54 protein-coding genes and 1 pseudogene (2 of these 55 cut by a window edge) are annotated in these 57,671 nt (G+C 48.3%); 21 read left to right on the top strand and 34 right to left on the bottom strand.

From position 1 onward, the window contains the following. From AC6ESP_RS18455 to AC6ESP_RS18425, 7 genes are all read right to left on the bottom strand, one after another. Nucleotides 1-426: the 5' end (the start) of a helix-turn-helix transcriptional regulator gene (locus AC6ESP_RS18455; protein WP_497098203.1), read on the bottom strand. It extends 426 nt beyond the left edge of the window; the window shows 426 of its 852 coding nt (coding positions 1-426); it begins with the start codon at nt 424-426; the stop codon falls past the left edge of the window. 1,029 nt (nt 427-1,455) lie between these two features. After that, entirely contained in the window at nt 1,456-2,271 is an 816-nt protein-coding gene (locus AC6ESP_RS18450; protein ID WP_497098202.1) for a hypothetical protein, read from the bottom strand. A 255-nt stretch (nt 2,272-2,526) separates the two neighbouring features. Further along, nucleotides 2,527-2,979 (bottom strand): flavodoxin, encoded by a 453-nt coding sequence (locus AC6ESP_RS18445; protein WP_497098201.1) that lies wholly within the window; start codon nt 2,977-2,979, stop codon nt 2,527-2,529. 31 nt (nt 2,980-3,010) lie between these two features. After that, entirely contained in the window at nt 3,011-3,874 is an 864-nt protein-coding gene (locus AC6ESP_RS18440; protein WP_497098200.1) for a hypothetical protein, read from the bottom strand. Between the two features lie 291 nt (nt 3,875-4,165). Continuing rightward, entirely contained in the window at nt 4,166-4,729 is a 564-nt protein-coding gene (locus AC6ESP_RS18435) for a hypothetical protein (RefSeq protein WP_497098199.1), read from the bottom strand. Between the two features lie 93 nt (nt 4,730-4,822). Next, on the bottom strand, nt 4,823-7,432 hold the full coding sequence (locus AC6ESP_RS18430; RefSeq protein WP_497098198.1) for an ABC transporter permease: 2,610 nt from the start codon (nt 7,430-7,432) through the stop codon (nt 4,823-4,825). Then, nucleotides 7,429-8,112, bottom strand: a complete 684-nt coding sequence (locus AC6ESP_RS18425) for an ABC transporter ATP-binding protein (protein ID WP_497098197.1) — start codon at nt 8,110-8,112, stop codon at nt 7,429-7,431. The genes AC6ESP_RS18430 and AC6ESP_RS18425 overlap by 4 nt, the downstream gene beginning before the upstream one ends. 204 nt (nt 8,113-8,316) lie before the next feature. On the opposite strand from AC6ESP_RS18425, the gene AC6ESP_RS18420 reads away from it, so the two are divergent. Then, complete coding sequence (locus tag AC6ESP_RS18420) at nt 8,317-8,736, top strand: hypothetical protein (protein WP_497098196.1); 420 nt, start codon at nt 8,317-8,319, stop codon at nt 8,734-8,736. On the opposite strand, the gene AC6ESP_RS18415 is transcribed toward AC6ESP_RS18420, so the two are convergent. Then, nucleotides 8,692-9,741 (bottom strand): sensor histidine kinase, encoded by a 1,050-nt coding sequence (locus AC6ESP_RS18415; RefSeq protein ID WP_497098195.1) that lies wholly within the window; start codon nt 9,739-9,741, stop codon nt 8,692-8,694. The two genes, AC6ESP_RS18420 and AC6ESP_RS18415, sit on opposite strands and share 45 nt — an antisense overlap. Continuing rightward, entirely contained in the window at nt 9,742-10,425 is a 684-nt protein-coding gene (locus AC6ESP_RS18410) for a response regulator transcription factor (RefSeq protein WP_497098194.1), read from the bottom strand. 217 nt (nt 10,426-10,642) lie between these two features. Here AC6ESP_RS18410 and ilvA point away from each other — a divergent pair, with 217 nt between their 5' ends. Continuing rightward, on the top strand, nt 10,643-11,890 hold the full coding sequence (gene ilvA, locus AC6ESP_RS18405; protein WP_497098193.1) for a threonine ammonia-lyase IlvA: 1,248 nt from the start codon (nt 10,643-10,645) through the stop codon (nt 11,888-11,890). A 38-nt stretch (nt 11,891-11,928) separates the two neighbouring features. Here the strand turns inward: ilvA and AC6ESP_RS18400 are convergent, their stop codons facing one another. Further along, nucleotides 11,929-12,906 carry an aldo/keto reductase gene (locus AC6ESP_RS18400; RefSeq protein ID WP_497098192.1) on the bottom strand — a complete coding sequence of 326 codons (978 nt, stop codon included), beginning with the start codon at nt 12,904-12,906 and terminating at the stop codon, nt 11,929-11,931. A gap of 131 nt (nt 12,907-13,037) precedes the next feature. Here AC6ESP_RS18400 and AC6ESP_RS18395 point away from each other — a divergent pair, with 131 nt between their 5' ends. The 5 genes from AC6ESP_RS18395 to AC6ESP_RS18375 all read left to right on the top strand — a co-directional run bounded on the left by AC6ESP_RS18395 (nt 13,038) and on the right by AC6ESP_RS18375 (nt 15,984). Next, nucleotides 13,038-14,249: an MGDG synthase family glycosyltransferase gene (locus AC6ESP_RS18395; protein WP_497098191.1), complete on the top strand. Its 1,212-nt coding sequence runs from the start codon at nt 13,038-13,040 to the stop codon at nt 14,247-14,249. Nucleotides 14,250-14,506: 257 nt separating this feature from the next. Further along, on the top strand, nt 14,507-15,082 hold the full coding sequence (locus tag AC6ESP_RS18390) for a TVP38/TMEM64 family protein (RefSeq protein WP_497098190.1): 576 nt from the start codon (nt 14,507-14,509) through the stop codon (nt 15,080-15,082). A gap of 41 nt (nt 15,083-15,123) precedes the next feature. Beyond that, a complete protein-coding gene (locus AC6ESP_RS18385; RefSeq protein ID WP_497098189.1) occupies nt 15,124-15,420 on the top strand; it encodes a zinc ribbon domain-containing protein in 297 nt (98 codons plus the stop codon). Between the two features lie 93 nt (nt 15,421-15,513). Beyond that, nucleotides 15,514-15,657, top strand: coding sequence for a hypothetical protein (locus tag AC6ESP_RS18380; protein ID WP_497098188.1), 144 nt, complete (start codon nt 15,514-15,516; stop codon nt 15,655-15,657). A gap of 21 nt (nt 15,658-15,678) precedes the next feature. Further along, nucleotides 15,679-15,984: a transposase gene (locus tag AC6ESP_RS18375; RefSeq protein ID WP_497098187.1), complete on the top strand. Its 306-nt coding sequence runs from the start codon at nt 15,679-15,681 to the stop codon at nt 15,982-15,984. Between the two features lie 44 nt (nt 15,985-16,028). Here AC6ESP_RS18375 and AC6ESP_RS18370 read toward each other — a convergent pair whose 3' ends face one another. From AC6ESP_RS18370 to AC6ESP_RS18355, 4 genes are all read right to left on the bottom strand, one after another. Continuing rightward, nucleotides 16,029-17,072 (bottom strand): FUSC family protein, encoded by a 1,044-nt coding sequence (locus AC6ESP_RS18370; protein WP_497098186.1) that lies wholly within the window; start codon nt 17,070-17,072, stop codon nt 16,029-16,031. Between the two features lie 29 nt (nt 17,073-17,101). Beyond that, on the bottom strand, nt 17,102-18,217 hold the full coding sequence (locus AC6ESP_RS18365) for a DNA alkylation repair protein (protein WP_497098185.1): 1,116 nt from the start codon (nt 18,215-18,217) through the stop codon (nt 17,102-17,104). A gap of 126 nt (nt 18,218-18,343) precedes the next feature. Continuing rightward, a complete protein-coding gene (locus AC6ESP_RS18360; RefSeq protein ID WP_497098184.1) occupies nt 18,344-19,111 on the bottom strand; it encodes a sporulation protein in 768 nt (255 codons plus the stop codon). Between the two features lie 80 nt (nt 19,112-19,191). Continuing rightward, nucleotides 19,192-20,967, bottom strand: a complete 1,776-nt coding sequence (locus AC6ESP_RS18355) for an ATP-binding protein (protein ID WP_497098183.1) — start codon at nt 20,965-20,967, stop codon at nt 19,192-19,194. A gap of 204 nt (nt 20,968-21,171) precedes the next feature. On the opposite strand from AC6ESP_RS18355, the gene mscL reads away from it, so the two are divergent. Both mscL and AC6ESP_RS18345 read left to right on the top strand, forming a co-directional pair. After that, entirely contained in the window at nt 21,172-21,663 is a 492-nt protein-coding gene (gene mscL / locus AC6ESP_RS18350) for a large conductance mechanosensitive channel protein MscL (protein WP_497098182.1), read from the top strand. A 45-nt stretch (nt 21,664-21,708) separates the two neighbouring features. Next, nucleotides 21,709-22,344: an NUDIX hydrolase gene (locus tag AC6ESP_RS18345; RefSeq protein WP_497098181.1), complete on the top strand. Its 636-nt coding sequence runs from the start codon at nt 21,709-21,711 to the stop codon at nt 22,342-22,344. A 696-nt stretch (nt 22,345-23,040) separates the two neighbouring features. Here the strand turns inward: AC6ESP_RS18345 and AC6ESP_RS18340 are convergent. Further along, nucleotides 23,041-23,463, bottom strand: coding sequence for a hypothetical protein (locus AC6ESP_RS18340; protein WP_497098180.1), 423 nt, complete (start codon nt 23,461-23,463; stop codon nt 23,041-23,043). Nucleotides 23,464-23,668: 205 nt separating this feature from the next. On the opposite strand from AC6ESP_RS18340, the gene AC6ESP_RS18335 reads away from it, so the two are divergent. Continuing rightward, nucleotides 23,669-24,220 (top strand): superoxide dismutase family protein, encoded by a 552-nt coding sequence (locus AC6ESP_RS18335; protein ID WP_497098179.1) that lies wholly within the window; start codon nt 23,669-23,671, stop codon nt 24,218-24,220. Nucleotides 24,221-24,288: 68 nt separating this feature from the next. Here the strand turns inward: AC6ESP_RS18335 and AC6ESP_RS18330 are convergent, their stop codons facing one another. Next, nucleotides 24,289-25,068: a glycoside hydrolase family 25 protein gene (locus AC6ESP_RS18330; RefSeq protein WP_497098178.1), complete on the bottom strand. Its 780-nt coding sequence runs from the start codon at nt 25,066-25,068 to the stop codon at nt 24,289-24,291. Further along, nucleotides 25,049-25,342, bottom strand: a complete 294-nt coding sequence (locus AC6ESP_RS18325; RefSeq protein WP_497098177.1) for a phage holin family protein — start codon at nt 25,340-25,342, stop codon at nt 25,049-25,051. Before AC6ESP_RS18325 ends, AC6ESP_RS18330 begins: the two co-directional genes overlap by 20 nt. Nucleotides 25,343-25,656: 314 nt before the next feature. Here AC6ESP_RS18325 and AC6ESP_RS18320 point away from each other — a divergent pair, with 314 nt between their 5' ends. Beyond that, nucleotides 25,657-26,553, top strand: coding sequence for a manganese catalase family protein (locus AC6ESP_RS18320; protein ID WP_497098176.1), 897 nt, complete (start codon nt 25,657-25,659; stop codon nt 26,551-26,553). 111 nt (nt 26,554-26,664) lie between these two features. Then, the gene (locus AC6ESP_RS18315; RefSeq protein ID WP_497098175.1) at nt 26,665-27,297 is read left to right on the top strand and encodes a TraX family protein; all 633 of its coding nucleotides are present in this window, start codon (nt 26,665-26,667) and stop codon (nt 27,295-27,297) included. On the opposite strand, the gene AC6ESP_RS18310 is transcribed toward AC6ESP_RS18315, so the two are convergent. After that, the gene (locus tag AC6ESP_RS18310; protein WP_497098174.1) at nt 27,290-28,147 is read right to left on the bottom strand and encodes a serine/threonine protein kinase; all 858 of its coding nucleotides are present in this window, start codon (nt 28,145-28,147) and stop codon (nt 27,290-27,292) included. The two genes, AC6ESP_RS18315 and AC6ESP_RS18310, sit on opposite strands and share 8 nt — an antisense overlap. Nucleotides 28,148-28,597: 450 nt before the next feature. Between AC6ESP_RS18310 and AC6ESP_RS18305 the strand changes: the two genes are divergently transcribed. Continuing rightward, nucleotides 28,598-28,816, top strand: a complete 219-nt coding sequence (locus tag AC6ESP_RS18305; protein WP_497098173.1) for a hypothetical protein — start codon at nt 28,598-28,600, stop codon at nt 28,814-28,816. A 287-nt stretch (nt 28,817-29,103) separates the two neighbouring features. Here the strand turns inward: AC6ESP_RS18305 and AC6ESP_RS18300 are convergent, their stop codons facing one another. From AC6ESP_RS18300 to AC6ESP_RS18280, 5 genes are all read right to left on the bottom strand, one after another. Then, on the bottom strand, nt 29,104-30,390 hold the full coding sequence (locus tag AC6ESP_RS18300) for a putative bifunctional diguanylate cyclase/phosphodiesterase (RefSeq protein WP_497098172.1): 1,287 nt from the start codon (nt 30,388-30,390) through the stop codon (nt 29,104-29,106). A 188-nt stretch (nt 30,391-30,578) separates the two neighbouring features. Further along, a complete protein-coding gene (locus AC6ESP_RS18295; RefSeq protein ID WP_497098171.1) occupies nt 30,579-31,310 on the bottom strand; it encodes a response regulator transcription factor in 732 nt (243 codons plus the stop codon). A gap of 103 nt (nt 31,311-31,413) precedes the next feature. Then, nucleotides 31,414-35,253, bottom strand: a complete 3,840-nt coding sequence (locus AC6ESP_RS18290) for a response regulator (RefSeq protein ID WP_497098222.1) — start codon at nt 35,251-35,253, stop codon at nt 31,414-31,416. 272 nt (nt 35,254-35,525) lie between these two features. After that, nucleotides 35,526-36,986, bottom strand: coding sequence for an HD-GYP domain-containing protein (locus AC6ESP_RS18285; protein ID WP_497098170.1), 1,461 nt, complete (start codon nt 36,984-36,986; stop codon nt 35,526-35,528). Nucleotides 36,987-37,060: 74 nt separating this feature from the next. Next, nucleotides 37,061-39,142 carry a bifunctional diguanylate cyclase/phosphodiesterase gene (locus tag AC6ESP_RS18280; RefSeq protein WP_497098169.1) on the bottom strand — a complete coding sequence of 694 codons (2,082 nt, stop codon included), beginning with the start codon at nt 39,140-39,142 and terminating at the stop codon, nt 37,061-37,063. Nucleotides 39,143-39,297: 155 nt separating this feature from the next. Here AC6ESP_RS18280 and AC6ESP_RS18275 point away from each other — a divergent pair, with 155 nt between their 5' ends. Both AC6ESP_RS18275 and AC6ESP_RS18270 read left to right on the top strand, forming a co-directional pair. Further along, nucleotides 39,298-40,395 (top strand): peptidylprolyl isomerase, encoded by a 1,098-nt coding sequence (locus AC6ESP_RS18275; RefSeq protein WP_497098168.1) that lies wholly within the window; start codon nt 39,298-39,300, stop codon nt 40,393-40,395. 162 nt (nt 40,396-40,557) lie between these two features. Beyond that, nucleotides 40,558-41,424, top strand: a complete 867-nt coding sequence (locus AC6ESP_RS18270; RefSeq protein ID WP_497098167.1) for an aldose epimerase family protein — start codon at nt 40,558-40,560, stop codon at nt 41,422-41,424. Here the strand turns inward: AC6ESP_RS18270 and AC6ESP_RS18265 are convergent. The 4 genes from AC6ESP_RS18265 to AC6ESP_RS18250 form a co-directional block, all read right to left on the bottom strand. Beyond that, the gene (locus AC6ESP_RS18265; protein ID WP_497098166.1) at nt 41,401-42,852 is read right to left on the bottom strand and encodes a SulP family inorganic anion transporter; all 1,452 of its coding nucleotides are present in this window, start codon (nt 42,850-42,852) and stop codon (nt 41,401-41,403) included. The two genes, AC6ESP_RS18270 and AC6ESP_RS18265, sit on opposite strands and share 24 nt — an antisense overlap. A 214-nt stretch (nt 42,853-43,066) precedes the next feature. Further along, the gene (gene deoC, locus AC6ESP_RS18260; protein WP_497098165.1) at nt 43,067-43,756 is read right to left on the bottom strand and encodes a deoxyribose-phosphate aldolase; all 690 of its coding nucleotides are present in this window, start codon (nt 43,754-43,756) and stop codon (nt 43,067-43,069) included. 35 nt (nt 43,757-43,791) lie between these two features. Then, the gene (gene deoR / locus AC6ESP_RS18255) at nt 43,792-44,724 is read right to left on the bottom strand and encodes a DNA-binding transcriptional repressor DeoR (RefSeq protein WP_497098164.1); all 933 of its coding nucleotides are present in this window, start codon (nt 44,722-44,724) and stop codon (nt 43,792-43,794) included. 145 nt (nt 44,725-44,869) lie between these two features. Further along, nucleotides 44,870-46,078, bottom strand: a complete 1,209-nt coding sequence (locus tag AC6ESP_RS18250; protein WP_497098163.1) for an MFS transporter — start codon at nt 46,076-46,078, stop codon at nt 44,870-44,872. A gap of 147 nt (nt 46,079-46,225) precedes the next feature. Between AC6ESP_RS18250 and AC6ESP_RS18245 the strand changes: the two are divergent. After that, nucleotides 46,226-46,405 (top strand): annotated as a pseudogene (locus tag AC6ESP_RS18245) (HD-GYP domain-containing protein); the annotation flags it as partial. Nucleotides 46,406-46,746: 341 nt separating this feature from the next. On the opposite strand, the gene AC6ESP_RS18240 reads toward AC6ESP_RS18245, so the two are convergent. Further along, entirely contained in the window at nt 46,747-47,211 is a 465-nt protein-coding gene (locus tag AC6ESP_RS18240) for a cupin domain-containing protein (protein WP_497098162.1), read from the bottom strand. Nucleotides 47,212-47,403: 192 nt separating this feature from the next. On the opposite strand from AC6ESP_RS18240, the gene AC6ESP_RS18235 reads away from it, so the two are divergent. The 3 genes from AC6ESP_RS18235 to AC6ESP_RS18225 are packed head-to-tail and all read left to right on the top strand — an operon-like array spanning nt 47,404 to nt 49,543. After that, nucleotides 47,404-47,823: a hypothetical protein gene (locus AC6ESP_RS18235; RefSeq protein WP_497098161.1), complete on the top strand. Its 420-nt coding sequence runs from the start codon at nt 47,404-47,406 to the stop codon at nt 47,821-47,823. A gap of 11 nt (nt 47,824-47,834) precedes the next feature. After that, nucleotides 47,835-48,326 carry a cation:proton antiporter regulatory subunit gene (locus AC6ESP_RS18230; protein ID WP_497098160.1) on the top strand — a complete coding sequence of 164 codons (492 nt, stop codon included), beginning with the start codon at nt 47,835-47,837 and terminating at the stop codon, nt 48,324-48,326. 2 nt (nt 48,327-48,328) lie between these two features. Beyond that, nucleotides 48,329-49,543 carry a cation:proton antiporter gene (locus AC6ESP_RS18225; protein WP_497098159.1) on the top strand — a complete coding sequence of 405 codons (1,215 nt, stop codon included), beginning with the start codon at nt 48,329-48,331 and terminating at the stop codon, nt 49,541-49,543. A 136-nt stretch (nt 49,544-49,679) separates the two neighbouring features. Here the strand turns inward: AC6ESP_RS18225 and AC6ESP_RS18220 are convergent, their stop codons facing one another. From AC6ESP_RS18220 to AC6ESP_RS18210, 3 genes are all read right to left on the bottom strand, one after another. Further along, entirely contained in the window at nt 49,680-51,401 is a 1,722-nt protein-coding gene (locus AC6ESP_RS18220; protein ID WP_497098158.1) for an ABC transporter ATP-binding protein, read from the bottom strand. A 144-nt stretch (nt 51,402-51,545) separates the two neighbouring features. Next, entirely contained in the window at nt 51,546-52,034 is a 489-nt protein-coding gene (infC, locus tag AC6ESP_RS18215; RefSeq protein WP_497098157.1) for a translation initiation factor IF-3, read from the bottom strand. Between the two features lie 28 nt (nt 52,035-52,062). Continuing rightward, nucleotides 52,063-53,469: an MATE family efflux transporter gene (locus AC6ESP_RS18210; RefSeq protein WP_497098156.1), complete on the bottom strand. Its 1,407-nt coding sequence runs from the start codon at nt 53,467-53,469 to the stop codon at nt 52,063-52,065. Nucleotides 53,470-53,830: 361 nt separating this feature from the next. Here AC6ESP_RS18210 and AC6ESP_RS18205 point away from each other — a divergent pair, with 361 nt between their 5' ends. Then, nucleotides 53,831-54,715 carry a helix-turn-helix domain-containing protein gene (locus tag AC6ESP_RS18205; RefSeq protein WP_497098155.1) on the top strand — a complete coding sequence of 295 codons (885 nt, stop codon included), beginning with the start codon at nt 53,831-53,833 and terminating at the stop codon, nt 54,713-54,715. A 23-nt stretch (nt 54,716-54,738) separates the two neighbouring features. On the opposite strand, the gene AC6ESP_RS18200 is transcribed toward AC6ESP_RS18205, so the two are convergent. Both AC6ESP_RS18200 and AC6ESP_RS18195 read right to left on the bottom strand, forming a co-directional pair. Next, complete coding sequence (locus AC6ESP_RS18200; RefSeq protein WP_497098154.1) at nt 54,739-56,184, bottom strand: nicotinate phosphoribosyltransferase; 1,446 nt, start codon at nt 56,182-56,184, stop codon at nt 54,739-54,741. Nucleotides 56,185-56,313: 129 nt separating this feature from the next. Beyond that, nucleotides 56,314-56,868, bottom strand: coding sequence for a VanZ family protein (locus AC6ESP_RS18195; RefSeq protein ID WP_497098153.1), 555 nt, complete (start codon nt 56,866-56,868; stop codon nt 56,314-56,316). A 250-nt stretch (nt 56,869-57,118) separates the two neighbouring features. Between AC6ESP_RS18195 and AC6ESP_RS18190 the strand changes: the two genes are divergently transcribed. After that, on the top strand, nt 57,119-57,250 hold the full coding sequence (locus tag AC6ESP_RS18190) for a hypothetical protein (protein WP_497098152.1): 132 nt from the start codon (nt 57,119-57,121) through the stop codon (nt 57,248-57,250). 113 nt (nt 57,251-57,363) lie between these two features. Here the strand turns inward: AC6ESP_RS18190 and AC6ESP_RS18185 are convergent, their stop codons facing one another. Further along, nucleotides 57,364-57,671: the 3' end of a stalk domain-containing protein gene (locus tag AC6ESP_RS18185; protein WP_497098151.1), read on the bottom strand. It continues 643 nt past the right edge of the window; 308 of the gene's 951 nt are visible here — the last part of the coding sequence; the start codon falls outside the window, past its right edge — the gene reads right to left on this strand; the stop codon is at nt 57,364-57,366.

Here is a 57,671-nt window from a genome sequence, read left to right as displayed (position 1 = left end):
CGCTTCATGCAATTGAGCAAAGATCTGCTTCGCCTCATCAGGGAAAGACAGATTGATTTTTTTCGGGAGTCGAATAGCATAAGTATAATAATCGCCTCGCAAGGAGCCGGCTAGGCTGCCCTCGGTTTCTTCCCATGCACCCACTGTCTGAAAATGCACCCAGTCAAACACAGTCTCTTCTTGGCAGGGCTGAACCGAATAGTGATAGCTGTCTGGGCGTAGAATGAGCACATCACCTGGATTCAACGTATACTTATGATCCCCCTCTCCGATATACAGCGCACCCTCCTGTACGAATAATAGGTCGAATACCCCCAGGTTCGTACGGCTTGGATGCTCTTCTCCGACTTTATATGTCCTTCTATTAGACTCTATGAAAAACGGCAGCGGCGGCGACCGAAAGGTTAGCAGCAATTCCTCTGGCACAATAATCTCTCCTTATGTCCTGTGTGTATGTATGCAAAAATGGCTTCAAATAAGTTGCAGCATCTCGCAAATCTATTTGCAATGTTACAAAACTCACTACCATTTGTCTACAAACTTCGACGCTATATTCATATATTGACGAGAAAGCTCCTTATTCTGGATGTTAATGGATGGATTATCCTGCAATACCGCTCCCTGCGGGTCATTCACGGCCTCTCCGGCATGAACAATAGAGCTCGCTGCTTCAATAGTAGAATGGAATGCCTAATTTTCTCCGAACTATTAAATACCCATTCAAATTTATTAATCTATGAATACATTAGATTACTCAAAGGAAAGGAGATGGTTGGAATGGGATTCGGAAATGCGAAGAAGAAAGTTACTGTTATTTTTGTTAAACCTGGTCAAAAAGTTCTTATTATCGGTAAGAAGCACAAAAGAAACGATCATCGTTAAGTTTTGTGGAGGAGCGCTTGGTCATTCAAGCGCTCTACACACCTCTGATATTCACTGACATCTTTCCAGTGATCATTTTCGTATCGCTGCACTTTACCTTGTATTTCATACAACCAAATATGCCTGCACACCAGTAAACGAAGCTACACTGCATTTCATACAATCAAATCAGCCTTTTTCTACTATATGAGCATAAAATGGTTCATTCTACTGTACGGAATACAACCTATCACCTCAGCTAGCACTCAATCGACACTTTAGGCTGTATAGAATGCAATCTGCATACTGGAATATAACAGAAGACGACGGAGGAGCATAGCTGATATACCTACGGAATATGAGGAACGCAGCATAAGGCCAAAAAACCTCCAAACCCACTTCACAGTGGACTTGAAGGCTCTTCTCTATCTTTCATCTCTATCGTTCTTCTCTTTAGCTTCTCTCGTACTTTTCTCGTACTTCTCTCATACTTCTATCGTACTTCTCTCGATCTCGTCGTTCTTCTCTCGTGTTTCTCTCTTCCTATCCTTCGCGCTTCTCTATTACAATCGTATCCTGCTTCTATCCGCTTCCTTACATAACTCCATTCGCTACAGCGGTCTTCGCACTGAGCTCCAGCTCAGCAGAAGCAGCGAAGCATTCCCTGCGCAGCGGGCAAGCTCGGCATTCCGCAGCGTTGCGGTTCTTGCGCAGACGATCCGCTTCCGGGAGGAAGCTTTGCACAAGACGCATGAAGTCGACCGATTGCGGCATCGTTTCTTTGCTTGGCCGGAACGTATGGCACTTGCCAGTCAGCACAGACAGCACATCGATGCTTGTTGGCAATCTGCCGAAGGCATTCTCACAGAATACGGCGGTCATATGCTGGAACGTCTGAATGACATCATCATCCTCGTCGATGACGAATTTGAGTACCTTATAATCACCGTAGGAGCCCTTAGCATCCTCTACAACGATCTGAAAAATCTGAGTAAGCTCCGTATGAAGCTCTTTGACATACGTGCGGTGCTGCTCGAATTGAATGATCGGCTGCCCGGAGCTATCCAGCTGCTCCTCCGTACCTCCACCCGTCAAGAACGTGACCAGCTGCTTCGACACCTGATGCTTCACTTCCCAGTAATACGCAGCATTCTCGAACTTATGCGTCTGGGTCGTCCACCAGCGCTCTGCCAGCTTAGCCACTGTCTCCGCCGTACGACCCTCAAGCGGCATACGGTAGAAATCATTAATTACATGGCTGACGGTATACTGGACCAGCTGTCTCCAGTTCACTTCACCAAGCTGTCTTCTCCCAGACTGCCGCTTAATGAATCGGTAAGGACATCTCAGCAGCTCTTCGAGCTTATAGTCTTCGATGATTTTGACATGTGCTGCTGAACTGTGCTCCATAGAACCGGTCACCTCATTTACTCCAATATGCTAGCTTGCGACCGCTACTAGACCCGCTACCTGCCGCCCCAGCTCTCTACACTGCTCTTTCTTCGCATCCGACAGCTAGCCTGCGACTGCTACTAGATCCGCTACCTGCCGTCTTAGCTATCTACACTGCTCTTTCTTCGCATCCGACGGCTAGCCTGCGACCGCTACTAAATCCACTACCTGCCGTCCCAGCTCTCTACACTGCTCTTTCTTCGCATCCGACGTCTAGCCTGCGACCGCTACTAGACCCGCTACCTGCCGCCCCAGCTCTCTGCACTGCTCTTTCTCCGCATCCGACGGATTGTATTCCACCTTCAGGCTCTCAGCGACAAGCTCAGCTCCAAGCTCCTTCAGCTTCGCTTCGACTGTATCGACCGCCCCGCAGAAGATCGGATACGAGCTGTCTCCAGAACCGAATACAGCCGCTTTTTTGCCACTCAAGTCAATCTCATCTAACTCTTCATAGAAATCAAGGATTTCATCTGGGAGCTCTCCGTCACCCCAGGTGTATGCACCTACGATAATCGCGTCATACAGCAGCAGCTCGGATGCCTTAGCATCAAAAGCCTCCTTATAGACGACCTCGACGCCTGCTTGCTTCACACCGTCCGCAATCGCTTCAGCCATTTCCTCCGTATTCCCTGTCATGCTTGCATACACCACGATCACTTTAGTCAACATGATTCCTCCTGTAGCTCTATTTATTAATTTAAATTTCTATTGATTGAATGCCTTGGAATATCGTTGCCACATGCAGATTGCCGCCGTCCACATCCATATCCATATCGGTTACTGGAATGCCGGGCTTCACCGATAGGAGTACGATCTGCTCCCTTATGTACGTCATGCGGAACAAACCGTGATCCGTACAGACGAATACAGAAGAGCCCTTCGTCACGAGGGAAAAAATAAAATGATTGCCGAAGCGAATGCGGTCGAATCGCCCTTGCTTATCTCCAACCATCAGCTCCCCTTTGTCACTGGCTCCGAGCAAATGGCCTTTGTATATCGCGAGGCTGGTTACAGCACGATTCAACTCGAATTCAGCCCAATCATCCGTAAACCGGTCATACATGGAGATGCCGCTCTCATGCCCAACAATCAGGTATTGCGGCAGGTTCATGAAGTCATATACCCGTTTATCCGAGCATGCAGATTTCTCCCATCTGCCCCCGGTCTGCGACCACAAGCCATAATCTGTAGCTGCATAGCCGACATCGCCTAACATCCGGTACTGATAACAGGGATAAGCCAGCCCTGTATTCTTCCACTCATCACCTTCGAATTGGAACAGTCCTTCGTTTGTACAAGCAAGCAGCATATCCTCTTGCAGCTGCAGACGATTCACGCTCACATGATCGGGCAGCCCATCAGCGAGCTTCTCCCATTGTCCATCCTGACTAATCTCATATACACCGTAGCCTACTGATGCAGCGAACAAGGAATCCGGTCCTGCCTTCACTGAGGAGAACGGGAACAGCATCCAGTTCCACGGCATCTGACCCAAATCCTGAGCATCCGCTCCGCTTTGCTCCGGCTGGCTCTCTTTTTTGTTAAATGAACTCTCTTTCATCGTTTGAACCAGCTCCATCACATGTACTTGGCCTATCTAGTTGTTATCATCTATAGCGTAGTTCCTATTTGATCTGTACAATTTGATAATGATTATCACTTTCGTAATTATGATAAACATTCTCAACACGAATGTCAATGGTTCTATTGCCCTTACCAGCTTACCAGTACGATGACCTCTACCCCTCAGTTGACGCTGAACATGAAAAAGCTGTCCCCCGTCATCAACGATGACTTCAGGGACAGCTTGATTCACACACCTGCCCTAACTGGCAGGCATGCTATCTTCGTGCTACAGCTGCAATTGCAATTGCAGCTTCACGACAATCTGATCCTCCTCGAACCGCACATCACCGACCGAGACAAGGTTCTGTACGGTTACATCCAGCGGGATAACGATTCGATCCAGACTATCTACAGGAAGGTTAATGCCTCTCAGATCCACAGCTACCGGCTCCACCGCTATATTGGGCGCCTGCCAGGACAGCTGATAGGTCACCAGCAGCTCTGCCGGAATCCTGTTATAGTAAGTGATGTTCAAATATGCTAGCAGCTGATCGCCGTTCAGCTCGATCCTCGCGCCGTCCAGCTCCACATTCGGAGGCAGAACAGGATCGGCAGCTCCTTCTTGCAGCTGCATCTTAACCAGATTATCGACATCCTCCTCTGTAATAACCAGCTCTGGCTTCAGCCGCTTCACCATGTCGAGAGCTTTCGCTTGAATATCTATAGACTCATAGGTTAAATCGAGCGTCTGCTGGGGTGCAATATACGATAGGAACCACCAGCCTCCCCCTAAGAGAAGCACAATTAGCAAAGCGACTGCTATACTCAGTCTTCTTATCCATCTGCGCATTCAATCTCCCCTTTCATATAGCTATTTCAGCATGCCTCACATCATCATCCACAGCTTCATCTCCGGCATGGCCATCACACAGAGCTCCGCCGCCTATATGCTCTCTTGCTTCAAGGCATCAATAATATTCTCTTTCTTCACCTTCGAGCTCGAATAGAGCATGGCCGAGCCTACAATTAGGAATACGGCTACAATCACATAAAAGATGCTAGTCCATGGCAGACTGAAGCCATAGGTGAAGCTGTTCATCACTGATCTGTGGATCAAATACATCACCACAACGCTGATTGGAAGCCCGTAGAGCAAGGACTTGACCCCATAGAAGATGCTCTCATAATTGATCATTTTATTAAAGCCCTTCGGCGTCATTCCCACGGACCTTAGCATAGCGAATTCTCGCTTGCGAAGCATGATGCTGGTAGAGATCGTATTGAAAATATTCGCTATAGAGATCGCTGTAATTAAAGCGATGAAGCCATACGTGAATACCGACATCAGCAATATCATTTGTTCTTCCTGCTGTCTGCCCAGGTACACATTATAGACATACAGACCGCTTTCTTTCATTTCCTCAATCTGCTGCTGCGTGGCCATAGGATCAGCGCTTTTGAGATAGAGAAAATCCCTTTCCGAATAGGGATCAATCTTCGTATCGCCGATGATCTCTGTCATGATTTGCTCGGAGACGATCACATCAAGGCCCCCGACCCCTGCTGTTAGAATGCCCATCGGAACTTGATCCGTCAATGCCGCGATTTCCACTTTGTTGACAGCCTGTTCTGCGTTAGTATCCGGATCGACATAGGTTAAGTCCACGCTTTGACCGACCTTCGCGTGAATCGACTTCGTCTCCACATATTTCTTAGCCTCTATATTCTCATAAGAGATGGTGTCTACCACAATAGCCGACAAGTGGTCTGCATCTATTAGTTTATTGTAATCCGCACCGACCTTCGCTGCAAATGCCCGCAGATAATCATCTTCTAGTCCGATCAGATTAATATAATAAGGATATTTGCCATCCTTAAGGATGCTGCTGTCCATGGTCTCTTTCAATTCATCCGCAATCTCTGCTTCTTCAATCCAAGCACTCAGACTTAATTGATGAACTCTAACCGATTCCGTGACATCATTAAGGCCTGCAACCGACTGCATCAATCTTTCCTGCTTCTCCGTCATTGCTTTTCCATTGCTCGTTGAGATTTGAATATCAAAATTCACGCCATCCTGCGACAGCTTCAGTGAACGCGTCAGATTCGAAGTAAATGATGACACCGCTAGAAACAGAATAATGCTAATGATGAGCGAGAATACCGTTGCTTGGTATCTGCGTTTGTTCCGCTTCAAATTCTTCAAGCCAATCTCTGCTTCCATGCCGAATATTCGGCGAATGAGCTTCGATGTTCGGACTGATTTCCCTGTAAGCTTCACATCCGTTGTCTGCCTTATCGCATCAATAGCCGAGACTTTGGATGCCCTCTTCGCAGGAATGTAGGTAGAGATAAAGATCGTTAAGATGGATATCCCACAGGCGACCAACAGCGAGTATGGCGTCACGATTAACGTCAGCCTCTCCGTAATTCCGAGCGCCCCCGTCAGGATCGAATTAATGCTCCAGAAGGTGATGCCAATACCTGCAAGACCGCATAGGATGCCGATTGGGATACTAATCAAACCGATGAGGAAGCCTTCGAAGAATACGGAATTCCTCTTCTGTCTTCTCGTAGCCCCTACACTAGAGAGCATACCCAGATGCCTGGAGCGCTCCGAGACCGAAATTGCAAATGCATTATAGATTAGAGAAACGGAGCCGACGATAATGACCCCCATGACAATCGCCGACATGGAGTACAATAGTTTCTGCAGTCCATCGTCATTGGTCACGCCATAATAACGCAGCAGCCCGTTATTGAAATAGAAGCTCTGTATTTGATTTGTCTCGGCTAATTGCTCTGCATGCTCATACAAAGATCTCGAAATTTGGTTCAATACAACCGCAGCATCAACGGTATCAGTGGCAGCAAGCCCCGACTCATCGATATACGTGAGAATGGTATAGCCTGGCGCCCATGCAGGCTCCCAGCTCGGGCGTTTAATGACACCTACAATCGTATACTGTTCATTCGTCGCAGCCTCGAGGTACTCAGTAACCTTATCATCCACCCATCGTAAGCTGGATGTCTGGTCCAGCTCCTCTACTAGACCATCTTCGTAACTCACAAGCCGCTTGCCTACTTCAAGGGAAAGGACCTCTCCCACCTTGTACGCTACTTTCGCATTGTCAGCAATGGCCTCCGAGATGACGACTTCCTGAGCGGATTGCGGGAGACGGCCCTCACTTAATGTGATCGGGAATTGCTCAAGACCCTGAGCATTGTAGGCCTTAATAAATAAATAAGGCTTGCTTGCGTTTTGTCCACCTGCCAAGGGGGCGTAGCCGACATCTTTGGTGATGACCACTGTCTTCGCGGCATCATCACGCTGAATCGCTTCCAGCTGCTTCTTATCCACACCCTTGTAGAGAACATGCCACTCCCCCTCCGTTGCAATGCTCTGCTTAATCATCAAATTCAAGAAGGATACGCCCAGAGTTGCAACCGCGGTTATCATAGCGACTGAGATAATAACACCAATAATCGTGACCAGTGTTCTTCTTTTATTTTGCTTCAGATGCCTGATGGTGAGCTTATTGACGATGTTCATGGACGAATGACCTCGTTTCGAGCTATTCTTCCATCTTCGATAGCAATGACGCGATCCGCTTGCAGCGCAATTCGTTCATCATGGGTGATGACGATCAGCGTCTGATTGAAGGAGCGATTGAACATTTTGAGCAGACCGATGATTTCATTGCTGTTCTTGCTGTCCAGATTGCCGGTCGGCTCATCCGCGAGCATAATAGCTGGATTGCTGATGAGCGCCCTGCCGATGGACACCCTCTGCTGCTGTCCGCCCGAGAGCTGGTTAGGCAGGTGGCCCAGTCGGTTCTCCAGATTCAAGATGCGCACGATATCACCCAGCTGCTTCTTATCGACCTTATGCTCGTCCAGCAGCATCGGCAGTGTGATGTTCTCCTCGACCGTCAGCACCGGAATCAGGTTATAGAACTGATAGATAAGACCGATTTGTCTGCGCCGGAATATCGCGAGCTGTGTTTCATTCAGCTTATAAATGTCCGTGTTATCGATCAGCACCTTGCCCTCTGATGGCCGATCCACGCCGCCAAGCATATGCAGGAGTGTAGATTTGCCAGAGCCGGATGGGCCGATAATCGCGACGAATTCTCCTTTTTTCACCGAAAAAGAAACATCATCAAGCGCCTTTACTGCCGTCTCGCCTTTTCCATACGTTTTAGACAGATGTTCTATTGTCAAAATATCCATAGTAAAAACCTCCATTAAGATGATGGTTTCAAGTATATCTGTCCAACGTGACTCTCAAGTGACTCTAGAATGACAATTTAGTCACTTAAGCATATAACTGCGAAGCGATTACCGAGAGGGTTCTATGAAAGTTAGAACTATGGCGCCTGAAGGGAATGAGGTACAGTAGGGTTAAGCTATCAATAACTTGAAGAGGGTGGGCTTATGAAGCTGACTTTTACGACAATATGGCTGCTCGTAATCAATATCTATGTATCCTCATCCGTTAGCTCAATCCTCATAACCGCGATTTTTCTGGAAGGATCACTACTAGCCTTCTGCTATGCAGCCATATTCAGCTCTATCGGGACTGCTGTTGTCGGCATCCCCGTCTCCATCGTCATTCAGAGGCTTATGACCAACAATACCGGAGCCGCAATAGTCATAAAGCTTCTGCTGCACATGATCGCTGGGGCTGCGCTTGTTATCGTATATATGAGGTTCACAGGAGTAAGCCTCTCTGACATCATGGAGGATGACGAGAAGCTGCTGGTCCTCTATTCTGTATGGATCAATGCGGGTACATTTTACTTGACGTTTCTATTGCTCAGCCGATTGTTTATTCGCGCTGGGAAGAAGACTTAAGTCTCCTATAATCTGCTTATAGAACTTGATGCGGAACTGGGTTCCCTCGCCCTGCCTGCTATTCACAACAATATCGCCATTCTGGCTCGTTATAATGCTATGAGCCATCGCAAGTCCAATGCCGATGCTTCCCTCTCCCGCTTGCTTCCCTTTATAGAATCGGTTGAAAATATACGGAAGGTCTTCCTTCGCAATCCCTTTCCCATTATCCGCAATGATTATTTCAGCAAACAGCGGATTGTCCGAGACGGTAATGTCGATGCTCCCGCCTTCCTCCGTGTGCTCCACGCTATTTTTCAGAATGTTAATGAGCGCTTCGGCAGTCCAATTCAGATCACCAACCAAGGAGACACTGCCTTCCTTATTGATTGTGACCGTCTGCGCTTTGATATCGATCGGAATAAGAACGGGCTCTAATGCTTTGCGGATCAGCTTGTCCACATCGATCAGCTCCTTCCGGAAGGCAACCGTGCCTGCGTCAATCTTCGACAGCTTTAAGAGTGATGATACCAGCCATTCGATTCTCTCCAGCTGGATTCGAATATTGCGGGTGAATTCCATTCTCCTCACGATAGGCAGCTCGGCATCGCTTAGTAAATCTGCCATCATCATCATGGAGGTTAGCGGGGTTTTGAGCTGGTGGGATATATCGGAGATCGCATCGGTGAGCTGGATTTTATCCTGCTGCAGCATCAGGCTGTTCTCGGACAGCATCAGCGTCATTTTATATATATCATTCTTGAGGATGCTAAGCTCGCCCTCTTCATTATCCCGCACATCAAGCGAATAATCCCCGCTGCTAATCTGCCGCAAATAACGAGACAGCTTCTCTAATTCCTGATAGCGCCATCTTGTGAATATGAGGCTGCATCCCATGAGCAGTGCTGAGGCAATGCCTACTATTAGAGCAGAGGCAGGTGATACGAGAGCGGCAGCAGCTATCGCCACGAGACTAATGGCGCACATGATAAGGAGGATGATTCGGATCTCGCGATTGCGCAGCATCTAATCACCCACCTTGTAGCCTAAGCCTCGCACCGTTCTAATAAGAGTCGGGTTCTGCGGGTTGTCCTCCAGCTTGTCCCTCAGCCTCTTGATATAGACGGTTAGCGTATTGTCATTCACAAAGTCGCCTGCCAAATCCCATATTTGCTCAAGCAGCTGATTACGGGATAGAATCTGACCAATATGGCTCGCAAAAATAAGCAATAAGCGATACTCCAGCGCCGTAACCGGAATCTCCTCATTCCCTTTATAGACCTTGCCTTCAAGCGTATGGATACGAATATTATCCAGCTCAATCATCGCTTTGTTAGGCACCTGCTTCGAATATCTCCGCAGCACAGACTTGATCCGCGAGAGCAATTCACGTATGCGGAAAGGCTTCGTTATATAATCATCAGCCCCCATATCCAGTCCCATCACGACGTTGACCTCATCATCAATCGCGGTTAGGAATAGTACAGGAATATCGCTGTTCTCCTTCACGATTCGGCATAGCTCATAGCCGCTGCCATCCGGAAGATTCAGATCAAACAGGCACAGAGCGAATTGATTCAACTCCTTCTCAAGCACCTTCTTCGCAGACTCCACATCATGGCACAGTATGGTGTCATACTGCTCCTGCTGCAGCGAATATTCAAGTCCAGAGGCAATCGTCTTATCGTCTTCTACTAGCAGAATTCTCATTAATAATCATCCTAAATGAATTGACATCATCTTGCTCCAACTTGTTACTGAATTGCGAGAAGCCTACCCTGTTCGCTTAAGGGCATCGACCATACCAGCTTTATCATCTACCAATTCACTCTTATAATGCTATAATAGGACATTGATGTTGTGGGTTGATTCTTAATTGAAACCATATAAAAAGAGGTGATTGCTTATGGAGTACCACTCGCTGCACATGCCCAAAATCGGGCTTGAAGACATTGTTCATGCCCAAATGCATTTGAAGGATGTTATTACACGAACACCGCTGCAATATAACCGAGTGCTGTCGGAGCGTTATGGCTGCAACGTGCTCCTCAAGCGCGAGGATCTACAGATTGTCCGTTCATTCAAAATACGCGGTGCTTATCATTCGCTCCGCTCTCTTCCGCCAGAACGATTAGCTGCAGGCGTCGTATGCGCGAGCGCAGGCAATCACGCACAAGGCGTGGCTTACTCCTGCCAAGCCCTCGGCATTATGGGCAAAATCTATATGCCAAGCACAACGCCGCGTCAGAAGGTTACACAGGTGTCCTTCTTCGGCGGCAATTATGTCGAGGTCGTATTAACTGGCGATACATTCGATGATGCGTATGCGGAAGCCATTGCTGAGAGCAGCCGCAGCGGCATGGCCTTTATCCATCCGTTCGATGATGCCAAGATCATTGCAGGCAATGGCACTGTCGGCCAGGAGCTGATGGAGGCTGCTGATACGGTGCCAGACTTCGTCCTAGTGACAGTCGGGGGCGGCGGACTAGCCGCAGGTGTTGCCTCCTATGTCAAAGCCGTATCTCCTGCGACGAAGGTTATCGGAATCGAGCCGGAGGGCGCACCTTCACTTCGCACCTCCCTCGATGCTGGAGAGGTCATTCCTCTGGAGCATATCGATAAGTTCGTTGACGGCGCAGCTGTGAAGCGGGTCGGCGACATGACCTTCGCGATATGCCGCGAGCTGCTCGACGATGTTCTAACCGTGCCAGAGGGCAAAGTATGTACGACGCTGCTTGACCTGTACAACGAGAACGCCATCGTAGCTGAACCAGCAGGCGCGCTGCCCATTGCTGCGCTTGATGCCCTTCGTGATCAAATCGCCGGCAAGACGGTCGTCTGCGTAATCAGCGGCGGCAATAATGATATTGACCGTATGCAGGAAATGAAGGAACGTTCCTTAATCTATGAAGGCCTTATGCATTATTTCATGCTCAGCTTCCCGCAGCGTGCAGGAGCATTAAGAGAATTTCTAGATGATGTTCTAGGTCCTACCGACGACATTACCCGCTTCGAGTACACGAAGAAGCATAACAAAGAGAATGGCCCATCCTTGGTTGGCATCGAGCTGAAGCATCGCGATGATTATGAGCCGCTTATCAACCGTATGCACAAGAAAGGCATTCACTTCGTTGAGCTGAATAAAGACCCCGTCCTGTTCAACCTGCTGATTTGATTAATAAGGATAATTATTCATTTCTTTAACGAACCTGCTTACCAAGCGTAAGCCTTCGGAGCATCTCCGCCCGGTCCTGGGAATATCTCATCGATTCGGGCGAGCGCTGCTTCATCCAGCTCCAGCTCTACCGCGCGCAGTGACCTTTCGAACTGGTCCAAGGTTCGCACCCCAATAATCGGCGCTGTTACCGCAGGGTTCGCAAGCAGCCATGCTAGTGATACAAGATCCTCCGGCTCGCCAAGCTCATCACATAGAGCCGCATAAGCCTCTAATTGCTCGCTATGCTTCTCCAGCCTTTTGTTATCCCCGCTTCGACGACCTGAACCACCCCGGCGATGATTACCCGCAAGCAGACCGCCATCAAGCGGACTCCAAGGAATAATGCCAAGTCCCAGCGCCTTAGCCGCAGGAAGCACCTCCAGCTCAGGCAGGCGGCAGAGCAGGTTATATTTGTGCTGCTCAGAGACGAGTCCAAGATGTCCTCTAGCCTTTGCTTCCCCTTGTGCAACCGCGATGTCCCAGCCTGCGAAATTACTGGAGCCCACATAACCAATTTTACCTTGAGCAGCAGCTGTCTCGAATGCTCCCCATAGCTCATTCCAGTTCACATTGCGGTCCACATGATGCATCTGGTACAGCTCAATGTGATCCGTCTGCAATCTGCGTAGAGATCCCTCTAAGTGACGGCGGATTTTGTATGCGGATAAGCCAGGTTCTTTGTTAGGACCGTCATAAGTATCATGCATGTCGCCGTATACTTTGGTAGCGAGCACCGTTTGCTCTCGTCTGCCGTCGCCCTGCTTGAACCACTTGCCGATTATTTCTTCTGTGCGGCCAGAGTTCTCGCCCCAGCCGTATATGTTAGCCGTATCAAAAAAATTGATGCCTGCATCACGTGCAGCATCCATAATGCGGAATGATTCCTTCTCATCTGTATCCACACCGAAATTCATTGTTCCCAAACAAAGTCGGCTAACGCGTAATCCTGACTGGCCCATGTAGGTATACTTCATGAATACAATCACACTCCCATTGTTTATGATGGATACAACTCCCATTATACAAAAATAATACATACGAACCAACTTGCGATCATTGAGGCTTAACAATTCGCCGCTATACTTGCGGCAGGAGGTGATCTTGCATGCTTCTTCCTACTATTAGCAGAGATCCCAAGGTACTCATTCTGTACGCATCCTATGGTGAAGGCCATTTGCAGGCTGCCCGTGCTATTCGGGATGCACTGGAGGCACGCGGCAATTATCGTACGGTTATGGTTGATCTGATGGCGGAATCGCATCCTTGGCTGAACGAGATGACTCGCAGGGTCTATTTGAAGAGCTATACACATATCCCTTCTCTATATGGGTGGGTGTATGAATTAACGCGTCCTATGAAGCATAATTCCCTCTTCGGGGGGATACTACATTCCTTCGGCCGCGAGAAGATTCGTCGTATCCTTGCAGAGGAGAAGCCAGATGCGGTCGTACATACCTTCCCCGCCTTCGCGCTGCCTGCGCTGAATCGAACAGCTCGTACGCGAACAACTCGTATAGTGAACAATGCTCGGCATATCCCTCCTTCCTATGCTGTCATTACCGATTTCGACCTGCATCAGCGATGGGTACATCCGAGTATCGACCGTTATTACGTTGCTACAGATGATCTGAAGCATGAGCTTGGCAGACTTGGCATACGACTTGGAAAGGTTCACGTGAGCGGAATCCCGCTTAAGCGAGGCTTCTCACAGATAGAGCTAGAGCTATCCAAGGAAACCTGTCATCTGCATACACAGTATGGGCTCGCTGGGGATAAACAGACCGTTCTCATTATGGCGGGAGCACAGGGCGTCATGCCGGATACGGCGAAGCTGTGCAGCTCCTTGCTGGAACAGAATGCCGACATTCAGATTGCCGTAGTCTGTGGATATAACAGACTGCTGTACGATTCGTTGGAGCAATATTTCGCCGGTCATACCTCACGCGCTCGATTGCGGTTATTCGGCTATGTGGAGCAGATGCACGAGCTAATGGCCATCGCCACCTGCCTCGTTACGAAGCCTGGAGGCATTACGTTAGCTGAAGCGATAGCCGCAGGTCTGCCCATCTTCATCTATCGCCCTGTTCCCGGTCAGGAGAAGCAGAATGCTCACTATTTGGAATCCAAAGGCGCAGCTGTTATCAGCTATGATTCGGAGGATCTTACTGCCCGCATTACCGAGTTCCTTGCTAGCCCAGAACGCTTAAGCAGCAGCAGAGCCTCGATCTCCAGGCTCCAGCAGGAAGGCTCAGCTGCGGACACGATTGCCTTGGACATTTTATCGAATATGCAAGTGGCTCTATGGTCCACCTTATAGATGGCCTGAGCAGCCTTATTATCCGCCGACAGGCTTAGCATCTGAAGCACGAGCGTTCTTATGCTAAGCCTCGGCTCACTAGCTACTCTGGCACGAATTGGCATGCGGGCTCTCGTTCTGGTATTGTTTACTTATATAGACGATACATCATGGCTGTCGTCACAGTGGACAAGACTTGCTCTATGTAGATGACACCTTAGCTATATTAATTTCCTATGATGGAGAGGTTCGAGGGAATGCAAAGTTGGTTGTTACAATTGAAAAATATAGACCTGGAGCAACTGCAGCGAACATTAGAGAGCTATGCAGAGTTCGGCCCCTTGCTTGGCATCGTACTGCCTCTCCTCGAGGCGTTCCTGCCCTTTCTTCCGCTGCTCGTTATTGTAGCGGCCAATGCGAATATATTCGGCTTGTGGCTTGGCTTCCTGTTCTCCTGGATTGGCGTATCCATTGGCGCCGCATGCGTCTTCTGGGTAAGCCGGAAGCTGGGCCGGAATGTGAAATCTCGCATTGAACGGAGGTTCCCCCGCTCTGAGCGGTTCTTTCACTGGGTTGATCAGAAAGGATTCACGCCGCTGTTCCTGCTCGCATGCTTTCCTTTCTCCCCGTCATCCATCATTAACATTGTGTCCGGAATTAGTAATGTTCCCTTCCGTACCTTCTTTATCGCTACGCTGCTTGGCAAAGCTGTCATGATTCTGAGCATCTCGCTGCTTAGCTTCGATATTGGCAGCTTCAGAGAGGAGCCATGGCGGATCTTCCTGACCATCGCGGTCATTATTATTATGTGGTTCGGGGGTAAGAGGCTGGAAGCCCGTTACCACGTTAGCTAGTATCAGGGGATGGATGGTGCCGCTTGTTACCTATTATTGCGATGATAATTACGCTCATGCTCGCGGGCTTGCTGCTTGGAGCTATGTTCCTGTTCATCCACATCACAGCGGATGAATCGGACAAGTACAGTCAGTTGAAGGAAATGGTTGAAGCTTTGTTCGGCACCCCTGCCCATCTTATGAGAGAAGCGGATGCTGGACAGGTCGAGCAGGCAGCGGCCTCAGGCTCGGTGCTCAGCAAGCCTGCATCAGCCTTCAAGGAGCCTTGTCCCGCTTGTGACCAGACGGTAACCGAGCGGGATTCAGAATGTCCTTCTTGTGGTCTGCGCTTGCTCTAAGCTCTCCACGCTTTACCTATTTGCTCACCTCATACAATACTTCCTTTTGTGGCAAACTGTTGGAGAAGCATCAATCACAAGGAGGATGACGGTATGTCAGGCGAACAGCCATCCCACAAGCAAACCGCCGCAAGCAAAGCGCAATCCAAGGCGGATCGTTCCGGAACAGGCAAGCAGAGGGCTAGCGAGCTGCAATCCGAAGCCGATCGTGCAGCAGTACCTAAGCACGGATTATAAGTTAAGGGAAGGACGAGCAGCATGAGCGAAATCAAGCAAGAGCAAGAGCATCAGCATAATGAAATGCAGCCTGTCTCAGGAGAGCATGTAGAAGTTGCTGGCGTATACAAGAACGAATGGGGCAGAGAAGTGAAGCTGGAGCGTGGTGAGTTATTCCCTGCTGACATACAGCTTGGTACATCCGAATGGGAGCTTATAGAGCTGGACTTCGATAATCACCATGAGGGCCGCACGGATCCGCGTCTGATTCCCAAGGACGATGATAACGATCCCGAAGCGCATATGCAGCATCCAAGACGTCACGAGGGCAGCAATAAGACTGAATAATATAGAAAAACGGTTGTGCAGCGATGCACAACCGTTTTTGTTAACTAGTCCTCGGATTTGTCTGCCTCTGCTCCATCACGCTGCTGAACATGATCGACCACCTTCTCCAGCCTCCGTAATAGGTACGCATATTCGAACAAGGCCGACGCGACGAAAATAAGTCGTTTATGCTCATCGGGATCTTCCTTCACATAATCCGTTAGATCATGGACAAGCCGAGACTCCAGATCATCCGCTGGCTCTAAGGACATGTTCGGCTTCATCTTGTTCTCAATCTTGAGCAGAATCGATTCATGGTACTTCGTTAAATTCTCAATCTGTGTATCGAAGCGATGAGCCCATTCCCCAGCACGAGGGGAAGAGAAATAATGATCCTCCACTACCTCGAGCAGATCTGCCCCTTTCTGAAGGGTCTTGATCATCTGCTTGGATATGAGCAGCTGGCGGGCATGCTTGGTTTTGGTACGAGCGAGCACCTTACGCTCCTCCTCGAACAGCTTGTAGCGGTCCTCGAGCTTCCGCAGGGTCGTGTGCAGCCTCTCTTTTTCCTCCCGATAGACCTGCTCCTTCATCTCATTAGAGATAGCGGTTCTGAGAAGGAGAGACATCTGGCTGAACGCTTGATGCACTTGCTCGGTGAACTGTTTTCTCGGACGCGGTGGGAATACGAGCACATTGACAACGAAGGCAGCCCCCATCCCGCTGAGCACCATGAGGAAACGCTCCAAAGCGAGCGTATATCCTTGCCCATGCGCTTCCATAATAGCAACAACCGTTACGAGAGTAACGCCAATCGTCGTCTCCATCTTGAGCCGAATACTAACCATAATAACCAGAATACATACAAGTCCAACAGCAATCGGCGTCTGCCCGAACAGCTTCATCGCTACCAGAGCCATAACAGCCCCCAGCAGATTCGTCTGCAGCTGATCCAGCACCTGCTGCCAGGAGCGATAAATAGAAGGCTGTATCGTTAGAATAGCGGCAACTGCAGTAAGCAGCGGCGATGGGAAACCGAATAAATCACTTAAATAAATGGCTAGCGCGACAGCCATTCCAGTCTTGAGCACGCGCGCTCCAATCGTCATTCTTAATTCTCCTCTGTTAGCGTAATTGCCTATAGCGTTAGGGTTAACTCTGTTGCTGCACATTCCAGTCCATTGACGGACAGCGATATCCGGTGAACGCCGGCATAGTGCTTACGCGTCGTTAGATCCGCGAAGCGATGCGTACGTACCCCGTCGATCAGCGTACCGCCTGCATACTCCTTATCCGACAGCAGGAACCGCTTCGGCGAGGCTTTCCCCGATGATTTAATGAAATCAATCACATATTCAATCCGCAGCTTCATCGCGGGGCCATTACGAAGCTCTATCCGATAATGCAAATCGGTTGATTGCCCCATCATAACGGTGTCTGGGCGAACCTGCAACTGCGCCTGCTGTACAATAGCCTCTGCCTGCACTTCATCAGATGAATGACTCGCATAGCCGAATAATGACATTAGCTCAGGTACTGCCCGCTTCACTAGCGTCCGGCAGCCTCTTCTCACAATCCAATCCGTCAGCGGATGCTCGCCATACCACTTCTGTGCAAGCCGGATCACGATATCAGGGTGATCCTTGGCAATGTCATTCAAGTGATTGGCGACACTCTTCCGCACGTACAGCGAAGGGTCCCTCTTCAGCTTCTCCAATAACGGAATAACAGGGCTAGGATCTTGTATGAACATCGGCAGTGCCTGCGCCCACGGCAGCCTCGGCCTTGTCCCTTCGCTTGCGAGACGGCGTACATGCTCGCTCGGATCATCAGCCCATCTTAGCATTTGCTCTGTCATACGCTCTGGACTTGCAAGCAGGAACGGCCTGACTGCGAACTCCGAGGACGAATAAGCCGTGAATGCCGCTAGCGCCTTCATAGACAGCTCCCAGTGCTGTTCATTCATGCCATAGCGTTCGACGAAATCCGGAAATATAATATAAGCTAGTCCTGTGCAGCGATCAGCTATGGGATGAAGAATAGCTAATGCATCCTCGTAGGCTTCAGGCAGCTCCGCACCTAATGCTTCTGTAATACGCCTTGAGCGCGCCTTCAGCGCAAGCTCCTCCCAATCCTCTCCGCGAACTCGAGATGCGAAGGAGGCTGCATCGAACGGTGCCCACACCGACTTCACCAATTGCCCGAATTGCTCTATAAAATCGCCATCATATATGGCCTTTAACGGCTCTGCCAATCACATGACCTCCCCTAATTGCTGTCATCCTATTATGCCATAAATCACTACGGAACATGGCCCCTATGCATACAACAGCCCATGATTGCTCCTCTACAAGGACAATCACGGGCTGTCGATTAACCGTTATACATACCGGCTAATGATATTTACAAGCTGCTGTGCAATCACATTCGGCTCTGCGCTTAATTGCTCTCGCGTGAATGTGCAGCGAACAAAGGTCTCATCCATATCAAGTGCTTCAGCGAACAGGCTTGCAAGCCCCCGCGCTTTGCGGTCGACCTGGAGAATGATTTCCAGCCCATTGGCTGATGGATAGAACATCACCTCAAGCTCGTCGAGCTGCCCCCGGAACTGGCTTGTTGGCACGAACTCGAATTCCTGAACGAACGGCATTCCGCCTCCAAGCTTAGAGGCATATTCACATTCTGCCTTGCGGAACGAGAAGCCTAATAGCTTCAACGCTTCCAGAATGGTGTGTATCTCTTGCGTTGGGACAACGTCAATTCTATCCTTGTCATTCGGATCGATGGCACTTCGTATATCAAGCTCTGTCTTCACCCATACTGGCGTGTATCCAATCGTAAGCGGTGTTCGATACGGGAGCTGGAAGGCGAACGGTACAGCCCGCTTCTCACCAGCTTCCAGAGTGAAAGGATCACTAACATGGAATCTGCTGATTTCGGCCTGCTGCTTATGCTTCTGGTCATTGCTCTCGCGAATATATTCAGTCATGACAGACAGCTTAATCGCTTCGATACGCTGCTCCGTACTGCCGCCTTGGATATTGATTGTACCACGGATTTCCTCTCCAGGCTCATAACGGTCTTTCTCCAGAATAGTGTCAAGCTTCGCAGATCCGATTCCAATACTGGCGAGTATGCGATTGAACATCCTAACAACCCCCAATTAAATGATAAAGAGCTCATAAATCTATTGCATATTACGGATACTTAATAGAAGAGGTTTCAATCCTATGAGCTATGCTGCTGTACCGCGATTCCGGTATCCCCTTTTTTATAAGGAAATTGAATAATAAAAGTCGTTCCCTTGCCGATCTCGCTGCAGGCATTAATGCTCCCATGATGATTATCGACGATTTTATAAGTAACCATTAGTCCAATACCGGTCCCATTGTCCTTCGTGGTGTAGAAGGGCTGTCCGATCTTAGCGAGCTGTTCATTCGTAATGCCTGGTCCTTCATCCCTAATACGGATATCCACCAGCTTGTCATTATCCAAAGACATGGATACTCGGATCATGCCGCCGAAGGGCATGACTTCAATCGCATTATTAATAATATTAATGAACACCTGCTTCACTTGATCCTCTACCCCATAAATCCATAGAGGCTGAGAGCCCATTTGCAGATCGATCTGTATGTTGTTCATAATCGCCTGCGGCTCCAGCAGGGTTATCGTCTCGGACATGATGACGCGGCAATCCTCATGAGACAGCTCATACATCTGAGGCTTAGACAGCATCAGCAGCTCGCTGACGATGGCTTCTATTCGAACAAGCTCTGATTTCATAATGTCATAGTAGTTTGCATTCGTTGCACGTCCAGAAGAGATGAGCTGCAGAAACCCTTTGAGTGAGGTGAGCGGATTGCGGATTTCATGAGCAATGCCAGCCGCTAGCTGGCCTGCCACGTATAGCTTTTCAGAATGGATGAACAGCTCTTCGTTCTTCTTGCGCTCGGTGATATCACGGATAATGACCTGATCAATCAGCTGGCCTGAGAACCTTGTAGTCGTCCTGACGATCTCCGTATACAGTGAAGCCCCTGACAGCGTGATCCATTCGAGCTCTATCGGCTGCTGATTCGGCTGATTGTATTCGGTCTCTTCGCTGAGCCAAGTCCTCACTTGTTCATGATGCTTCTCATGCAAGACATGATAGATCGACTTATGGAGCAGCTCATTCCTATCCTTCGCTTCGAACATACGGAGGCCCGAATGATTCACATAATCCCATTTATCATCCCGAATAAGTGCAATCGTGTCCAATGAGTTCTCGACGAGCAGCTTATAGCGGGCATCGATCATACTGTACTTGCGAGCCACAAGCCACGTTGTGAACGTGAAGCTGAATATAAGCAGAGTTGCAATGCCCAGCAGGAAAGCAAGCAGCAATAAATAATGATTAAGACGGTCTGTCGTCATAACTACGTTATATTCCACAACAATGGATTTCATCCCCATCAGATGCATCGTCATGCTGGACATGCCGAGTGTCAGGCTGGACAAAAGCTTATGCATAGGCTGCTTGGTGACAAACCAATATAGCGAAGCATATACACCTACATAGCCGACCAGTATCGTAAAGCATAGCATCCATATATTGAATTGTTTGCCAACAATAGATCCTGATAATAGGATTAAGTAGTGCAGCAGCGCGAACCCGATTGTGAAGAACATGCTGCTTACAGCCAGATTGACGAACAATGATCTTCTGCCGGAGAGCTGAATGATACCCAAATAAGTAAAAGCAGAGCAGCCTAAGAAGGCATATAGGATAGACCAATCTAGCATAACCAAATAATCGGAGCCGAGCAGCGACACGATATGCATCGCCCACAATCCAAGACCATATACTAATGAGCCGCCGGCCATCCAATTGAAGGGGGTGGTCCACTCCTTGGAGCGCAGCTGACCTACCATATTAAGCATCGTATATGATGCAAAACAAATGATTAATAGTGCTAACAGCCCATAATAGACATTTCCATAAATAGTGTGCTGGCTCATAAAACTCCTCGAATATCCATTAATTTACTCACTTAATGTGAGATTCGACAATTGGCTATAAAATCCTCTCTAGCATCGCTTCATTTTAACAATATTACATAGGTTTTATAATTAAACTATTCTACTAAACGAAAATAGACTAAAATGTAGGAGTAGATTCCGAATATTATGGAGAGTATAGACTATAAAGGAGAGGGCTTTTCTATGAAAATTGTACAAGAATTCAAAGAGTTTGCCGTCAAAGGCAACGTCATCGACCTCGCTGTCGGCGTTATTATCGGCGGTGCGTTCGGCAAAATCGTCACCTCGCTCGTTAATGACATTATTATGCCGCCCGTCGGCAAAGTACTAGGTGGGGCCGATTTCAAAAATTTATTCATTCAGCTTCAATATCCGCCTGATCCTGCAATCAAGACTCTGCAGCAAGCCGCAGAAGCTACCGATCCTCCTGTGCCTGTTATTGCATACGGACAGTTCATTAATGTGCTGCTAGACTTTCTCATAGTAGCTGCGTGTATTTTCTTCATGATTAAAGGCATTAATATTTTACGTCGTATGAAGCCGGAAGAAGTTGCTGCTCCATCTGAGCCCACGGATAAGGAATGTCCATACTGCTTGTCCCAGGTTCCTATCAAAGCGACGCGCTGCAAGCATTGCACTTCGCAGCTAGAGACAACAGAGACGGTCAGTGGTTAGATCAGGTCAGGTCAAGTCAGCAATTCGCATCTAGGGGGCTATATATTGGCAGAGGAATTGTTCGATATCTTCGATGAACAGCTGAACCCGATCGGTACAGCGACTCGCTCACAGACCCATGCTGCAGGCTACTGGCATCGGAGCTTTCACTGCTGGCTGACCAGAAGAGAAGGTGAACGCCGCTTCGTGAGATTCCAGCTTCGCCAGTCCAGCAAGGATACGCATCCCGATCACTACGATATAACTGTTGCCGGCCATCTGTCTGCTGGTGAAACCGTCCGTGATGCGGCTCGTGAGCTGGAAGAGGAGATTGGCTTGTCCGTCCCCTTCGAGGAATTGATTCCTCTCGGTCAAGTACGAGAGGAATCCATTGGTGAAGTACGCGGCATGCCGTTCATCGACCGCGAGGTGAGTGATGTATTCGCCTGTGTCTGTTCCTTGCCGCTCTCTTCACTCGTGCTGCAAGCGGAAGAAGTGACCGGCGTGTATGAAGCGGAGCTGGATGAGCTGATCCGGCTGTTCGAGGGTGAGCTGGCTTCACTATCCGCCGAAGGCGTAGAGGTCTCTTCGCCACAGGGCGGCCAGCAGCCAGGGACGCGAATCGTCCGAGCGGAGCAATTCGTCCCGCGCGAGCCCGGCTATTACGCAGGCGTGATGCGCGCCCTGCGGAACTGTACTTAACGGTGGGCGTACGCGTACCGCCTCTTGTATGACTGCTTCCTCGCAATCCCCAAGCGGACTCCCAGTTCCGATACCACCCATCGATCATGCCATGGATATTATAAAATTCAGTATGCCGCGTAGTCAGATCGAAGTCATCAATCTCCGGTTGATTATAGATCCGTGCAGCTGTCGCGTGCATACAGCCATGCAGACCGCTTGATTCCAGAAATCGACCTAACTCATCCAACGTAGCGAATGAGCGCGGATTATAGCGAATACGATCTGCCGCAGCCTGATTGTAGCAGGGTGCGTATTTGATCCCATCCGGTACGTCATTCCAAGGTGCAATGAGACGGGTATCATAGCCTTGACGAACGTACCAGTTATACACCCGATTGATGTAGCTGCGATGAAATCTCATGAACTGTTCACCAAAGCCCAGAGGAGGTATCGTCCCCGGCACTACATGATGCTGATGATGCCAATTACTATGCTCCTCTAACAGCGCTGATGGGAAATTCGGGATAAACGGCATCGTCAATCGCCTCCATGCTTGTTCGTCTCCTATTGCCTGCTGACTCATTGTATGCGGGCTGGAGGAGTTGAGTGAAGCCCCCTATCTGCTCCACACAAAAAGACAGCCCTGCTGGTCATTTGTAATGACCGATCAGAGCTGTCTTTTCTAAAATTAATTCTTACTTCGACGCCTTAACCTTAGCACCAGCCACGGTTGCGGTTATTGCTTTCGCGTTTAATGCAAATATCGAAGGATACTGTTACATCATGGTCTCTACCGAATGAACAACAGATACGAACACAATCAGAGCGATGTGTACAGAAGAAGTTAACCACTCTACAGTCACAGCCGATAATTCTTTGAATCGTTCTTGCATCATGACAGCGAATCGCTTTTACAAGCTTCTCTGCCACATCCTCATCTTTCAATCGACTGAATATTTTACTTAGTTCTTTACCTGCATCTTGCACGCCTTCTACAGCCGGATCTCTACGTCCGCAGCTTTTGTGCTCCCAATTATCATGTTTACCACAGCTACAGTTGTTAGAGATACGAGCCGATCGTTTAGCTCCGCCTACCTTTTTCAAGTTCGCAAAACTTACTTTTGATTTAGCAGACACTTTATTCCCCCCTCTCACTCGTTCTGCTCTATTCTATTCCAGATGCGCATGAACGTATGGACAAGTAACCGGGGCGATACATACAATCGCTATCCTTGCAATAACGTATAGACTTCAGACTTCACTGATAAGTGGCCCCCATGCATAACTGCACAGATTATGGTAAATACTAGGATGGACAAAATATGCTGCTTAGGAGGATCTTATGAAAAAACGCATTGCGATCTTGTGCTTAATGTGCAGCCTTGCTGCTCCAAGCTTCGGCTTGTCCAGCGAAGTCTACGCAAGCTCACATCACACGACCACCACCCAGGTGAAGGTCAATATGATTAACAGCAAAGGCGAGTCCGTCGGTTCTGCCTCCATAACCGAGCAGCATGACGGCGTCCATGTCCATGTGAAAGCTGCTAACCTGCCCGCGGGCACGCATGGCATCCACTTCCACGCTGTTGGCAAATGTGAAGCTCCTGGGTTCGACTCGGCTGGTGCCCATCTGAACTCGGGCAATAAGGAGCATGGCTTCAACAATCCGAAGGGCTTTCATGACGGTGACTTGCCTAATATTACTGTAGGCGCAGACGGAACGGTCGACGTGAACATTGTTTCGAAGAACGTAACCTTGTCCAAGGATGCTGCCAATTCCCTGCTCCGGACGGGTGGTACCTCTATAATCATCCACGAGAAAGAGGATGATTATAAGACAGATCCGTCCGGTAATTCCGGCAGCAGAATCGCTTGCGGCGTGATCCAGCAGTAGCTGGCTATACTCTCTTCAATGAACAGTGGCGCAGCCTACCGTTAGACGGAAGGCTGCGCCACTGTTCATTATTCCACCGGTTGCCCGCTTGCCTTACGAAGCTCATTCGCCAAGCGATTGAATTCCTTGCGTGCTTCTGGACTCGTTGTTGCGTTATACCCTGCTTTCAAAAACGCAATGATCTTATTCGCATCCTCTGCTTGCAGCACCAGCACTTCCTCCTCCACTGTATACTTCTTATAGAAAGCTTCAACCATCGCATTCATATCAACATTGCCGCTAATCCCCGCCACAGAGCCGCTGCTGCTGTATTGGAAGACAGACCACCTGCTCCATGTCGGATTCGCCATCGGCGTTGTTACATTGTAGTGCGCAACCCATAACGGATAGGCCCCCAATTCGGAGCCGAGATAGGACTTGGCGAAGCTCGCTCCTGTGTAGATCATGCCGTCTTGTCCAGTCAGACGCTTAAGCTCCTGCAGGAATGTCAGGCACCACTGCGTCAGTTTGTTCCTTCCCAGCTTCGAGGCTTCTCCTTCGACATCGAGCACGAGCGGGAATTGATGCTTATAGCTGCTCGTCACCTTTGCGAAATTCGCTGCTTCTGTCTTCGCCCCATTGTTCTCAGGTCTTGCATAATGGTAGAAGCCGATGGGGAGTCCTGCCCCGACAGCTCCAGCGGTATAGGCTCGACAGTTCGGATCGGTGTAGCTGGCGCCCTCCGTTGCTTTAATAAACACATACTTCACACCTGCTGCAGCTACCTTTTTCCAATCAATAGTCCCTTGATGGCGGCTAACGTCAATTCCGAACACATCTGTTGCGCTTCTAGCTTGCATCTTCATCATTCCCTTTCGACTTCGATGCAGCCTCTATCGTCTGTCTGAGCAGCTGGTTCCCATACACCGCAACAGCTCCGCATAGAATACCCTGCAGGACGCTCTGCACCTCGAAGCCCAACGTGAATATAGAGAAAATGATAGCTGCTATCGTTACCGCATATATAATAGTCCAATCTGGCACTTTCGGCGTCTGCTTAAGGATATACCCGATCACCCAACAGGCTACCACGACAACCATCAGCTTCGGATCAATCAGCTTCAATAGCTCTCCCCATTCCATCGCATCACTACCTTTTCATGAAGTTAATAGAAGCTCCGGGGGGGATATAAGAGCTTCCTCTATTAATATATGATCCGGCCTTCCCTATCGAAACGGCGGCTGCCTGATTCATAGCGATGGATTCCCTAGGAACACACAGAAGGCTGTCTCTAAGGTTCTACACCTTAAAGAACAGCCTTCTGCCTTCCTTTAACAAGTCATGCTATCCACTTTTCGACAAAAGGCTGTCCTACTTGACATATTCGGTCTAGAACCGCCTGCTTCATCATACAGATACAAATATACATTAGTGAAGGAATGAGGTGGATTCACTCGTGTTCCAACGGATCAATAAGCTTCAGATTGAACTTCCCCCTTCCAAGTATGCAGACGCCAATGCAGCGGCGGCTGTGCAGGAGCTGCTGGGCGGTAAGTATGGTGAAATGTCAACCTTGAACAATTATATGTATCAGTCCTTCAATTTCCGTGAGAAAAAAAAGCTCAAGCCGTTCTATGACCTGGTATCCAGCATTACGGCAGAGGAATTCGGCCATGTTGAGCTTGTGTCAACAGCCATTAATATGGTGCTGACGGGCTCGACCAGCCCTGGCAATCCCAATTCTGAACCGCTTCAAGACGCCGTTAACAAAAGAAACACCTATCATTTCATAGCTTCGGCACAGACATCTCTGCCTATGGATTCCATGGGGAAATTTTGGTCTGGTGACAATGTATTCAGCAGCGGCAATCTAATCCTTGATCTGCTGCATAACTTCTTCCTCGAATGCGGTGCCAGAACGCATAAGATGCGAGTCTACGAGATGACAACTCATCCTACAGCACGTGAAATGATCGGTTACTTGCTCGTACGCGGTGGGGTCCATGTGCTCGCTTATGCCAAAGCGCTAGAGATGGCAACCGGCGTCGACATGAAGAAGATGATCCCTATCCCTAACCTTAGCAATAATGCGTTCGATACAGCTCGTAAGTTCGAGGCGCAGGGGCTTGGCAATAAGCTATATACGTTCAGCCCTGATGATTATAAGGATATCGTGCTCATCTGGAACGGAACCAATCCACAGACTGGGGCTCCGCTTGAGGTCATTCAAGGAACACCGCAGGGTGCGCCTGTACCCGATTTGGAGGAGGTGCCTGAGGAATTCGCTCCGGGCATTTCCGCTGAGGATTTCATGCAGATTGCGCGGCGATTACAAAAGAATGCAGGCTTGTAGCTTCTTTCCTTCCGAACGCTCAAGCTAATAAGAACGCCCGGATAGTCTAGCTATTCATTGCTCTATCCTGCTTATGCTATAATATCCCCATCCTGAGGATGAGGTGAATGCATGCAGATCATAGCAATGATTACGATGCTGCTAGATCATATTGGTGTTGTATGGTTTCCTAATGACTCCACCTGGCGTGTGATTGGCAGACTGGCTCTACCTTTATATGCTTACGCATTAATGCTTGGCTATATGCGGACCCAGAATGTGAACCGATATATATGGCGCATGCTCGGGATAGCCGCTCTTTCTCAGATCCCTTACTCTCTAGCATTCGGGACCTATGAAGTGAATACCGTCGGAACCTTATTCGTATGCCTGCTCTTACTGCGTTTACTAGATAAATATGCGAGCAGTCTCGCCATACAGATCGGTATTGCCTTGTTAGTCATCGTTGCTGTTGAGCTGATTCCTTGCAGCTATGGGGCTTATCTGCCCATTCTAGTCCTTATCTATCGCTATGCTTCACCAAGGTGGATGGTATCCCTCCATCTTGTACTAAATATTGTCTTCTTATTCTATCAAGGCTGGGCCATACAGCTCTTCAGCTTGTTCGCAACTCTTATCATCATCTACCTGCCTAAATTTCTAAGAGCTGCTGATCGAATTACGGTGCCCCGGATCATCTGGCGCAGCTTCTATCCGCTCCATCTTGCAATCATAGCCCTTATTCATTACCTGCTGTTCACATAAGGAGCTGATTCAGCTCCTTCAAGCATTCTGACGCCGACAAATATGTCTCATTCTCACTCATCAGCAGCTTGCGCACGAATTGCCGCACCTCCGGCCTGATCTGGAGTTCTTCCTCCCAACTTAATTCCACCTGATCCTCTGCATACTCATAGCCTGCATACATGAGGAATAGAAACAAATGTCCCAGACCGTACAAATCGCTTGATGGAGCAGGATCGCGCATCCGCTGTTTGACTGCTGCCCAGCTTCCTGCTTCTTCATCGTCTTGTGCGGCCTCTCTCAGTCCATTAAGCAGATGATCGGACAGCTGCTCCCCTATCTCACACGACAGACCATAATCTATGAGAACAATGCTGCCAGCCCGATCCATGACATTCGGAATTCGCACATCCCTATGCACGAAGCCTGCCTCATGCAAATAGCTCAGCGGAGCGAGCAGCTCTTTCATAACCACTAGCGCTTCAACCTCCGTATAGGTTCGTCCCTGCTCGTGGATCATATGCTCTAGATTATGGCCATCGACTAGCTCCATCACAAGAGCTTCCCTGTTACCATCTACTATATAATCGAGCCAGCTAGGTATTTGAGGATGCTCAAGAGCTTGCAGAATACGACTCTCCCTCCGCAGAAGCAATCTTCCCAGCTCTCCCTTACTTGGCTTATTGCCTTTGACCAATACAACCTTGCCCGTCATTATATCCCTGCATCGATAAGCTTGGCCGTAGCTGCCCATCCCGATCCATTGCTCGACTTCATAGCGCTTAGCCCAGATAGAGCCTTCTCTGAGCGGATAATCACGCCAATTATTGAGCACCATATGCATCCATTCTCTGGTCCTCGCTACCCACACAATAGATCCCCCCATTCCTCCATGACAGCTTTTACGAACGCTATATGCTGTACGTTTCAGAGTAATAATAGACGTGTATATAGAAACCATCCTAGCTGAACAGACGTAGTATGAACATTACCACGTATATTATTAAGGAGGTTACATTATGATTAGGCAATTGCTTCAACGTTTGTTATATTCACTCTCTGGACGAAAAAGCCGTGGATACAACCGATATAGCAGCAGTGATTATAGAAGGTCCAATTACCCGCCTCAGCATCGTCCGCGTCATTATGGACATGGTCACTACAAAAAAAGAAAATACAGCAGTTTTTCTAGTTAAACCCGTTGGATTTCCCTGTTATTAGATAAATGTTAGCAATCTAAACATTAATCTCATGGCTGTTTCATAAGAGGCTAAAACGTTTAAGGTAGAATAGGAAAAAACGAGCGGAGGTGTGTGAGGCCATGATGAAAATCATAACCTTCAAAAGTCGTTCTGTACCTGTTTATTACACTACCGAACAAGCGACGTCTGTTGAACAGCTTCATCATAAATTACTCGAGATGGAATTTAACTTTGACTTCCGAAAAAAATGGAAACGAATAACGAAGGTAGAAGTTGTTCGAGATGTCGCCATTTTCCAATATAATGACGGAACGAAGCTGTATCTTGAGGTTAGCTAAGTAACCCGCAATCTCGCTTGTCTTGCAATTGTCAGGCCACACCTTAGAACCTCCACACCAAAAGTATGACTACAATTGCAAGACATGCGTTAAAGAGCCTTCCATCCATGTTCATCATGGGCGGGAGGCTCTTTTCGTATGGGGCTATGTTCATGCTGACTTTTATGCAGCATTATTGCTCCTACTGGCCCCAGGTGGGCGGATATGCTGACCTTTACGCAGCCTACACCAAACATCCCCTACCTAACCGGTAAGGGATGTTTATTATTGTGATCCGCTAAGCGGAATTAGAGGGAGGGGGATTTGCGAACCATAGATAAATCGAGTACATCAAGCTGCATCGATTGTCCGAGCAGCAGTCCTTGTACATAATCGCATTGCCAGCTTCGCAGCAGCTCGTATTGCTCCTCATACTCCACACCATCTGCGATAACTTCGAGCTCAAACTTATGCAACAAATCAATGAGGGCTTCAACAATAAGCTTCTCTGAGCGATTTCGGTCAATTTTCTGAATAAATGTCTTGCTTATTTTAACACTGTTAATCGGCAGCTTCTGCAAATTCTCAAAAGATGAATAACCTTTGCCGAAATCATCCAGAATGATTCGAATGCCCTCGGCACGCAGCTTCGTCAGGGCCATAAGGGTTTTATCGGAGGAGTGCATGAGCACACTCTCCTTTATCTCCATCTCTAGACAAGAAGGCTCTAGACCTGTCTCATTCAATACATGCTTAATACTTGGCAGCAAGGTATCTTCCAACAGCTGCAAGTAGGATAGGTTGATGGACAGCCTCAGATCCTTCAATCCATACTGCTGCATGTTAGCCAGCATTCGACAGGACTCCCGAATGACCCAATCGCCAATTGGTATAATCATGCCATTCTGCTCGGCAATCGGAATAAATTCAGATGGATTAATATACCCAAGCTCAGGATGCTCCCAGCGCAGCAAAGCCTCGAAGCCCTTCAGTCTTCCGTTATTCACTCGGTAGATCGGCTGGAAGCTAATATGGAATTGCTGCGAATATAACGCAGTCCTTAAGGAGGAGCTAATCTGGAGCGCCCGACAAATCTGTTCTGACTTCTCCGAGCAATAGAAGGAAACTCTATTCTCCCCCTGCCTTAATGAATGTGTTAACGCCGTCTCTGCCCGGCAGATTAGCTCTTCACTGGACTGCCCATCCAGCGGATAACTGCTTGCTCCTATACTTGCCGTGAAATGAGTCTCTTCTCCAGCTTCCTCGAAGGGATATTCTGCAGCATATTTCAATTCCTCTACGGCGAGCGGGAAGTCTCCTTGCTCGTTCCCCATTTCCTTAATGGCCAGGAAGGTACAGCTTCCCATTTGACATACCGCCGTAGTGCCCTCATTGAATTTAACAAGGCGTTCGCCAATATCCATTAGTACTTTATTGCCGTACGTCCTTCCCTTAGCCTCATTCAAATCATTAAATCTATCCATATGAATAAAGACAACAGCAATTCGTCTATTCAGAACCAACGCCCTGCTAATGGCTTCCTCCAAATATCCGTAAACCTCTTGCCTCTTATTAAAACCGATTAGCCCATGCACGCTAACACCATCCTTCGCTCAAGCCTGCTACTATAGTCCCATATAAGTATTAGAAAAATTCAGGGATCCCCTTTAGGAGATTGTTAGGTGACTGTATGATTCACTCTTTAGCCATAGAAAAAAAAGACCATCTCCGCAGAAGATGGTCTTTAGTCATATCTATTCAGGGCTATACGTTCAGTTGTAATTCAGTTGTGATTCAGGCTAAGGTCCTTATTCTCACTCGTGTACTTATACCCGAAGCCCCATACGGTGCGAATAAGCCTGGGCTCTCTCGGATTTTGCTCAATTTTTTTACGCAGATTCACAATATGCACATCAATGGCTCTGTCCGTGACAAAAGAATCAAACCCACGAATCGCATTAATCAACTCTTCCCTGCTGAATACTTTCCCCGGATACGCCAGGAACAGCTTCATCATCTCATATTCAGAGAAGGTCGTCTCTACCAGCTCTCCTCTGACTAGAAGCAATCTGCGTTCTAAATCCAGCTGAATGGGATTCTGATCCTCATCGACTGGTTCTGTGTCTTCATTACCCCCCGTTTCATTTATAGTAAGGTGTGACCGCCTAATTAATGCTTCGACTCTAGCAGCCATCTCATGTAAGCTGAAAGGCTTGCACATATAGTCATCCGCACCGGCTTTTAGAGCTTGAACTCGTTCTGAAACCTCACTTTTCATTGATAATATCATAATGGGAACATTCGATCTTTCTCGAATATGAGTACAGACCGTCATACCATCCATATCAGGAAGCATAAGATCGAGCAAAACAATGTCCGGATCGAAATCTATCGCTGTTCGCAGTCCATCTGTACCATTCCCCGCTTGTCTCACCGAATAACCTTCTTCTGACAAATACATAGACAGCATATCACTCATCATGACGTCATCTTCTACAACTAAAACTTTATACACTGGCGCCACCCCTTATTGGGAATGAAGAATTCTGTCGAAATAAGTTGATATCTTTACTATACAATACTGCTGTTAACATCTTCAATAATTTGTTAGAAAAATGTTAGGAAATATTGTCGAAATATTGCCCCTCGCTTTTTTTCAATGATACTAGAATCGACTTCAGCTCCTCTTCAAGCCTACTCGCCAGCAGCTGCCAATCCAAATCCTGCCAATGCTCATCTCTTAAAAGCTGATTAAGGCCAGAAGCAGCGGCAGTCAGACCTGCGGCAGACAAATTGCCTGATACCCCTAAGAGCGTATGCACCATCCGCTTGGCAGCTACAATCTCACCGCTCTCCAAGCGGCTCAGCAGTTTACTGGAGAACGATTCGTAATCCCGTTGGAACTGCTCCAGCATATGAATGAGAATAGGCAGCTTTCCATTAACCCTGGCAAGGGCCGAGCTCAAATCTACCCCTTCTACTGCCGGGAGCGGCATCGAGCGGGCCCCCACTTGCTGCTTCCCTGTCCAGCCCTTCACTTGGGGCTCATGTCCCATTCTCTGAAGCCAATACATAATGGAAGAATACAACTGACCCTCCTCTATCGGCTTCGTAACAACATCATTCATCCCCATGCTGATGTACTGCTCATGGTCAGAACGAAGCGTATTAGCCGTTACCGCTATGATAGGCACATGATCATACCTGGATTTGCCTCTAATCACCCGCGTCGCTTCCATCCCATCCATCTCTGGCATATGAATGTCCATCAGAATAAGATGCCATAGCTCCTTCTCGAGAAGCTCCATTGCCTCAAGGCCATTATGGGCTACCCCTACCTCGAAGCCTCTTTCCTTCAAAATCTCAACTGCAACCAGCTGATTAATCGGATTATCCTCGGCCAGCAATATTCGTATATTCCCATTCAGCTCATGAGCTGCGGCTGCCTCTCCTATCCCGTCAAGCGGCAGCGAATGGCCGGACTGCTCATCCAGAACACCGCTAATGGTCTGGAACATGGACAGCCGAGAAATAGGCTTCGTCAGCAGAGCCTCAGGCCGATCGCTATCAGGCATCTGCTGCATCTCATCTCTGCCGAAGGTTGTCGTAAGCACAATCGTCTTCACGCCCGCGGCGGCTGCATTCTCGTGAAAATCAAGCCAAGTCTCTAAGCCATACATATCTGGCATTTCCATATCAAGCATAATGATCTTCGGCATAGCGCCTGCTCCGATCCGCTGCAGTCTCTCCTTGGCTGCCTTCCAAGAGGAGAACGGAACGGGCGTCAACCTGAAGGATTCCACCATTGAGCACCAATGCTGGCGCATATCTTGGTTATCCTCCACAATCCAGATAGGCTGCTCAACCAGCTCTTCACTAAGCGTATGGATATCTAGAGAGGCAGGCGCTATTATCGGGAAGCTTAGAATAAAGCTGAACTTGCTGCCATGTCCAAGTCTACTCTCTACATCAAGCTTGCCGCCCATGATCTCTACAAGATTGTTGGATATAACTAGACCGAGCCCCGTTCCCCCGTATTTCCTCGTTGTAGAGGTGTCCGCTTGCGTGAATGGAACGAACAGCTTGGCTTGCTGCATAATTGTCATTCCGATTCCTGTATCCTCTACGATAAAGCGAAGCTTCATCTGCTCCTTGAACTCCGCTACAATCTCCAGCTTCAGCAGCACCCGGCCCTGATTCGTGAACTTAATCGCATTCATACATAAATTCAATAAAATCTGCTCGAGCCGCAGTGCGTCACCTAGCAGTTTACTTGGCAGTTGAAGTGGAACATCGACAATGAACTCGAACTGTTCCTTGCCTCCCATGAAGATGCTAAGCTGATCGGTTAACCGGCTAATGAGCTCCTCAGGCTTGAAGGCAAGCTGCTCGACCTCGACATTGCCGGATTCGATTTTGGAAAAGTCCAGAATATCGTTAATGATACGAAGCAGCGTATCTGATGACGTATGGATTTTGCTCATATAATCCTGCTGTGATGCAGTGAGCTGTGTCCTGCGCATCAAGTGCGATAATCCAATAATGCCGTTCAGCGGTGTACGAATCTCATGGCTCATCAGAGCAAGAAATTTCCCCTTCGTCGTATTCGCTTCCTCCGCTTCGCGCGTAGCTCCGATCAGCTCTTCCTGAATCATTCGCTGCTCAGAAATATCACGCGCTATGCAAGAGAAGAACAGCTCTCCAGTGCGAATATTCGGATGAGCTACGATGACTGTGGACACATAGATCGTCTCTCCTGAAGAGGTCAGCAGCTCTGCTTCCCCTTCCCAGTAGCCTACTTCTTCTGCTGCCCTGGCACCATTAATAACCTCTTTATAGATAACAGGGTTCATGTGCTTCTTAAAAGTCATTAGTCTTTGTCCAGATGACAAGCCGAGCATAGCTTTGCCAGCCTTATTCATATAAATAATTCTGCCCCTGCTATCTACAGAAGCAATAAGATCCTTGGCCGAGCCAACAATATCAAGCAGCCGATTACGTGACTTTTCCACCTGAAGGCGCTCTGATATATCATAGGCCATCCCGACAACCCCAGTAAATTTGCCTTCATGATCCCTTAGACCGTTAGAGCTGTGAAGCACAGGAATTCTGCGCCCATTCTTATTAATGAAGGTCCATTCCCGCTCATAAGAGAATTGCTCGTTGCGAAGCTCCTTGAACACCTCGAGCCCTGGAGCTATTTCTCTTCCGAAGAGCAGTGACAGCCGTTCCGCCTCACTCCGAATTTCATCTGGATCCATGAATAATAGCGGAGTAGCATGCCCCACTACTTCTGCATTGGTATAGCCGATCAGCTCTTCTGCTGCTTTGTTCAAGTAGGCTAAACGATACTGCTCGTCCAGTACGATGAATGCATATTGATTCTGATTGATAATCGCCTCGAGCCTCTCGAACATTTCTTTCAATCGCTCCATCATCCCATTAACCGAGGCAGCAAGCTTACCAACCTCATCACTCGGCACTTCGGATAGATGCTTCACCTCGAACCGACCAGCAGCTGCCAGCTCAGTAACGGCAAGTATACCTTCAAGTCTCTTCACAATGGATGCGAACAACAGGAAGAATAGAATAACGATAATAATCTCAGACAGCCCGATCGTCATAAATATACGCCAGAATAACGGCTTGATCCCTTCTAGCAGATCAGACTTATGCTCTTCCAGAGCAAGCCGCCACCCCGAGCCATCATCCACTTTCTCATAGAAAATGACATGCTCCGTATCGCCATAGCTAACCTCTTCATACCCCGTACGGTTCAGCAGCTTGTCCCCAAGCTCATGCAAGCTGGTATCCTCATCGAAGATCGTCGTTCCTGCCCCCCATTCCTTTGTCTCAGAGGAATACAGAATAGTGCCATTCGAATCGAACAAACGCAATATCTTGGACGTATTGCTATCTACCTCAAGATAAGGCTCAAGCTTCGACATTAGTATAGACGTGTAGACGATACCGGTAACCTGTCTTTGCTCCCCATATATAGGAACTAGAATATACGTACGCTTCGTTTGGGATTGAGAAAACCTCAAGGGATCGGTAATGATAACATTTCCTTTGAGCGCGTCCTTGAAAAATGGTTCATCATATACATTAATAGGCACTCCATCGGTTCGTATGGCAGTACCGTCCATCTGAATATAACCAATTGAATGGTAGGTATACCCTGAGCGAATCATCTCTCTATTGAAATATTGCAGTCGTTCTTCATCAGTTCCGAACCGGACGCTATCCGTGCGGCTCATCACCAGCACCTCCGCTCTACGAATAGCCAGCCATGAGGCTAGCTGGGTGGCTGCACCCTTCAACTGACTGGTCTCACTCTCAATAGCCGATTCCACCCACTCCTGCTTAATGCTCCAATAATTGCTTATTCCCGCCAAGAGTAGAGGGATGAATGAGATTACAACGATTAGCAGCAGACTTTTAGTTCTGAGTGACATCTGATTCACGCCGATTACTCCTTCCTGCAATCCATAGAGATATGATCCTTCCGCACACCGCCAACCTATACAAAAACCCTAACGATATAACGTATGGAGCCTCACGTTACAGTTAGGGTTCATTTCTTACAAATGCTGCCATAAACCATATTTTTGAAGTTATATGTGTCTGATTTTACTTTAGAACATTAATGATGTAAAGAATAGAGTTACGGCCATGAGACCTATCCTATTGGGCAAAAAAAGACTTTAAACACTATGGTGATGAAGTCTTACATCCCCGTCTGCCGAACTACGCCCGCCGTGAGCGTCTCCAGCTTATTCGTGCTTAGCATTTCTTCGAAGAACCCCCTCTGTTCATCCGCAAGCTTCAGAAAAGCAGTCACGCACTCGGGATCGAAGTGCTTGCCCCGCTCTCTAGCAAGATGCTCCAAAGCCTCTTCATGTGACATAGCAGCACGATAGGATCTAGTTGAGGTGAGCGCATCGTATACATCAGCAATCGCCGTTATTCTAGCAAGATAAGGGATGTCCTTACCTGCCAGTTGATCGGGATAGCCTGTGCCATCCCAGCGTTCATGATGCGAACGAATAACCGACAGCTCCTCTTGGAGAAATCCAAGCCTGCTGCATAGATTATAGCCAGTAATCGGATGCTTCTGAATGACAGCCCTTTCCTCATCGGTCAGCTTGCCGGGCTTATTCAGAATATGATTCGGAATCGTGAGCTTGCCTACATCATGAACGAGTCCACCTTGCGCGATTGCTCTAAGCTTAACTGCTGATACATTCATCTCCTCAGCCAGCTTAAGCGCGTAGAGAGCTACGCGATAATTATGACCCGCAGTATAAGCATCTCTTGATTCTGTCGTTAGAATCAGCTCTTTGACAGCAGGCGACATATACGTCCGTATCCATTCGAAAGGGTTGCCTTGGAACAGCTGCTTCAAAGAGACTACGAGGCTGCCTGAGGTTCTATATTGCATAAAGATACCGAGTAATACAGCTGCAAGAGATATTCCGAGATACAGATGATAGCTCCACCAGCTTAAGTTCCAAGCTTGACTGGTAACGAGAATGAACTGTGCCAGACACATCCAACCAGCGCTGTATACGATTGCAAGCTGCAATGGGAACCTTGATGCAAGGTAGGTCTGCAAATAATGGTACATCGTCCAGCCACTCAATCCAAATATGACGAGCGTAACTCCTACCTTGAAGGGAGCCCCCTGTAGAGGTAGTGTCTGCAGGTGCTTCGCGAAGACCCACAAGGATGTGCAGATTACGAGCAGCGTTACAAACCACACAGGGACAAGCCAACGCTGCCAGCGGGAGAACCACTGAATAAGGGCGCGTTCAGAGGAAACCGCTGACAGCCCTAACCAGAAGGCAGCCAGTAGAACGCTTAGTTGAGCCGAGCTTCCCGTTATGGAATACTCGTGCATGAGCAAGCCTGGAGTGGCTAGCCCATGTACGACGAATAGCGCAGCCAAAGACACATAGGAGAGCGATAGAAAACTCATCTTCAGGTTTCTAAGACGCGTGGCGATGATTCCTATTCCTACCGCAAGTGTTAGAGCAATGAGCGATACGATACTCACAATATTGAAGTGCCCATGTAAGGAATGAATGTTAATGTCCCATGCATCCATAGAACGGAGTCCGAGGTACATAGCCAGTGACATACCCATTATGAGAGCTAGATTAAGTACTACTCTATAAGAATCACGCAACACCCATCGCCTCCTAATCCGTTACAGCCCACTTGAAGGTTACTGTCCTAACCTTAGTTATGCATACTTAACCGTTATCCGTTAGAAACAGAAACAAGCTCGGATTGATTCAACTGTGCGAGCCATTGATCTAACTCCTTGCGTGGCATCGGCTTGCTGAAATAATACCCTTGCATTAGATTACAGCCTGCCGATTTCAAGAATTCAATCTGCTGCTCGGTCTCTACCCCTTCTGCTACAATTCCGAGATTGAGCTCATTGGCAAGGCTAATAATCGTATTTACGATAGCTCTCTTGGCAGGAGAGGCGCTCTGCTCCATATATTGCTTGTCAATTTTCAACGTATGGAATGGAATTCGATCAATGGAGCCTAGCGAAGAATAGCCTGATCCGAAATCATCCATGGATATGATGACCCCCATCTCCTTCAAGGGGATAAGCTGTTTAATGACGTTCTCAACATTATTCATAATAATCGTTTCCGTAATTTCCAGCTCCAGCAAGCTTGCCTCCATATTCGCTGTCTCCAGCGATTTCACGACCATATCAAGCAGGTTCTGGCTGTCGAATACCTTCACTGACAAATTGACCGATACACTAAGGGCGATCTGCTCTCGTTCATTCCAGGCCATACAGTCCAGGCAAGCTTGTCCAAGCACCCAACGTGTTAACGGAATGATTAATCCCGTTTCCTCGGCAATCGGAATGAACTCATCCGGCGCGATAAGTCCCAGCTCAGGATGAAGCCAGCGAGACAAGGCTTCCACCCCATAAGGGCAATTCATGCTAGCGTTCCATTTTGGCTGATAATGAATGACGAACTGCTCGTGAGCAAGCGCAACACGCATATCCTTCTCCAATCTCATCCTTCTAACGATCTTCTTATCGAGCTCCTCGTTGTACAAGCAGTATTGATTCTTGCCCAGCCGCTTGGCTTGGTACATCGCTGTGTCTGCCTTCGTCAGCAGAGTCGCCCGCTTGGTTCCATGCTGTGGAGACAAGCTGATGCCTATGCTTCCCGTAATATATAGCTCATTACCTTCTATTAAATAGGGCATACGGATATCTTCTAGCAGCTTCTGTGCCAATTGCTCCGCTTCTGCTTGATTGATCCCGGAAGCGATGAATAGGAATTCGTCTCCGCCCAGCCGGAAGGCCTCAGTCCCCGTCCTCAAATGGGCTTGCAGACGACTTGCTACAGCTTGTACCAGCAAATCGCCAATATCATGCCCAAGCGTATCATTAATGATCTTGAACTGATCCAGATCCAGAAAGAAGAAAACGTCCTGATGCTCTTCATTGGTGCTCTCATTAAAGTACCGATTCATCGCATGTCGATTCAATAAACCGGTCAACGGATCACTGTAGGCCATTCTCTCAAGCACGTTGCGGTCAAAATAAACGGCAGTCCAGGTAACCAGCATAATCAATAGAATGACGAGGGTAACCCCAATCAGCAGAGCTATATTTATCGGAGTCTCTCCTGCCCCCACTATGGAAGCCGGGTCCCCGCACCAGAAGGAAGCGGCCGACATTCCCGTATAATGCATACCGCAGACCGCAAACCCTAGCAAGCCGGAGGCTGCCCATTTGGCGAGACTCGCATACTTGTTGTTACTGAATCTATGGAATAAATAGAGCGCAACACATGAAGCTACCACCGCTATGAGTGCTGATAAGGTCCAGATGTAAGAATTATAGGTGATTGACAGGCCAGGCGATTGCATGGAAGCCATTCCTGTGTAGTGCATCACAACTATGCCTGCACCCATAACGAGTCCGCCGCTAATCAGTCTGACCCTGCTGGTCTGACTTGATAAAGTGAGATAAAAAGCCAAGAATGAAGTCAAAATACTTGCCGCGATCGATCCGACCGTAATCGGTATGCTGTAGCTGACAACCATGTCGATATGAAAAGCCATCATTCCTACGAAATGCATCGTCCAAATGCCGCTGCCCATAACGAACGCTGCCGCAAAAATCCATCCAACCTGTGTCTTCCCATGAGAACGTGCTATTTTGTATACAAAATTCAACGCTGAATATGCCGCGCAAACTGCAATAATAAAAGAAAGAAGAACAACACCGTTGTTGTAGTTCCCATCTAATAAAACCAAGTCATCCCCCCGTCCTGTGTCCTTCCAGATTCTGTTCATTGCTTATTCACTTTCTATATACTTATACCATTATACGAAATAAAAATTCTTGCAACATTTTTTTATTTTAGATTAAGGTTTTTTGTAAAATCTTTTGATATAGTAGGTGGAGATTGTAAATAAAGTGTGTTTTTGTCGAAGGGAGTTCATTTAAAATGGAAAACAAAGACTCGCAGCAAAAAAGAGATGACGAGCTAGTAGAGGCTGCGAACGAGGAACAAACGACATCTGAGAATGATACGATCATTGAAGGGGAAGCGGCGTCAACCGCATCCGCTCATACATCCGCTCAAAGCGAGCAACCTGCACAACCAGTTAAGAGCTCCGGCGGCAAAGTATGGATTGCCATCGCTGCTGTACTCGCTGTAGTACTTGTTATTGTACTGATCAAACCGCCATTCGGCGGCAGCAATGAAGCAGTTGCAACAGTTAACGGCGAAGAGATTACGAAGGATGCACTCTACGATGAGCTGGTCAAAGCAGGCGGCGCCTCAACCGTTGAGAACATGATTACCCAAAAGCTGATTGATCAAGCTGCTGAAGAGGCTAACGTTACGGTTACAGAAGAGGACATCAATAAAGAAATCACGGATCTTCAGACTCAATTCGGTTCTGAGGAGGCGCTCAACAACGCACTGACTCAATACGGCATGACAATGGACAACCTCAAAGAGGACGCTGCTGTACAGGTGAAAATCCGCAAAATACTGGAGCCTCAGGTTACAGTAACAGATGAGCAAATTCAGCAATTCTATGACGAGAACCAAGCATCGCTTGCGACTCCGGAGCAAATCCGCGCATCCCATATTCTCGTTGGAACGAAGGAAGAGGCTGAGGATATTCTGAAGCAGCTGAACGAGGGCGCTGACTTCGCTACTCTTGCCAAAGAAAAGTCAACAGACACAGCAACGAAAGACAATGGCGGCGATCTCGACTTCTTCGCCAAAGGCGCAATGGACGCTGCATTCGAAGAAGCAGCATTCGCACTTGACGTTGATCAGCTTAGCGGTGTAGTAGAGTCCAGCTTTGGCTTCCACATCATCAAGAAAACCGATCATAAAGATGCGACTACCCCTACCTTTGAAGATAAAAAGGAAGAAATTCGCACGCAGCTTGTGACTCAACAAGTAAGCGAGCTGTCGACAACTTGGATGGAGGAGCTCCGCACGAAAGCGGAGATTACCAACACCCTTGCAGATGATACAGCAGCAACTGACACTGACGCTACTGCAACTGACGCAGCAGCCGAATAAATAAGCATGATGGGAAGAGGTCATCCTAGGATGGCCTCTTCTTTATGTTTAGGTGATAACTAGCTTTTAAATTATTGGAAGAAATATGATATGATTTAGTCGGATAGGCTGCTTCATAGCATAATTACGATAAAGAATATAGACATTAGTGGAGGATAAGACATGGGAAACTTTCAAGTAACGAATACGAAGGAAACGTATACGATTTATGAATTAATCGAAGCAAGCACCGACTCGCGCATTCGCGTCTGTCCGGAGCGCGGCGGCATCGTCATTGGCTGCCAGCTTCATGGTCTAGAGCTCTTTTATTTGGATCAGGCAACATTCGAGAACCCTACAGCCAACATTCGGGGCGGCAACCCCATCCTCTTCCCGATCTGCGGTCAGCTGGAGGAGCTCTCCTATGAATGGAACGGCAAGCCCTACAAAATGGCGAATCATGGCGTGGCTCGTACAGCCGTCTGGGATGTAGTCGATACGAGCACAGAAGGCGAGGCTTCCATTACAATCTCGCTCCGCAGCAACGCCCAGACGAGAGAGTCCTATCCCTTCGACTTCGAGCTCGTGTTCACCTATGCCCTGAAGGATGGAGAGCTTCATACGCGTCAGCAGTACCGCAACCTGTCGTCAGAGGCTATGCCTTTCTACGCAGGCTTCCACCCTTACTTCAACACAGATAGCAAAAAGCTTCACTATACCACCGATGCAACCCGCTACTTGGATTACAACGACAATATAGAGAAGCCATTCCTAGGTGAATTCGATTTGGAAGGTCTTGTAGAATCTGTTACGCTGCTTGATCCCGTCAAGCGGGCAATTGCGTTCCCCGTCGCCGGCGATGCACAGGTTACAATGACCTATGAAGATATTTTCAAATATGTTGTATTATGGTCCGTTGAAGGTCGCCCATTCGTATGCGTAGAGCCATGGATGGCAATGACCGGTGAGCTGAACCGTCAAGAAGAGCTTGTTGTCCTTGATGCTGGTCAATCGCTGTCCGCGAATCTAACGATTAGCTGTCAGCGGTAAGGCATCCGAAGCTCCGGGCTGCTCTGAGGCATAGTGGGAAACGGTAACCCGTTTCCCATTCTTCTTCAGCAGCTCAATAGCTTTGTCTACAGCAAGACTAGCCGTATGATCCCTTATTTTCGACTGAGTCAGATCAAGATGAACCTCCTTCGCCGCGCAATGAAGCTCAATCTTATCCTCTAGCTCCGAAGCTGAAGCGAAGAATAACAGTCCACTAACTCGGTACGTCCGCTTAGAGCCGTTCCATTCACTATGAACGTGCAATCGGGAAGCTTCTACCACGAACCATATGAAGCTGACCAGCACGCCTGCAATGACACCAATAGCAAGGTCATGCGTGATTAATACAGCTGCTACCGTTACCAGCATAACGACTGTCTCAGAGACTGGCACACGGTTCATCCGGAATATGGAATTCCAATCGAACACGGCAATACACACCATCAGCATGATGCCCACCAAGGCAGCCATAGGCACTAACGCCAGCACGTCTCCGAGCAGCACGGTAAGCAGGAGCAGGAACACGGCTGCGACTAGTGTCGATAACCGATTGCGACCGCCCATCTTCACATTGAGAACCGACTCCGCTACTAGCGCGCAGCCAGCCATCCCGCCGAAGAAGCCCGCAACGATATTTGCTACGCCTTGCCCACGCATCTCCCGGTTCTTGTCTGTCCTCTCCCCCGTCATCTCATCGAGCATATTATGCGTCAGCAACGTCTCCGTGTAACCAACAACAGCTAACGATAAAGAATAAGGAAGAATGATCATAAGCGTCTCCCAGCTAAGTGGGATATCCGGCAGGAGAAAAGAAGGCAATGAAGCATCAATCGCCGCAATATCTCCAATGCGAGTGACCCCTCCTATTCCGAATGCCCATACCGCGATCGTCAGCATGACGACAGCGACTAGCGGCGATGGAATCGCCTTGAAGTAACGAGGCAGGAAATAAATGATCGCCAGAGCAGCCGCTACGAGCGTATACATCATCCATGACTCACCTTGGAAATACCTGAGCTGAGACATAAAGATCAGAATCGCCAGCGCATTAATGAAGCCCTTCAGCACGCCTTGCGGGACGAACCGCATCAGCTTCCCGAGCTTGAACACGCCCATGAAAAATTGCAAAACCCCCGTTAACACAGTAGCTGCAAACAAATATTGAATGCCGTGCTGCTGCACCAGTGTCAGCATGAGTACAGCCATCGAGCCTGCGGCAGCCGATATCATGCCAGGTCTGCCTCCCAAGAAGGTAATAACGAGCAGAATACAGATAGAAGCATAAATCCCAACGATAGGCGGAACACCCGCCATGAACGAGAAGGCCAGTGAATCTGGAACGAGCGCCAGTGTAGCTGTTATCCCTGCTAACACATTCGCTTTCACATCCGTCGTCCACTGCTCCCTCCATGAAGCCTTAATAACCATCTTTCACCCCACATTAGTTAAGTCATACACTTGCTATAATCAACGTCCGATCGACCAGCAGTACTGATCCGGTACATCATGTGCCATAGAATATCTGCAAGAAATCATAAAAAAGCCGGCTCAAGACAGAGCCGACTGTGCTTTACCCCATTCTATCTTACGATGAACATAGGGTCAATCCTAATAGGAAGGGCAATATAAGCCATTGCTCCCTCTAGTAGCCCTCTCCGGTGCCTCCAGTTACGATAGCGATTCCCGCACTTGCGCCAATCCTCGTCGCTCCTGCGGCAATCATCTGAAGCGCAGCTGCGCGGTCACGAACCCCGCCAGAAGCCTTAACTCCCATCTCAGCGCCTACCGTCTCTCGCATGAGAGTGATATCCTCGACAGTGGCACCGCCTTTGCCGAAGCCCGTGGACGTCTTCACGAAATCCGCTCCAGCTTCTTTACAGATGAGGCATGCCTGCACCTTCTCTTCCTTCGTCAGCAGGCCCGTCTCTAGAATGACCTTAACGACAGCTTTCCCGCTGCAAGCCGCAACGACAGCAGCCACATCGCTCTTCACGCCTGCGAAGTCGCCCGATTTCATTAAGCCGATATTAAGAACCATATCGACCTCAGTCGCACCATTCGCCACCGCATCCTTCGCTTCGGCAGCCTTCACGAACGTCGTGCTAGCACCAAGCGGGAAGCCTGCCACAGTCGTTACGCCTACACCTGAGCCTTGCAGCTCCTGCGCGGCAAGCGACACCCACACTGGATTTACACACACGGTCGCGAACTTATACTGCTTAGCCTCTTGGCACAGCTGCTTGATCTCTTCCTTGGTCGCTTCCGCTTTAAGTACAGTATGATCGATCGTAGCTGCGATTTCCTCCGGTGTTAAGTTCGTATGGCTGTCCATATCCATTCCTCCGCTACATTTATTTATCTATTTATCTATGCCTCAGGGACATATTCAAGCAGATGCTGTGCAGTGATCTGGTCCGTAATTAACGTATTTGTATAATGTCCACTTAATGCTCCATATATCGCTTCTACTTTGCTTGGGCCGCCAGCAACCAGCACGGACCATTCCTTCTTCCTCAGCTCGCCGAGGTCGATGCCGATGGTACGCAGATCCAGCTCCTCACTGCACACCTTGCCTGTAATATCGATAAACCGAGAGCAGATATCTCCTACCCCGCGCGATAAAATAATGCCAAGATCCTCGTCTGAGAAGTAATTGGCTCTCATCAGCACGGAATCCTCAGTAGGAGCTCCTACTGTGAAGACGGCAACATTCGCCTTCTTGCCCATATCTAATATTTTACGAATATGGCGGTCAGCTTCGATGGCATGCTTAACGACAGCATGATCGACAATAGCCGGAAGAGGAATGAGATATGGGGAGGTCTGGTAAGCTTTCGCGAATAGCTGTGCGATCTCATAGGCATATGTATTCGTCTCCGAATGACTCACTCCGCCATTGAGCTGGACGACCTTGATTTTCTTCGCATGCTTGTTCGGTAATCGAACGGCCACCTCATATAGAGTTGTGCCCCATGTTACAGCAATCGTATCGCCATCACGCACCGTCTCGTGCAGGAACGCTGCTGCGGCTTCACCGATTACCTTCTTCACCATAATATCTTCATATTTGGGAACCGAAGCAACAACGGCCTCCTTCAAGCCGAACTTTTCCTTCAGCTGACGAGCGCGCTCATCATTCTCTGCTGCCGGGTCCATAATTCGAATCTGAACGATGCCATCCTGCTTCGCTTGCTGTAGAAATCGTGAGACTGTCGGCCGGGATACGCCCAGCTTCTTGGCAATTTCCTGCTGATTGTAATCGAGCTCGTAATACATACGAGCCGCTTCAATCATTTTCATCCGTTTGTCGCTATGCTCCTCCACCCATTCATCCCCTTCAAATCATCCGCTGTCTGCCATGAGAATATGTTCATGAATAATTAAGCATTATTTCAGTCCATTATACGAGTTATTGGTAAAAACAACAATATGCTACGCCTTCAAGTCACTCTTCTGCCCTGCCATATTTCCATTCGTAGATGACATACATCACGATGTAGAGTACAAAGAATAAGCCTGAGTATAAGAACATTGTCGCATAATTCGTCCAAGTCGCCACGAAGCCGAGCAGAATAGCTCCAGAGCCAATTCCGATATCGAACGCGTTATAAAAGGTTGCCGTAGCAACGCCCCGTCTATCCGGCTCTACCCGATTGATCACCCAAGCCTGCAGGGCCGGGAATAAGGCCCCGAAGCCTGCTCCATAGAATACGCCTGCGAGCAGCAGCATCGCCATCGAATCCGTCCAATAGAGGATGATGCATGCGATGAGACACAAGATGGCGGAAGGGAACAATACCCAGAAGCGCCCTTTTCGATCGAATAACGGTCCGCTAATAAAACGAATCAATACTTCACTGATCGCTACAACGAGAAAGAAGAAGCCGATATTCGAAATTCCTGTTTCGATGCCGAACAGTGTAATGAAGCTGAGCAGACCGCCGAAGGCTAAGCCGACCATCATGCCCATTATTGAAGGAACAAGCGCTTTTCTCTCCACAATAGTAGACATGACTGAGGATGTGGATGAAGATGAAGCGGTATGAGCTTTGACAGCAGCAGCTGCTGCTGACTCAGAGCCTGTACTCCGCACGAAGAATGTAAAGATGAGCGCCAGCAGCAGAATGATGACTCCGACCCCGAACAAGCCTAGAAACCCATATTGCTCCATCAGCCAAATGCCTAGAAACGGTCCTAATGAGAAGGAGATCGCGTTCCCAGTTGCGAAGAAGCCCATTCCCTCGCCTCTGCGCGAGGCTGGGATCGTATCGGATACAACCGTTCCGAATAAGGTTGTAGATAGCCCGAACCCTACCCCGTGAACGATACGAAGCAGCAGCAGTACAGCCAGAGTAGCTGCAGCATAATAACTCGCCATCCCTATTACGCAGATTGCCACTCCGATGAGCAGGAGTCCCTTCTTGCCGAACTTCTTCGTTCCAACGCCAACCAGCGGCCTGGCAATAACGGCTGCGAATGTGAAAAAGCCTAATATCAGTCCAATCTGAGATTCACTGCTTCCCTGCTTCGCAGCGAACACCGGCAGTGTAGGCAGCAGCATCTCGATCGCCATGAACAATAATAAGTTGGCGCAAGCGAGCAGTATAAAATTTTTCGTCCATAAGGACTCACGCATAGCTTCTGATCCCTTCAACTTTCCATGCTTATTTGGAAGGCATCCTTCCAGCTAAAATCCATCATATAGCAGCTCTCTTATAGTGTCCATGATTTTACATCTACAATTACAGCTGGAATAAACATCTGTCAGGCGGATATTCGGACGCGTTCACTATACAGCCGCCATTCTGAGCGTGCAGCCGAATACGCGGTTCAGATCGGCAGCCTTGCAGGCTGGGAAGCCGCTGATATCGATACGCTTCGCAAGTCCGCACTGCTGCATGATATCGGTAAAATCGGTGTACGTGATGCGGTTCTACTGAAGGAAGGCAAATTGACGGAAGAGGAATTCGAGCAGATTAAGTCAAGTCGAGCAATTCCTCGAACGCAGAAGTCTCTGCACGAACGTTAGATGAATGCGAATCTACAGTTGTTCACGATGCTATGTGGAGCAACAATGAATATACCTGCGATTATGCATTTAATTATGCCTATAGGCTCGTTATTCGAAACAAAATGAGATCAAGAATGCACTTTGGCAGTTATATTTATCTTCTACTACAGGCAGACAAATAAAAGAATGTATGATCGCAGGTTCCCCTCACATACACAGTTTATGCACAGCTATCGAGGAGCGACCCTGCCTAAACAACAAATGTCCTGCAAGAACTGTTGTTCCTGCAGGACATTTGAGTTATCTATAGATTAAAGCTTCTTAACCAGTTTGAAATCATCATAATGGAAGCCCGGTGCAACAACGCAAGAGACGAGAACTGGCTCATCGCCCAGCGGACGTGCCCGCTGCCATTCTGTTGCCGGAACCAGTGCTTGCGGCTGTTGTCCCTTCAGGACATCTCCGCCAATAATAATATCTTGCCTGAGCTCAGGCTCATCCGCTGTACCGCCAAGGGACAATAACAGTGGACTTCCAGAGTGCCACATCCACAGCTCATCGGAATAAACCGTGTGCCATTCTGAGAATTCGTCTGGATGCAGCAGGTAATAAATTGACGATGCAGCGAAGCGAGGTCCTGAATAAGGCGCCCCCAGCACTTCTTGAGGAATTTCAAACGAAGCTTTCCACAGCTCCTTGTACCAGCCACCCTCAACATGCGGCTGTAAGCCAAGAGCTTGTACGATTGGGGATAATTGCTTTTCTTGTGAGCTCATTCGAATTACTCCTCTCTCTGGTCCAAACATTTTATTCATCTTATACTGCCATCCGCGCAAACGTCAATCCTGACTAGACTTTACGATACTCGCTGTCACGAATGGGACACATTTCCTCACGCCGATTCCCCTGCTTCTGTGACATCTGTGACTCAATCCCTTATAATAAAATAGAAGACAGGAGGTGACACTATGAATCGGATGCTTCAAAGACTATCCACCATACAGGTGAAATGGTTCAAAATCGTCATGATAAGCGCACTGCTTGTTTCTGCTGCCTTATTCTCATTCAAAGCAGAAGGACCTCATGAGCTGCATGGGGAGAAGACCGCACTAACCCATATTACTGAAAACCATTATAATGTAGCAACCAGACATCAATTATCCTTCAAGCCTCCTTCCGTCGTAACGATATTTATGGAAATGGCCGCTTTGTATATTATTGCTCTAACCTACGTTAGAACGGTCCACATTTCTTTCCTTCGAACCTTTATTCCGCAAAAACTAAAGGATTTATTTCTTATGCCCGTTAAATTCACATCGATTTACGTGATTCTTTTCTCTAATAGCCATCATACAACCCTACCTACATTCAAATACACATTCGAATAGGAGTTGGCACTATGAATATTAGAGAATCGGATTTGCCGGGCATTGGACGTAAATATCAGCTGCAGACGAGAGGCGGCGATAAGCTCGTCATCGTCATTCATGACGACGGAAGACGCGAGATGTACCACTTCGACTACGAGGATCCGGATGATAGCGTATCGATGGTATCCATGGACGACGAAGAATCCCGTCAGATTGCAGCCATCATCGGAGGCATGACATACAGGCCCAAAGCGCTGGAGACGATTGAAGTAGCTCTAGATGATCTCACCATTGAATGGTACAAAGTCGAGCATGGCGCTAGCTGCATTGGCAAAACAATCGGTCAGGTGGAGATTCGCCAGCGTACCGGAACGACGATTATTGCAGCTGTCGAAAAAGATTCCAAGCACATCAATCCTGGACCGGATTATATTTTCAAAGCGGATACTACCCTAATTGTTGCGGGCGAACGCAAGCATCTCAAGACGCTTAAGCAGCTGCTCATGAATGGGAGCAACTAATTATGGATCACTTGGTGCTGGAGATTGGTCTCGCTGTCACCCTGATCGCTTTAGTTGGTCTATTATCCGCTAAGCTGAGGTTCTCCGTCATCCCGTTCTATATTCTGATCGGGATGGCCGTAGGGCCCCACGCTCTGAAGATTGGTGTATTTGATTTCCGCTTTATCGAAAGTGCACCCTTCATCGAATTCTTGGGACGACTTGGCGTATTATTCCTTCTGTTCTACCTAGGTCTAGAGTTCTCTGTCGGACGATTAATCAAATCCGGTAAATCTATTGCCGTAGGCGGTACGATCTATATCCTCATTAACTTTTCGCTCGGGCTTGGCTATGGCTGGGTAACTGGCTTCCCCTTGGAAGAGATGCTTGTTATGGCTGGAATTACGACGATATCCTCTAGTGCAATTGTTGCAAAAGTGCTCGTTGATCTGAAGCGTACAGCTAATCCTGAGACAGAGATGATACTTGGCATTATCATGTTCGAGGATATCTTCCTTGCTGTCTATATCTCCATCCTGTCTGGACTTGTTCTCAGTGGAGCTACCTCACTTGGAGGCGTCCTGCTCTCTGCCCTATATGCACTAGGCTTCATGCTGCTGTTCCTTATTATTGGACGCAAAGCCGTGCCTTTATTGAATAAAGTATTCAATATCCGTTCTAATGAATTGTTCCTGCTGCTCGTATTCGGCTTCCTCTTCGTTGTTGCAGGCTTCGCAGAGACGATTCATGTCGCTGAAGCTATCGGCGCCTTGCTCGTAGGACTTGTCCTTGCAGAAACCGAGCATATGAAGCGAATTGAGCATTTGATCCTGCCGTTCCGAGATTTCTTCGGGGCTGTGTTCTTCTTCAGCTTCGGCTTGACGATCGATCCGTTCGCTCTCGGCGGTGCAGTATGGCTGTCACTAGGTGCTGTTGCCATTACCTTGTTCGGTAACTTCTTAGCGGGGATGCTGGCCGGCCGCAGCGCAGGTCTGTCACCCAAAGCTTCATCTAATATCGGACTTACGATCGTCTCGCGCGGCGAGTTCTCCATCATTATGGCGAATCTCGGCAAAACCGGCGGCTTACTGGAGATGATTCAGCCCTTCGCAGCGCTGTACGTCCTCATATTAGCCATCCTCGGACCGCTTCTAACGAAAGAATCGAAGTTCGTGTACAAGATACTGAACAAAGTATTCAAATTTGACCGCAAGAAACCGGAAAAGGCACTGGAATGACCAGAGCCTAATTCCCAAAGAGTATTCCCTCATCCATTGTGAGGGGATTTTTCTTTTTCACATATGTAAAAGAAGCCTGCTTCTACACCACCCTATGGGGCCATGTAGTCGCAGGCTTCTTATTGGTTCGACTATGCTAGGACATAGCTCCGAACTGTGCTTCATGCAGTCGGCTGTATACTCCGCCAGTTGCCATAAGCTCCTCATGGCGTCCTTGCTCGGTAATCCCGCTCTCGGTCACGACGACGATACGGTCGGCGTTCTTAATTGTAGCAAGGCGATGCGCGATCACAAGTGTCGTTCTGCCCGCTGACAGCTCGGCAAGCGATTGCTGAATTGCAGCTTCCGTCTCTGTATCCAGTGCTGAGGTTGCTTCGTCCAGAATAAGAATCGGCGGATTCTTCAGGAACATGCGGGCTATAGCCATCCGCTGCTTCTGTCCTCCAGACAGCTTAACCCCGCGCTCACCGACCACCGTATCAAGTCCATCAGGCTGCGCTGCAATGAACGCTTCCAGTCTAGCCATTCGTGCTGCCTCGAGAATCTCGCCATCCGTTGCTTCCAGCTTGCCGTAAGCGATATTGTCGCGGATTGTGCCAGCGAATAAGAAGACATCCTGCTGAACGATACCAATCTGCTTGCGAAGCGAATCCAGCCTCAGCTCACGCAGATCATGGCCATCAACCGTAATACTGCCTGAATCGACCTCATAGAATCGCGGCAGCAGACTGCAAAGCGTTGTCTTACCCGCACCAGAAGGACCGACAAAGGCAACCGTCTCCCCTGCACGAATGCTCAGGCTGATGTTCTGCAGCACCTTCGCTTCTCCCTCATAGCCGAATGTAACATGATTGTAGCGAATGTCTCCATTCAAGCGATCCACATGCAGCGCATTCGGTGCATCGTCAATATCAGGAGCTGTCTCCATCAGTTCAACATAACGCTTGAAGCCGGCAATCCCTTTCGGATAGCTCTCAATGACTGCATTAATCTTCTCAATCGGCTTGAAGAAAATATTCGTCATGAGTACGAAAGCAACGAACTCGCCATATTGCAATTGTCCGCGAATAACGAACCATGTGCCGCATATGAGTACGAATAGAGTAACTAGACGCATGAGCATATAAGTAATGGAAGAGTTCATACCGATGATTTTGTAAGAAACCAGCTTGGCCAAGCGGAAACGACTGTTATTGTCATCGAACTGCTTGCCTTCATGCTTCTCGTTCGAGAAAGCCTGTACGACACGAATGCCGCCTACTGTATCCTCCACCCGAGCGTTGAAGTCAGCCATCTCGGAGAACAGACGCGTCGTCGCTCTCGTCATCTTTTTGTTGAAGAAGAGAACGAGCCATACAATAATGGGGACAATAATGAACGTGAGCAGGGTCAGCTCTACGTTAATGTAAGCCATAATCCCGAATGCCCCGATCAGCGTCATCGCCGCGATGAACATATCCTCTGGACCATGATGCGCCACTTCACCGATCTCGAACAGATCATTCGTTAGTCGAGAGATGAGATGGCCTGTCTTCGTGTTATCGAAATAACGGAACGACAGCTTCTGCACATGATTGAATAGCGCCTTCCTCATATCCGTCTCAATATTAATGCCAAGCATGTGCCCCCAGTAGGTAACAACATAGCTCAATAGCGTATTAATGACATAAATAACGAGAAGGATCGAGCAAGCGACGATAATATAACCCCAATTCTCTTCCGGCAGCAGCGTGTCAATGAGATAGCTGACGGCGAGCGGGAAGCCTAGCTCTAATATCGCGAGCACAACGGCACAGCAGAAATCGAGCATAAAGAGCTTGCGGTAAGGCTTGTAATATGAGAAAAATCTACGAAGCATCTGGTTCTCCTTGTCTGATTAGATCATTTAATTGATAAATATCATTCAAATGATACTTATTATACCAAGAAGTGTCAATTGCCAATGATCTATAATCCTCACAAAGCCTGTGAAGCCGTGAACGTCCGGTACTATAACCGATCATCAGGAACAATTCACCTGTACTGCCGCTTGCTTCCCGCTGAGCTGAATACCCGACTGCTTCTTCCCATAGTCCGCAAGGTCAACCAGCAGTCTCTCCAGCAGCTCCTTCGCCTTAGGCCCTTCCTTGCCCTTGATTCGGACGACAAGCAGAACAGCATTCCCCGCTTGCAGAAGCTTAGCTGCCTGTCGCTGCTTCGTATCATAATCATGCTGCTCGATGTCTACACTTAAGCGAAGCTCCTTCACTTTGGCTGGCTGCTCCTTCAGCTTCGTATCCCGCTTCTTCTCACTGGCCTCCTGCTTGGCCGTTCCTCGGCGCATCAGCTTGCATGGCGGCGGGCTGCTCATTAACGATTCGCATACAAGATCTACCTTCAGCTCCTTCGCCATAGCAAGCGCCTCAGTCCGTGATACGACTCCAAGCGCTTCTCCATTCAGACCGATGAGCTGAACCTCGGCCGCTTTTATTTTCTCATTCATCATGATCATTGCATGTTCCTCCAGTTGTTGTGAAGATCTATAGCTCTACTGCCGTCTTGTTGTTAGTAGGCTCGTTAGATCCGGATGATGCTGGGAGGGCAGACTGCTGATTCGCCAGCTTCAAATATTTCTGTCCTCTCCACCGTATAAGTACCCATATTCCGCGAATATATTCGTCGGCAATCATGCAGGCGTAGATGCCAATCAGACCCCAGCCCAGCTGAATGCCAATCACATAAGAAAGGACAGAAGCGATAAGCGACATCGATATGATCGATGTCCACATTGTAAACTTCGTATCCCCAATGGCGTTAAGTGAATTGCTTATAGCCATATTTAACATTTTACCAGGCTGCAGCAACAGATTCATCCCAAGTAGAGAAACGCCTATCGCGATGATCTCCGGGTCAGAGGTAAAGATACCAAGCAGCTTGCCGCCGAAGAGAAAGATAATGAATGCATTCACAGTCACGATGACGAGCCCAATCCACAGTGCGCGGAATGAATTATGATAAGCGACACTGGCACGGCCAGCACCATATAGATGGGCGATCTGAATCTGCAGCGCCAGCGCGATCGAATAGCCGAGCATGAAGCAGAACGATTCCAGTGTATTCATATACGTACGCGCAGCCAGCTCATTCGAGCCCAGCATGGCGATATAACTGAATATAAGCAGCTGGGAGAATACCCAGCAGGACATATTCACACCGAGCGGCCAGCCGATCTTTAATATTTCCTTGAACAGCTTATTATCGAATAAATGGAAATCCTTGAAGAAGATTCGGCGATCGAACGCCTTCAGGAACATAAAGTATAGAACAATTGTCGCAAGAAGTCTGCTTGTTACTGTTGAGACAGCAACTCCTGTGAGTCCCCACTCCGGGAAGCCAAACTCCCCGTAGATGAAGGCATAATTAAGGAACAAATGCACGACGTTCATCCCAAGTGCAATATACATAGGTCCTCTTGTGTTGCCAGTGTTGCGGATCACTGTGCTTAGAGCAGACATAATGGCCCCGAATACCATCCCTCCGCCAACGATAGATATATATATTTTCGCAAGAGGGATCAGATTAGCGGGCAACTGCAGCATCGTAGCAATCGGACCTGGCATCAGGTACAGAATAAGACTAAGAACAAGGCCAATGATCGCACTGACTTTAACAGATATAATGGCAATCGACCGTGCTTCCTCATTATTGCGCGAGCCTATTCGCTGAGCGATAAGAATACCTGCCCCACTGGCTACCGTCGCGAACAAAGTCGACAGTGCATTGAACAGCTGATTGGAGAATCCGACGACGGCAACCGCGTCATCGGAGATCCGGCTGACCATAAGCGTATCCGCAGCGCCTAATAGAAATTGTAGAAACAACTCAATGAATACTGGCCAAGCTAACATCCAGAGCGAAAAATGATTCCGTTCCCGTGTTTTTATCATTTGAACCTCCCAAGGTGAAACGGCTGTCGCCGTCCTTGGCGGCACAGCGCGTTTTCATTCCGAGAAATATAGAGAAAGGATAGTGATAGGATATACTCCTATATTTCAAGGCAGAAACGGCTTCGTCATCCTCACCTTAGGATATCCGCGTCGTTGTGCACGTTGAAATTATACTAGTTGTCTGTAAGCTTCTTGGAGTAAAGCCTTCGTATTTCAACGTTTGTGCTCTATGCACCATCAGCCATCTGCAGCAGCAATCGTCATTTCAAATTATAGATGCTATACTGCAATTATTGTTTCAGTTTTACAACCGAAACTTATAAAATTCAAACCTTATATTCATGAAGAGATAGGTGATACCATGACGCTGTTTCATTTTACAATTCCGCCACTGCTTCATTACATGTCAAGCGGCTTCGTTAAGTATTCTGGCGGTTTCAAGCATCCCAGCCGTCGTAATATTCAAGTATTCGATCTCTTGGTTGTGATGTCAGGCTGCCTCTATATGGGGGAAGAAGAGCGGACTTTCGAGGTTTCTGAAGGGCATTCTCTTATTCTCAGGCCTGATTCCTATCATTATGCCAGCATGGCAAGTCAGGAGCAGACCTCCTATTACTGGCTGCATTTCCAGACAACAGGGAGCTGGACAGCTGCAGATAAGTATATTCCGAGGCATGCTATGGACGACAAAGAGCCGCCGACGATTACGTCGCGGCTTTATACTACACAAACCTTCATCAAGCAGATCCCTCAATTCACGAAGCTGCTGCAGCCCGCGAAGGTCGGCGATTATATCCGCCAGCTTAGCGAGCTGGACCAGAATAATCACCGCAGCAGCGTGAGCTGGAAGCAGCAGCTGCTGTTCCAGGAGGTCATCGAACAGCTATCTGCTTCCTTAGAGATGCAAGGCTCGACCCCTACCGCTCTATGTGCAGAGCTCGCTGCCTCTTATTTGAGAAAGCATTATCGAGAAGATATTAAAGCCCATGAGCTGGGCGAGAGCATTAACTTCCATCCTGTCTACATTGCCAGATGCATGCAGAAGGAATTCGGGTGCTCGCCCTTCGACTACTTGCTGCGCTTCCGGATCGAGCAGGCGAAGCTGCTTCTGCTGCAGACCGATCACCCCATCGCTCGTGTCGCAGAGGAGGTCGGCTTCAACCATGCCGCTTACTTCGCCTCCTGCTTCGCTAGAGCGGAGGGCCTTTCACCAAGCAAGTATCGGCAGCGCTTCTCCCATCAATAACTTATTACTTCCAGCTGGGCTGGCTAGTGCTTGGAATAAGACTGTATCAGGTCCATCTTCATCTGCCAGGACTTCTCGCTTAGATGCACCGCATACAGCTCAGGATTAAGCTTACGCAGCAGCTCTGGACGGAATAGAGCTAGCTGCTCTCTATGGAAACGTCGAATATGATCCAAGTCTGGCAGCTCATAGACGAGCTCCCCTTGATTGAATATCTGCTTCAGCAGCGGAACCGCAATATAATCCTCTACGTACCGGCTGATGTACGGATGAACAGGATCAAACAGCTTGATTCGCAAGCCGCTTCGCATGTCGTCCTCATCATGCAGGGCGATATAGTCCGCTTCGGCGAGACCAGTCTCCTTATTCATAATCCGGTACACGGTCTTGCGCCCAGGCGCAGATACCTTCTCCGGATTAGCAGACAGCTTAATGACAGGAATATATTGTCCATCCTGCTCACGGGCTACCAGCTTGAATACCCCTCCTAGGGAGGGCTGATCGGCTGCCGTAATGAGCTGGGTGCCTATCCCCCATACATCTATGCGAGCTCCCTGTGCCTTCAGGTTGAAAATAAGCGTCTCATCGAGATCATTCGATGCAACAATCTGAACATCCGGCAGTCCTGCCGCATCCAGCTGCTTGCGGGCTTCCTTGGACAAATACGCGAGATCTCCGCTGTCCAGACGAATCCCGTTCATTCGCTTGCCTTGGCTCTCCAAATAACGTGCCGTCTTAATCGCATTAGGCACGCCGCTTCTCAGCGTATCATAGGTATCGACCAGCAGCGTAACCTGATTCGGCAGCGCCTCTGCATAGCGGAGGAAGGCCTCCTCCTCCGTATCGTGATCCTGTACCCAGGAATGGGCGTGAGTGCCCTTCGTCGGGATGCCGAACATCATACCCGCACGCAGGTTGGAGGTTGCGTCGAAGCCAGCCACATAAGCCGCCCGTGCGCCCCATACCGCCGCATCCGCCTCTTGTGCTCTTCTTGTACCGAATTCAAGCAGCGTATCGCCAGCGGCCACCTGGAAGATCCGAGAAGCCTTCGTCGCAATCAGTGTCTGATAGTTGAGGAAGTTCAATAGTGCAGTCTCAATCAGCTGTGTCTCGAAGATCGTCCCTTCCACGCGTACGAGCGGTTCATTGGGGAAGACGACAGCCCCTTCCTCCATCGCATAGATACTCCCCCCGAACCGGAACTGTCTCAGCCTATCCAGGAATCCCTGCTCGTACTGCTCCTCTTGCTCCGCCAGATATGCGAGCTCCTCTTCACCGAATTTCAGCTCCTGCATATAGCTCACAATTCGCTCAAGTCCAGCAAACACCGCATAGCCATTCCCGAACGGCAGCTTGCGGAAGTACGCCTCGAACACCGCGCCCGTATCCGCCGTACCATTCTTCCAATGCGCGTACATCATATTAATCTGATACTTATCCGTATGTATCGTTAAGTTAGGGACTTTCATTGTGTGGAGCACCTCTTATGTATAATTTCTACAAGATATCATCTAAACAGCATACCCATTTCCTGAGAAAACAACAGCCCTTCGCCACATTCGGACGAAAGACTGGAGAAAGGAAAGCATACTGACTATTTAACGACGTCCTCTTCGCCTGCCTCGTCTTACAAGCTTGTATAACCCAATGGTTACGATACAGAATAGAATACCTATGCATGCCCCTGTGAAATCCAACAGAACATCTGTCGCATTCCCCGTCCTATTCCCACTGCTTAGCTGATTCCTCTCATCCATAGCTGCTACTCCTACTGTTGCCAGAAGCGATAAGAACACGGCCAAGAATGGCCGCCTTGCCAGCAGCGAACGCAGAAGCATGTACAGAATCGCAGCCATGATGGCATACATAAATAGATGAGCGCCTTTACGGAAAACAAACTCAACAAAGTTGTAGGGATCCTTTTCAGAAGAGATCGTCTTCCCTCTATACACAAAAGAAATATCCGGCAGTATACGTGTCAGCTCATCCTTCTCAATCCACTTGTGCAGTGTCGGCTTGATCGTCTGCTTCTCATAGGACTGTGAAGATAAGGCGAATATAAAGACGACCCAGCTAATTAATATGAACAACCATAACAGAACGCTCTTCCTATTATTCCATTCGATAGTAAATTCCCACCTTTCACTACCCATCCATGCCTACTAACAGGAATGTTTATCCACTTCTTTGTTCGTCATTGTAACAAATATTAGATGAGATTGGAAATTAGGAGAATCAGAGGGATATGGAAGAAAAGAGTGGGATAATAGAGGATGTGGAAAAATAATTATAATTTTTAATCCTATAGACACGCATTTTTGGTATAAAAGTCCTATAAACTATTGTATTACAGAACCAATGTTTGCTATTATTAGAATAAATGGTTGGTATGGAGGTGGAAGAATGGCTGGTTACTTGATGTTTTCTGAAATATGGACACCTTTCAAATTGATAGGTATTCGTATATTTAAAGACGAGAATGGAACCTATTGGTATAAGTACCGTGATCGCAAGCGAACTCGGCTGTTCAAGTAACTTACTCACAACATACGCATACTTGCACTTATCATATAGACTTGCATGCCAAAAACATCCCCAACTCATCGTTGGGGATGTTCGTTTGTAATCCTCTTGGTTAGATTGCTGTCTTAACTAGCCATTTGCTTCGCTATTTCCTTGCCAGCCTCAATCTCAGCCTCGAAAGCTGCTCTATATTCTGCAATAATAGCCGTGCTGTAACCATACTTAGTCAACTTAGCAGATGCCTCATCTAGAAGTGCATTGAAGTTAGCCGTACACTGATCGAGGGCTTCGTATGCTTTGGCAACCAACGCCTGCTTCTCAGTGTCAATCTCTGTGCTGACATATTGAACGGCGATATTCGTCAGTGTAGCTTTGCAGCTTGCCTTTAGTGCATCAAGCTTCTTCGTTGTATCGCTCGTAATTTGCTCGTAGG

The sequence above is a fragment of the Paenibacillus xinjiangensis genome, assembly GCF_059686975.1.
This window is presented reverse-complemented; position numbering and strand designations above follow the sequence as displayed.

Excerpts from the sequence above, each read along its gene's own strand:
- AC6ESP_RS18450 (WP_497098202.1), bottom strand. The coding sequence starts at position 2,271 with ATGGAGCACAGTTCAGCAGCACATGTCAAAATCATCGAAGACTATAAG.
- AC6ESP_RS18440 (WP_497098200.1), bottom strand. The coding sequence starts at position 3,874 with ATGAAAGAGAGTTCATTTAACAAAAAAGAGAGCCAGCCGGAGCAAAGC.
- AC6ESP_RS18435 (WP_497098199.1), bottom strand. The coding sequence starts at position 4,729 with ATGCGCAGATGGATAAGAAGACTGAGTATAGCAGTCGCTTTGCTAATT.
- AC6ESP_RS18430 (WP_497098198.1), bottom strand. The coding sequence starts at position 7,432 with ATGAACATCGTCAATAAGCTCACCATCAGGCATCTGAAGCAAAATAAA.
- AC6ESP_RS18425 (WP_497098197.1), bottom strand. The coding sequence starts at position 8,112 with ATGGATATTTTGACAATAGAACATCTGTCTAAAACGTATGGAAAAGGC.
- AC6ESP_RS18420 (WP_497098196.1), top strand. The coding sequence starts at position 8,317 with ATGAAGCTGACTTTTACGACAATATGGCTGCTCGTAATCAATATCTAT.
- AC6ESP_RS18415 (WP_497098195.1), bottom strand. The coding sequence starts at position 9,741 with ATGCTGCGCAATCGCGAGATCCGAATCATCCTCCTTATCATGTGCGCC.
- AC6ESP_RS18410 (WP_497098194.1), bottom strand. The coding sequence starts at position 10,425 with ATGAGAATTCTGCTAGTAGAAGACGATAAGACGATTGCCTCTGGACTT.
- ilvA (WP_497098193.1), top strand. The coding sequence starts at position 10,643 with ATGCCCAAAATCGGGCTTGAAGACATTGTTCATGCCCAAATGCATTTG.
- AC6ESP_RS18400 (WP_497098192.1), bottom strand. The coding sequence starts at position 12,906 with ATGAAGTATACCTACATGGGCCAGTCAGGATTACGCGTTAGCCGACTT.
- AC6ESP_RS18395 (WP_497098191.1), top strand. The coding sequence starts at position 13,038 with ATGCTTCTTCCTACTATTAGCAGAGATCCCAAGGTACTCATTCTGTAC.
- AC6ESP_RS18385 (WP_497098189.1), top strand. The coding sequence starts at position 15,124 with ATGATAATTACGCTCATGCTCGCGGGCTTGCTGCTTGGAGCTATGTTC.
- AC6ESP_RS18380 (WP_497098188.1), top strand. The coding sequence starts at position 15,514 with ATGTCAGGCGAACAGCCATCCCACAAGCAAACCGCCGCAAGCAAAGCG.
- AC6ESP_RS18375 (WP_497098187.1), top strand. The coding sequence starts at position 15,679 with ATGAGCGAAATCAAGCAAGAGCAAGAGCATCAGCATAATGAAATGCAG.
- AC6ESP_RS18370 (WP_497098186.1), bottom strand. The coding sequence starts at position 17,072 with ATGACGATTGGAGCGCGCGTGCTCAAGACTGGAATGGCTGTCGCGCTA.
- AC6ESP_RS18360 (WP_497098184.1), bottom strand. The coding sequence starts at position 19,111 with ATGTTCAATCGCATACTCGCCAGTATTGGAATCGGATCTGCGAAGCTT.
- AC6ESP_RS18355 (WP_497098183.1), bottom strand. The coding sequence starts at position 20,967 with ATGAGCCAGCACACTATTTATGGAAATGTCTATTATGGGCTGTTAGCA.
- mscL (WP_497098182.1), top strand. The coding sequence starts at position 21,172 with ATGAAAATTGTACAAGAATTCAAAGAGTTTGCCGTCAAAGGCAACGTC.
- AC6ESP_RS18335 (WP_497098179.1), top strand. The coding sequence starts at position 23,669 with ATGAAAAAACGCATTGCGATCTTGTGCTTAATGTGCAGCCTTGCTGCT.
- AC6ESP_RS18330 (WP_497098178.1), bottom strand. The coding sequence starts at position 25,068 with ATGATGAAGATGCAAGCTAGAAGCGCAACAGATGTGTTCGGAATTGAC.
- AC6ESP_RS18325 (WP_497098177.1), bottom strand. The coding sequence starts at position 25,342 with ATGGAATGGGGAGAGCTATTGAAGCTGATTGATCCGAAGCTGATGGTT.
- AC6ESP_RS18315 (WP_497098175.1), top strand. The coding sequence starts at position 26,665 with ATGCAGATCATAGCAATGATTACGATGCTGCTAGATCATATTGGTGTT.
- AC6ESP_RS18305 (WP_497098173.1), top strand. The coding sequence starts at position 28,598 with ATGATGAAAATCATAACCTTCAAAAGTCGTTCTGTACCTGTTTATTAC.
- AC6ESP_RS18290 (WP_497098222.1), bottom strand. The coding sequence starts at position 35,253 with ATGTCACTCAGAACTAAAAGTCTGCTGCTAATCGTTGTAATCTCATTC.
- AC6ESP_RS18280 (WP_497098169.1), bottom strand. The coding sequence starts at position 39,142 with ATGAACAGAATCTGGAAGGACACAGGACGGGGGGATGACTTGGTTTTA.
- AC6ESP_RS18275 (WP_497098168.1), top strand. The coding sequence starts at position 39,298 with ATGGAAAACAAAGACTCGCAGCAAAAAAGAGATGACGAGCTAGTAGAG.
- AC6ESP_RS18270 (WP_497098167.1), top strand. The coding sequence starts at position 40,558 with ATGGGAAACTTTCAAGTAACGAATACGAAGGAAACGTATACGATTTAT.
- AC6ESP_RS18265 (WP_497098166.1), bottom strand. The coding sequence starts at position 42,852 with ATGGTTATTAAGGCTTCATGGAGGGAGCAGTGGACGACGGATGTGAAA.
- deoC (WP_497098165.1), bottom strand. The coding sequence starts at position 43,756 with ATGGACAGCCATACGAACTTAACACCGGAGGAAATCGCAGCTACGATC.
- deoR (WP_497098164.1), bottom strand. The coding sequence starts at position 44,724 with ATGAAAATGATTGAAGCGGCTCGTATGTATTACGAGCTCGATTACAAT.
- AC6ESP_RS18240 (WP_497098162.1), bottom strand. The coding sequence starts at position 47,211 with ATGAGCTCACAAGAAAAGCAATTATCCCCAATCGTACAAGCTCTTGGC.
- AC6ESP_RS18235 (WP_497098161.1), top strand. The coding sequence starts at position 47,404 with ATGAATCGGATGCTTCAAAGACTATCCACCATACAGGTGAAATGGTTC.
- AC6ESP_RS18230 (WP_497098160.1), top strand. The coding sequence starts at position 47,835 with ATGAATATTAGAGAATCGGATTTGCCGGGCATTGGACGTAAATATCAG.
- AC6ESP_RS18225 (WP_497098159.1), top strand. The coding sequence starts at position 48,329 with ATGGATCACTTGGTGCTGGAGATTGGTCTCGCTGTCACCCTGATCGCT.
- AC6ESP_RS18220 (WP_497098158.1), bottom strand. The coding sequence starts at position 51,401 with ATGCTTCGTAGATTTTTCTCATATTACAAGCCTTACCGCAAGCTCTTT.
- infC (WP_497098157.1), bottom strand. The coding sequence starts at position 52,034 with ATGATCATGATGAATGAGAAAATAAAAGCGGCCGAGGTTCAGCTCATC.
- AC6ESP_RS18210 (WP_497098156.1), bottom strand. The coding sequence starts at position 53,469 with ATGATAAAAACACGGGAACGGAATCATTTTTCGCTCTGGATGTTAGCT.
- AC6ESP_RS18205 (WP_497098155.1), top strand. The coding sequence starts at position 53,831 with ATGACGCTGTTTCATTTTACAATTCCGCCACTGCTTCATTACATGTCA.
- AC6ESP_RS18200 (WP_497098154.1), bottom strand. The coding sequence starts at position 56,184 with ATGAAAGTCCCTAACTTAACGATACATACGGATAAGTATCAGATTAAT.
- AC6ESP_RS18195 (WP_497098153.1), bottom strand. The coding sequence starts at position 56,868 with ATGGGTAGTGAAAGGTGGGAATTTACTATCGAATGGAATAATAGGAAG.
- AC6ESP_RS18190 (WP_497098152.1), top strand. The coding sequence starts at position 57,119 with ATGGCTGGTTACTTGATGTTTTCTGAAATATGGACACCTTTCAAATTG.